This window comes from Marivita sp., from assembly GCF_048006345.1.
In the GTDB taxonomy this organism is placed as follows: domain Bacteria; phylum Pseudomonadota; class Alphaproteobacteria; order Rhodobacterales; family Rhodobacteraceae; genus Marivita.
This window is the reverse complement of record NZ_CP180351.1, coordinates 1,747,217-1,803,545: the sequence shown is the minus strand read 5'-3', so window position 1 is coordinate 1,803,545 and position 56,329 is coordinate 1,747,217. Positions and strand designations below refer to the sequence as shown.

Annotated in this window: 57 protein-coding genes (2 of these 57 cut by a window edge); 36 read left to right on the top strand and 21 right to left on the bottom strand. The window is 60.1% G+C overall.

Annotated features, from left to right (window positions below; genetic code table 11):
- From ACMVPR_RS08990 to ACMVPR_RS08945, 10 genes are all read left to right on the top strand, one after another.
- Nucleotides 1-675, top strand: the 3' portion of a protein-coding gene (locus ACMVPR_RS08990) for an alpha/beta fold hydrolase (protein ID WP_416882575.1). 150 nt of this gene lie to the left of the window's left edge; only the last 675 of its 825 coding nucleotides appear in the window; its start codon lies off the left edge, out of view; the stop codon is at nt 673-675.
- The gene (locus tag ACMVPR_RS08985) at nt 672-824 is read left to right on the top strand and encodes a hypothetical protein (protein WP_416882574.1); all 153 of its coding nucleotides are present in this window, start codon (nt 672-674) and stop codon (nt 822-824) included. The genes ACMVPR_RS08990 and ACMVPR_RS08985 overlap by 4 nt, the downstream gene beginning before the upstream one ends.
- Nucleotides 821-1,258, top strand: a complete 438-nt coding sequence (locus ACMVPR_RS08980; RefSeq protein WP_416882573.1) for a DUF309 domain-containing protein — start codon at nt 821-823, stop codon at nt 1,256-1,258. Before ACMVPR_RS08985 ends, ACMVPR_RS08980 begins: the two co-directional genes overlap by 4 nt.
- Nucleotides 1,259-1,411: 153 nt before the next feature.
- On the top strand, nt 1,412-3,073 hold the full coding sequence (gene boxC, locus ACMVPR_RS08975; protein ID WP_416882572.1) for a 2,3-epoxybenzoyl-CoA dihydrolase: 1,662 nt from the start codon (nt 1,412-1,414) through the stop codon (nt 3,071-3,073).
- A gap of 77 nt (nt 3,074-3,150) precedes the next feature.
- Nucleotides 3,151-4,602, top strand: a complete 1,452-nt coding sequence (gene boxB, locus ACMVPR_RS08970) for a benzoyl-CoA 2,3-epoxidase subunit BoxB (RefSeq protein WP_416882571.1) — start codon at nt 3,151-3,153, stop codon at nt 4,600-4,602.
- A 68-nt stretch (nt 4,603-4,670) separates the two neighbouring features.
- Nucleotides 4,671-4,844: a hypothetical protein gene (locus ACMVPR_RS08965; protein WP_416882570.1), complete on the top strand. Its 174-nt coding sequence runs from the start codon at nt 4,671-4,673 to the stop codon at nt 4,842-4,844.
- Nucleotides 4,841-6,022: a benzoyl-CoA 2,3-epoxidase subunit BoxA gene (gene boxA / locus ACMVPR_RS08960; protein WP_416882569.1), complete on the top strand. Its 1,182-nt coding sequence runs from the start codon at nt 4,841-4,843 to the stop codon at nt 6,020-6,022. The genes ACMVPR_RS08965 and boxA overlap by 4 nt, the downstream gene beginning before the upstream one ends.
- A gap of 1 nt (nt 6,023) precedes the next feature.
- Nucleotides 6,024-6,455: an acyl-CoA thioesterase gene (locus ACMVPR_RS08955; protein WP_300584861.1), complete on the top strand. Its 432-nt coding sequence runs from the start codon at nt 6,024-6,026 to the stop codon at nt 6,453-6,455.
- 68 nt (nt 6,456-6,523) lie between these two features.
- Nucleotides 6,524-7,444, top strand: a complete 921-nt coding sequence (locus tag ACMVPR_RS08950) for a helix-turn-helix transcriptional regulator (RefSeq protein ID WP_416882568.1) — start codon at nt 6,524-6,526, stop codon at nt 7,442-7,444.
- Between the two features lie 207 nt (nt 7,445-7,651).
- Nucleotides 7,652-9,718, top strand: coding sequence for a 3-hydroxyacyl-CoA dehydrogenase NAD-binding domain-containing protein (locus ACMVPR_RS08945; RefSeq protein WP_416882567.1), 2,067 nt, complete (start codon nt 7,652-7,654; stop codon nt 9,716-9,718).
- A 60-nt stretch (nt 9,719-9,778) separates the two neighbouring features.
- Here the strand turns inward: ACMVPR_RS08945 and ACMVPR_RS08940 are convergent, their stop codons facing one another.
- A complete protein-coding gene (locus ACMVPR_RS08940; protein WP_416882566.1) occupies nt 9,779-10,663 on the bottom strand; it encodes an isocitrate lyase/PEP mutase family protein in 885 nt (294 codons plus the stop codon).
- Nucleotides 10,653-11,138, bottom strand: coding sequence for a MarR family winged helix-turn-helix transcriptional regulator (locus ACMVPR_RS08935; protein ID WP_416882565.1), 486 nt, complete (start codon nt 11,136-11,138; stop codon nt 10,653-10,655). Before ACMVPR_RS08935 ends, ACMVPR_RS08940 begins: the two co-directional genes overlap by 11 nt.
- A gap of 126 nt (nt 11,139-11,264) precedes the next feature.
- Between ACMVPR_RS08935 and ACMVPR_RS08930 the strand changes: the two genes are divergently transcribed.
- From ACMVPR_RS08930 to ACMVPR_RS08915, 4 genes are read left to right on the top strand one after another with little or no spacing between them, the layout of a single operon-like run.
- Nucleotides 11,265-11,810, top strand: coding sequence for a TRAP transporter small permease subunit (locus ACMVPR_RS08930; protein WP_416882564.1), 546 nt, complete (start codon nt 11,265-11,267; stop codon nt 11,808-11,810).
- Nucleotides 11,807-13,126, top strand: a complete 1,320-nt coding sequence (locus tag ACMVPR_RS08925) for a TRAP transporter large permease (protein WP_416882563.1) — start codon at nt 11,807-11,809, stop codon at nt 13,124-13,126. Before ACMVPR_RS08930 ends, ACMVPR_RS08925 begins: the two co-directional genes overlap by 4 nt.
- A gap of 26 nt (nt 13,127-13,152) precedes the next feature.
- Complete coding sequence (locus ACMVPR_RS08920; protein WP_416882562.1) at nt 13,153-14,175, top strand: TRAP transporter substrate-binding protein; 1,023 nt, start codon at nt 13,153-13,155, stop codon at nt 14,173-14,175.
- A 46-nt stretch (nt 14,176-14,221) separates the two neighbouring features.
- Nucleotides 14,222-15,130 carry a hypothetical protein gene (locus tag ACMVPR_RS08915; protein WP_416882561.1) on the top strand — a complete coding sequence of 303 codons (909 nt, stop codon included), beginning with the start codon at nt 14,222-14,224 and terminating at the stop codon, nt 15,128-15,130.
- A gap of 163 nt (nt 15,131-15,293) precedes the next feature.
- Here the strand turns inward: ACMVPR_RS08915 and ACMVPR_RS08910 are convergent, their stop codons facing one another.
- Nucleotides 15,294-16,556, bottom strand: a complete 1,263-nt coding sequence (locus ACMVPR_RS08910; protein WP_416882560.1) for a flavin-containing monooxygenase — start codon at nt 16,554-16,556, stop codon at nt 15,294-15,296.
- Between the two features lie 194 nt (nt 16,557-16,750).
- Here ACMVPR_RS08910 and ACMVPR_RS08905 point away from each other — a divergent pair, with 194 nt between their 5' ends.
- The 11 genes from ACMVPR_RS08905 (at nt 16,751) to ACMVPR_RS08855 (ending at nt 28,192) form a co-directional block, all read left to right on the top strand.
- Nucleotides 16,751-17,179: a RidA family protein gene (locus tag ACMVPR_RS08905; RefSeq protein WP_416882559.1), complete on the top strand. Its 429-nt coding sequence runs from the start codon at nt 16,751-16,753 to the stop codon at nt 17,177-17,179.
- A complete protein-coding gene (locus tag ACMVPR_RS08900; protein WP_416882558.1) occupies nt 17,176-17,850 on the top strand; it encodes a DUF1028 domain-containing protein in 675 nt (224 codons plus the stop codon). Before ACMVPR_RS08905 ends, ACMVPR_RS08900 begins: the two co-directional genes overlap by 4 nt.
- An 81-nt stretch (nt 17,851-17,931) precedes the next feature.
- Nucleotides 17,932-18,867, top strand: coding sequence for a LysR family transcriptional regulator (locus tag ACMVPR_RS08895; protein WP_416882557.1), 936 nt, complete (start codon nt 17,932-17,934; stop codon nt 18,865-18,867).
- 86 nt (nt 18,868-18,953) lie between these two features.
- A complete protein-coding gene (locus tag ACMVPR_RS08890) occupies nt 18,954-21,032 on the top strand; it encodes an FAD-dependent oxidoreductase (RefSeq protein ID WP_416882556.1) in 2,079 nt (692 codons plus the stop codon).
- 183 nt (nt 21,033-21,215) lie between these two features.
- Complete coding sequence (gene aguB / locus ACMVPR_RS08885; protein ID WP_416882555.1) at nt 21,216-22,091, top strand: N-carbamoylputrescine amidase; 876 nt, start codon at nt 21,216-21,218, stop codon at nt 22,089-22,091.
- Between the two features lie 151 nt (nt 22,092-22,242).
- A complete protein-coding gene (locus tag ACMVPR_RS08880; protein WP_416882554.1) occupies nt 22,243-23,334 on the top strand; it encodes an ABC transporter ATP-binding protein in 1,092 nt (363 codons plus the stop codon).
- Complete coding sequence (locus tag ACMVPR_RS08875) at nt 23,334-24,254, top strand: ABC transporter permease (protein WP_416882553.1); 921 nt, start codon at nt 23,334-23,336, stop codon at nt 24,252-24,254. Before ACMVPR_RS08880 ends, ACMVPR_RS08875 begins: the two co-directional genes overlap by 1 nt.
- Nucleotides 24,254-25,066, top strand: coding sequence for an ABC transporter permease (locus ACMVPR_RS08870; RefSeq protein ID WP_416882552.1), 813 nt, complete (start codon nt 24,254-24,256; stop codon nt 25,064-25,066). The genes ACMVPR_RS08875 and ACMVPR_RS08870 overlap by 1 nt, the downstream gene beginning before the upstream one ends.
- Nucleotides 25,066-26,094 (top strand): histone deacetylase family protein, encoded by a 1,029-nt coding sequence (locus tag ACMVPR_RS08865; RefSeq protein ID WP_416882551.1) that lies wholly within the window; start codon nt 25,066-25,068, stop codon nt 26,092-26,094. The genes ACMVPR_RS08870 and ACMVPR_RS08865 overlap by 1 nt, the downstream gene beginning before the upstream one ends.
- A gap of 53 nt (nt 26,095-26,147) precedes the next feature.
- Nucleotides 26,148-27,185: an extracellular solute-binding protein gene (locus ACMVPR_RS08860; protein WP_300585102.1), complete on the top strand. Its 1,038-nt coding sequence runs from the start codon at nt 26,148-26,150 to the stop codon at nt 27,183-27,185.
- Nucleotides 27,186-27,400: 215 nt separating this feature from the next.
- Complete coding sequence (locus tag ACMVPR_RS08855) at nt 27,401-28,192, top strand: inositol monophosphatase family protein (RefSeq protein ID WP_416882550.1); 792 nt, start codon at nt 27,401-27,403, stop codon at nt 28,190-28,192.
- A gap of 9 nt (nt 28,193-28,201) precedes the next feature.
- Here ACMVPR_RS08855 and ACMVPR_RS08850 read toward each other — a convergent pair whose 3' ends face one another.
- The 6 genes from ACMVPR_RS08850 to ACMVPR_RS08825 form a co-directional block, all read right to left on the bottom strand.
- Nucleotides 28,202-28,768, bottom strand: a complete 567-nt coding sequence (locus tag ACMVPR_RS08850) for a histidine phosphatase family protein (protein ID WP_416882549.1) — start codon at nt 28,766-28,768, stop codon at nt 28,202-28,204.
- A complete protein-coding gene (locus ACMVPR_RS08845; protein WP_416882548.1) occupies nt 28,769-29,830 on the bottom strand; it encodes an ABC transporter ATP-binding protein in 1,062 nt (353 codons plus the stop codon).
- A gap of 11 nt (nt 29,831-29,841) precedes the next feature.
- Nucleotides 29,842-31,965: an ABC transporter permease gene (locus ACMVPR_RS08840; RefSeq protein WP_416882547.1), complete on the bottom strand. Its 2,124-nt coding sequence runs from the start codon at nt 31,963-31,965 to the stop codon at nt 29,842-29,844.
- Nucleotides 31,966-32,058: 93 nt separating this feature from the next.
- The gene (locus ACMVPR_RS08835) at nt 32,059-33,084 is read right to left on the bottom strand and encodes an ABC transporter substrate-binding protein (protein WP_416882546.1); all 1,026 of its coding nucleotides are present in this window, start codon (nt 33,082-33,084) and stop codon (nt 32,059-32,061) included.
- Nucleotides 33,085-33,142: 58 nt separating this feature from the next.
- Complete coding sequence (locus ACMVPR_RS08830) at nt 33,143-33,616, bottom strand: NUDIX hydrolase (protein WP_416882545.1); 474 nt, start codon at nt 33,614-33,616, stop codon at nt 33,143-33,145.
- Nucleotides 33,613-35,274, bottom strand: coding sequence for a Na/Pi cotransporter family protein (locus tag ACMVPR_RS08825; RefSeq protein ID WP_416882544.1), 1,662 nt, complete (start codon nt 35,272-35,274; stop codon nt 33,613-33,615). The genes ACMVPR_RS08830 and ACMVPR_RS08825 overlap by 4 nt, the downstream gene beginning before the upstream one ends.
- Nucleotides 35,275-35,441: 167 nt before the next feature.
- On the opposite strand from ACMVPR_RS08825, the gene ACMVPR_RS08820 reads away from it, so the two are divergent.
- The 10 genes from ACMVPR_RS08820 (at nt 35,442) to ugpC (ending at nt 44,886) form a co-directional block, all read left to right on the top strand.
- Nucleotides 35,442-36,257, top strand: coding sequence for a DeoR/GlpR family DNA-binding transcription regulator (locus tag ACMVPR_RS08820; protein WP_416882543.1), 816 nt, complete (start codon nt 35,442-35,444; stop codon nt 36,255-36,257).
- Nucleotides 36,258-36,311: 54 nt separating this feature from the next.
- Nucleotides 36,312-37,286, top strand: a complete 975-nt coding sequence (gene phnD, locus ACMVPR_RS08815) for a phosphate/phosphite/phosphonate ABC transporter substrate-binding protein (protein WP_300585111.1) — start codon at nt 36,312-36,314, stop codon at nt 37,284-37,286.
- Nucleotides 37,287-37,352: 66 nt separating this feature from the next.
- Nucleotides 37,353-38,147 carry a phosphonate ABC transporter ATP-binding protein gene (gene phnC, locus ACMVPR_RS08810; protein WP_292264909.1) on the top strand — a complete coding sequence of 265 codons (795 nt, stop codon included), beginning with the start codon at nt 37,353-37,355 and terminating at the stop codon, nt 38,145-38,147.
- Nucleotides 38,144-38,959, top strand: coding sequence for a phosphonate ABC transporter, permease protein PhnE (gene phnE, locus ACMVPR_RS08805; RefSeq protein WP_416882542.1), 816 nt, complete (start codon nt 38,144-38,146; stop codon nt 38,957-38,959). Before phnC ends, phnE (ACMVPR_RS08805) begins: the two co-directional genes overlap by 4 nt.
- The gene (gene phnE, locus ACMVPR_RS08800) at nt 38,959-39,774 is read left to right on the top strand and encodes a phosphonate ABC transporter, permease protein PhnE (protein WP_292264905.1); all 816 of its coding nucleotides are present in this window, start codon (nt 38,959-38,961) and stop codon (nt 39,772-39,774) included. Before phnE (ACMVPR_RS08805) ends, phnE (ACMVPR_RS08800) begins: the two co-directional genes overlap by 1 nt.
- 5 nt (nt 39,775-39,779) lie before the next feature.
- Nucleotides 39,780-40,676: a TIGR01459 family HAD-type hydrolase gene (locus tag ACMVPR_RS08795; RefSeq protein WP_416884641.1), complete on the top strand. Its 897-nt coding sequence runs from the start codon at nt 39,780-39,782 to the stop codon at nt 40,674-40,676.
- A 100-nt stretch (nt 40,677-40,776) separates the two neighbouring features.
- Entirely contained in the window at nt 40,777-42,078 is a 1,302-nt protein-coding gene (gene ugpB / locus ACMVPR_RS08790; protein WP_416882541.1) for a sn-glycerol-3-phosphate ABC transporter substrate-binding protein UgpB, read from the top strand.
- 54 nt (nt 42,079-42,132) lie between these two features.
- The gene (ugpA, locus tag ACMVPR_RS08785; protein ID WP_300585115.1) at nt 42,133-43,014 is read left to right on the top strand and encodes a sn-glycerol-3-phosphate ABC transporter permease UgpA; all 882 of its coding nucleotides are present in this window, start codon (nt 42,133-42,135) and stop codon (nt 43,012-43,014) included.
- A gap of 17 nt (nt 43,015-43,031) precedes the next feature.
- Nucleotides 43,032-43,868 (top strand): sn-glycerol-3-phosphate ABC transporter permease UgpE, encoded by an 837-nt coding sequence (gene ugpE / locus ACMVPR_RS08780; RefSeq protein WP_300585145.1) that lies wholly within the window; start codon nt 43,032-43,034, stop codon nt 43,866-43,868.
- 4 nt (nt 43,869-43,872) lie between these two features.
- Nucleotides 43,873-44,886 (top strand): sn-glycerol-3-phosphate ABC transporter ATP-binding protein UgpC, encoded by a 1,014-nt coding sequence (ugpC, locus tag ACMVPR_RS08775; RefSeq protein ID WP_416882540.1) that lies wholly within the window; start codon nt 43,873-43,875, stop codon nt 44,884-44,886.
- Between the two features lie 159 nt (nt 44,887-45,045).
- Here ugpC and ACMVPR_RS08770 read toward each other — a convergent pair whose 3' ends face one another.
- From ACMVPR_RS08770 to ACMVPR_RS08735, 8 genes are all read right to left on the bottom strand, one after another.
- Nucleotides 45,046-45,813: a hydroxypyruvate isomerase family protein gene (locus ACMVPR_RS08770; protein WP_416882539.1), complete on the bottom strand. Its 768-nt coding sequence runs from the start codon at nt 45,811-45,813 to the stop codon at nt 45,046-45,048.
- Nucleotides 45,810-46,460 carry an aldolase gene (locus ACMVPR_RS08765; protein WP_416882538.1) on the bottom strand — a complete coding sequence of 217 codons (651 nt, stop codon included), beginning with the start codon at nt 46,458-46,460 and terminating at the stop codon, nt 45,810-45,812. The genes ACMVPR_RS08770 and ACMVPR_RS08765 overlap by 4 nt, the downstream gene beginning before the upstream one ends.
- Entirely contained in the window at nt 46,457-47,728 is a 1,272-nt protein-coding gene (gene otnK / locus ACMVPR_RS08760; RefSeq protein ID WP_416882537.1) for a 3-oxo-tetronate kinase, read from the bottom strand. Before otnK ends, ACMVPR_RS08765 begins: the two co-directional genes overlap by 4 nt.
- Nucleotides 47,725-48,639, bottom strand: a complete 915-nt coding sequence (ltnD, locus tag ACMVPR_RS08755; RefSeq protein ID WP_416882536.1) for an L-threonate dehydrogenase — start codon at nt 48,637-48,639, stop codon at nt 47,725-47,727. Before ltnD ends, otnK begins: the two co-directional genes overlap by 4 nt.
- A complete protein-coding gene (locus ACMVPR_RS08750; RefSeq protein ID WP_416882535.1) occupies nt 48,636-49,442 on the bottom strand; it encodes an alpha/beta fold hydrolase in 807 nt (268 codons plus the stop codon). Before ACMVPR_RS08750 ends, ltnD begins: the two co-directional genes overlap by 4 nt.
- Before the next feature lie 265 nt (nt 49,443-49,707).
- A complete protein-coding gene (locus tag ACMVPR_RS08745; protein WP_292270468.1) occupies nt 49,708-51,192 on the bottom strand; it encodes a tripartite tricarboxylate transporter permease in 1,485 nt (494 codons plus the stop codon).
- Nucleotide 51,193: 1 nt separating this feature from the next.
- On the bottom strand, nt 51,194-51,652 hold the full coding sequence (locus ACMVPR_RS08740) for a tripartite tricarboxylate transporter TctB family protein (RefSeq protein WP_416882534.1): 459 nt from the start codon (nt 51,650-51,652) through the stop codon (nt 51,194-51,196).
- A gap of 63 nt (nt 51,653-51,715) precedes the next feature.
- Nucleotides 51,716-52,675: a Bug family tripartite tricarboxylate transporter substrate binding protein gene (locus ACMVPR_RS08735; protein ID WP_416882533.1), complete on the bottom strand. Its 960-nt coding sequence runs from the start codon at nt 52,673-52,675 to the stop codon at nt 51,716-51,718.
- Between the two features lie 117 nt (nt 52,676-52,792).
- Here ACMVPR_RS08735 and ACMVPR_RS08730 point away from each other — a divergent pair, with 117 nt between their 5' ends.
- Nucleotides 52,793-53,806, top strand: coding sequence for a LacI family DNA-binding transcriptional regulator (locus tag ACMVPR_RS08730; protein ID WP_416882532.1), 1,014 nt, complete (start codon nt 52,793-52,795; stop codon nt 53,804-53,806).
- Nucleotides 53,807-53,996: 190 nt separating this feature from the next.
- Here the strand turns inward: ACMVPR_RS08730 and ACMVPR_RS08725 are convergent, their stop codons facing one another.
- The 4 genes in view from ACMVPR_RS08725 to ACMVPR_RS08710 are tightly spaced (each overlapping or abutting the next) and all read right to left on the bottom strand, a layout consistent with a single transcriptional unit that may run on beyond the window.
- Nucleotides 53,997-54,221 (bottom strand): hypothetical protein, encoded by a 225-nt coding sequence (locus tag ACMVPR_RS08725; protein WP_416882531.1) that lies wholly within the window; start codon nt 54,219-54,221, stop codon nt 53,997-53,999.
- Nucleotides 54,218-54,787, bottom strand: coding sequence for a histidine phosphatase family protein (locus tag ACMVPR_RS08720; protein ID WP_416882530.1), 570 nt, complete (start codon nt 54,785-54,787; stop codon nt 54,218-54,220). The genes ACMVPR_RS08725 and ACMVPR_RS08720 overlap by 4 nt, the downstream gene beginning before the upstream one ends.
- A complete protein-coding gene (locus tag ACMVPR_RS08715) occupies nt 54,784-55,881 on the bottom strand; it encodes a glycosyltransferase family 4 protein (RefSeq protein ID WP_416882529.1) in 1,098 nt (365 codons plus the stop codon). Before ACMVPR_RS08715 ends, ACMVPR_RS08720 begins: the two co-directional genes overlap by 4 nt.
- Nucleotides 55,881-56,329, bottom strand: the final stretch of a protein-coding gene (locus ACMVPR_RS08710) for a phosphotransferase (RefSeq protein ID WP_416882528.1). The gene runs 706 nt beyond the window's last position; only the last 449 of its 1,155 coding nucleotides appear in the window; the start codon falls outside the window, past its right edge — the gene reads right to left on this strand; its stop codon occupies nt 55,881-55,883. Before ACMVPR_RS08710 ends, ACMVPR_RS08715 begins: the two co-directional genes overlap by 1 nt.

Below are 56,329 nucleotides of genomic sequence, written 5' to 3'. Positions count from 1 at the left end.
TTTCCCGAGCGGCTGGCCGCAGCCACCGGGATGGGGGTGTTTGCATGGTCGCGCGCGGGTTATGGCGCATCGGACCCGTGCGATCTGCCCCGTCCGTTGGACTACATGACGCAAGAGGCCGTTAAGGTGTTGCCGCAGGTGCTTGATGCGATGGGGTTTGAACGCGGTGTCCTGATGGGCCATTCCGACGGCGCGACCATCGCCGCGATCCATGCGGGTTCTGTTGTGGATCACCGGGTGCGCGGCCTTGTTTTGATGGCGCCGCATTTCTTTACCGAGGAGATGGGCCTCGCCGCGATTGCAGCCGCCCGCGAGGCCTATGAAACAAGCGATCTGCGCGACCGTCTTGCGCGTCATCACAGCAATGTGGACGTGGCATTCCGAGGTTGGAACGACGCGTGGCTTCACCCGGATTTCCGGACTTGGCATGTCGGCGAGGTGATCGACTATCTGCGCATCCCGGTTCTGGCGATCCAGGGGCGGCAGGATCAATACGGCACTCTGGCCCAAATTTCCGAGATCGAGGACCGCATCTATTCGCCGGTCGAGACCCTGATCCTTGAAGAGTGTCGGCACGCCCCGCATCAAGACCAGCCCGAGGCGGTGCTGGCCGAGGTTGCAGACTTCTGTGCGCGGCTTGATAGGATCGAACGCGCAGAGGTTCAGGTCGCGTGAGGTTGCAAAGCCATGTCTGCAGCTACCGGGGTGCAGGGACCGACGCCGGAACGCCTTTGTTCAATCTGGACACGCGCGAGGTTGAAGTGGTGGATCCGGTCGCCACGATCCTGGCTTTTGCCGCCTGGGACGCGCCTGTGCCCGTATGACTCAGCCGGTGGTCTGGCGCCCGCCACATCCCTATGTGCCGGGACAGACGGCGCGTCATCCCGAAGACTTGTTCGACCGCTTCAAGGATGTCCGGGTGAACGATCCGTTGCCCAGCCTCGCTGCTTCGATGGCGTGGGCCGCAGGTCAAGCTTTTCTGCGGGATGGGTATTTCTGGGAAGCCCATGAAGTGCTGGAGGCGCTTTGGCTGGCCTGCCCACCGAATGGGGCCGAACGGGTGTCGGTTCAGGCTGCGATCCAGCTCGCAAATGCAGGGTTGAAGGCGCGGATGGGTCGGTCGGGTGCAGCTCTCAGGCTTCTTGAGATTGCGCGTGCCCTGTCCGTGCAGGCGCGCGCGCGCGGTGGCGATCCTGTTCTGGTCCTCGCACCTGCGGATTGGGAACGCATCGAGCGCAACGTAAGGCTTGCGGAATAATGCAATATAATGCATAAATGGAAATTGATCGTTTATTATTGATCTAAATATCTAAAATATAATGATAAAAATATCCAAGAAAAGTTCTGATAAAGACTTTACCCAATGAGACATAGCATTATAATGCACCAACATGATCGAAAGGAACGCGCCATGACCAAGGCCATCGATTTCCAGACCGACCCTTCGCAGTACCGCCACTGGCGGGTGGAGTATGACGGACCCGTCGCCAATCTCTATATGGATGTGGATGAAAACGCGGGCCTGTTCGAGGGGTATCAACTCAAGCTTAACTCCTATGATCTGGGGGTAGATATCGAGCTTTCCGATGTCATCCAGCGCATGCGTTTCGAGCATCCAGAGGTGAAGGTCGTGGTTATGCGCTCTGGCAAGGATAAGGTCTTCTGTGCGGGCGCAAATATCCGGATGCTGGGCGGTGCCGCGCATAGCCACAAAGTCAACTTTTGTAAATTCACCAACGAGACCCGCAACACCTATGAAGCCGCCGAAGAAGACAGCGGCCAAAAATACATCTGCGCGGTCAAGGGCGCCTGCGCGGGTGGCGGCTATGAGCTGGCGCTGGCGTGCAATTACATCATGTTGACCGATGACGGCGCGTCTGCCGTGTCGCTGCCCGAAGTCCCGTTGCTCGCGGTTCTGCCGGGCACAGGCGGACTGACTCGCGTGACCGACAAGCGCAAGGTGCGCCGTGACCGCGCCGATGTCTTCTGCTCGGTTGAGGAGGGGGTCAAGGGGCGGCGCGCCAAGGACTGGGATCTTGTAGATGAGGTCGTGCCAAATGCACGGTTCGACGAGATTGTCGCCGAACGCGCCCGCGAATTCGCTGCTGCGTCGTCCAAGCCGGATGTCGATCGGGGCATCGCCCTGACGCCTTTGCAGCGCACCATCGGCGAAGATGGTTCCGTCACCTACTCTTCGGTGGAAGTCACCCTGGACCGTGCAGGGCGCACGGCGTCCATCACGATCCACGGCCCCGATGGCGACGCTCCTGCCGACATGGCGGCGTTCACCGAGCAGGGGGCGCAGTCCTGGATGCTGCGCGTGGCACGAGAACTGGACGATGCGATCCTGCACTTGCGCCTTAACGAGATGGAGGTTGGCCTTCTGGTCTTCCGGACCGTTGGCGATCCCGAGCAGGTGACCGCACACGAGGCGCTCCTTCTGGACAATGCCGATCACTGGCTGGCGAATGAGGTGCTCAAATACTGGAAACGTGTTCTCAAGCGCATTGATGTCACGTCGCGCTCAATGGTGGCTTTGGTCGAGCATGGATCGTGCTTTGCAGGTGTTCTGGCCGAGATCCTTTTTTCCGTCGACCGCAGCTACATGATGGAAGGCGAGTTCGAGGGCGACAATCGTCCGCTGGCGACAGTCACGCTGAACGCAAGCAATTTTGGCCCGATGCCTATGGGCAATGACCTGACCCGTCTGCAGACTCGCTTTCTTGGCGACCCGTCACATGTGGACAAGCTGCAATCGTCGCTTGGTGCCGCTCTTGAGGCCGAAGAGGCGGATGAGTTGGGTTTGGTGACCATGATCCTTGACGATATTGACTGGGAAGATGAGGTGCGTGTTTTCCTTGAGGAACGCGCCAGCTTCTCGCCCGATGCGATGACGGGGATGGAAGCCAACCTGCGCTTCGCGGGACCCGAGACAATGGAGACCCGGATCTTCGGTCGCCTGACCGCTTGGCAAAACTGGATCTTCAATCGCCCCAATGCGGTCGGGGCGGATGGCGCCCTGCAGCGCTATGGCACCGGAATTCGCGGAAATTTCGACATGAACCGTGTGTAACTCAAAGATTTTTCGAAGGAAAATCGCGAACGCCAGAGTTTTCGCCGAAAGCTCCATCATCCCTAGGGAGGAAAGACATGCTAGATCTGATCAATGTCAGCTATGATACCCAGATCCCGAACAACGTCGGCCTGAGTGGCGACAAGAAGGTGCTCAAGGCGCTGGAACGGTGGCATCCGGGCTACATCAACTGGTGGAATGACCTGATCCCGCAGAATTTCCAGAATTCCATGGTCTATCTGCGCACCGCCGTCTCCGTGGACCCGAAGGGTTGGGCCAAGTTCGACTATGTCCGCATGCCGGAATACCGCTGGGGTGTGCTCCTCGCGCCAGAGGTCGAGGAGCGCAAGATCCCCTGCGGTGAGCACGCAGGCGAAAACGTATGGCACGATGTGCCGGGCGAGTACCGCAACATGCTCAAGCGCCTGATCGTGATTCAGGGCGATACCGAGCCGGGGTCGGTAGAACAGCAGCGCTTCCTTGGTCTAACCGCGCCGTCGCTTTACGACATGCGCAACCTCTTTCAGGTCAATGTCGAGGAAGGCCGCCACCTCTGGGCGATGGTTTATTTGCTGTTCAAGTATTTCGGCAAAGATGGTCGTGAAGAGGCAGATGACCTGCTGCGCCGGTCGTCGGGTTCGGACGAGGCGCCACGGATGCTGGGTGCCTTCAACGAAGAGACGCCTGATTGGCTGTCTTTCTTCATGTTTACCTATTTCACTGACCGCGATGGCAAGATGCAGCTGGAAAGCCTCGCGCAGTCGGGCTTTGACCCGCTGTCGCGCACCTGCCGGTTCATGTTGACCGAAGAGGCGCATCACATGTTCGTCGGTGAAACCGGCGTGGGCCGCACGATCGAGGCCACCGTGACTGCGATGAAAAACGCCGGGATCTCCGACCCCTACGACATCAACAAGATCCGTGATCTTGGGGTGATCGATCTGCCCACGATTCAGAAAAAGCTGAACCTGCATTATTCGCTTTCGCTCGACCTGTTCGGGCAAGAAGTTTCGACCAATGCGGCCAATGCCTTCAATGCCGGCATCAAGGGACGCTATATGGAAAGCCGTCTGACCGATGACCATCGGCTGACGTCGGACAGTTATGTGGTGCGTACCGTCAAGGACGGTCAGATCGTGGCCGAAGAAGTGCCAGCGCTGACCGCCATCAATATGCGCTTGCGTGACGATTACATCCGTGACGCCTCGGGCGGGGTCGGCCGCTGGAACAAGATCATCGAGAAGGCCGGGATCGAGTTCGAGCTGAAGTTGCCCGACGAAGCGTTCCACCGCCAGATCGGCATCTTCTCTGCGATCAAGGCCGATCCTGCAGGCAACCTGATCTCCGAGGAAGCATGGGAAAAGGGCGTAACGGACTGGCTGCCGTCCAAGGCGGATGGCGATTTCGTCCAGTCCCTCATGAAGCCGTGCTACGAGCCCGGCAAATACGCCAGCTGGATCGCGCCACCCAAGGTGGGCATCGACAACAAGCCGGGTGATTTCGAATACGTCAAACTGCACATGGCCTGACGGGGCGAGGGCCGGAACGACACCGGGTCGGGGCCTTGCGCCCCGGCACCCCAGCAAGAGGACATGCCATGAACATCGACCAGGCTGTGGGCCGCGCCCCACGCACATCAGACATCACGCACGAGATCGGAACGTTGCACAGGCGCTGTATGGGCTGCAGGGACTGTGCCGGCCCCTGTCGCGCGCTGATCGAAATGATGACCCTTCCCGACGCCATCCTGTGCCGGGAGGTCGCCCGATGAGCGCCCCGATCAAGCAGCACTTGATCGACCCCGAGATTTGCATCCGGTGCTACACGTGCGAAAACACCTGTCCGATCGGTGCGATCGAGCATGACGACATGAACGTCGTGGTGAATGCGGATGTCTGCAATTTCTGCATGGATTGCATTCCCGTCTGCCCCACCGGTTCCATCGACGAATGGCGTGTCGTGACCACGCCCTATACCCTTGAGGAGCAGTATTCCTGGACCGAGATGCCGCCACAGGAAGACATCGGTGGCAGCGAGGCGGAAACCGGGCTTGAAGCCCTGGACGATGCGATGGTGGCCCTTTTGGCAGAGGCGCACAAGGGCGCGGGTGGCAAGGCGCGTGCGCCTGCAACAGCAGCCAAGCCAACTGTGAACCTGCATACGCTTGGCCGACCCGTCACCGCAAAAGTGACCGGCAATTTCCGTCTGACGGACGATCCCGAACATGACGTGCGCCATATCATTCTCGATTTCGGTGCCCAGTCGATGCCCGTGCTTGAAGGGCAATCCATTGGGATCATCGCGCCGGGCCTCGACGACAAGGGTCATCCGCATTTGCCACGGCTGTATTCCGTCTCCAGCCCGCGCGACGGGGAGCGGCCGAATTTCAACAACCTTTCGCTGACGGTTAAGCGTGATCCCGCGGGGGTCTGCTCGTCATACCTGTGCGATCTGGAGCCGGGGGCTGAGGTCAAGGTCACCGGACCTTTCGGAGCGACGTTCCTGATGCCGGGTGATGCGTCCGCGCATTTGCTGATGATCTGCACAGGTACCGGGTCCGCGCCCATGCGTGCGTTTACCATGCGCCGTCAGCGCACGGGAAGGGCAGGGGGAATGACCATGTTCTTTGGTGCGCGCACTCCCGAAAGCCTGCCCTATTTCGGTCCGCTCAAGAAAGTGCCTGCCGATCTGCTGGATCAGCACCTGGTCTATAGCCGCAGTCCGGCAACGCAGAAAGAATACGTGCAGGACCGGATTCTGGCCGAACGTGAAAAGGTTCGGGCCCTGTTGGACGATCCGGATACCTATATCTACATCTGCGGGTTGCGCGGAATGGAAGCGGGGGTGGATGCCGCCTTCGCCCAGATCGCGGGCGACATGGGTCAATCCTGGCCCGATCTGCGCGACGCACTGCGCGAAGAAGGCCGATATCACGTTGAAACCTACTGATATGCTCGCCCGCCCCGTGGGCGTGTTCCAACATGAGATCCGCGTGACATGGGGCGATTGCGACCCGGCGCGTATCGCTTACACAGCACGCATCCCATGGTTCGCGCTTGATGCGATCAATGCCTGGTGGGAGGAACATTTCGAAGGGAAAGGCTGGTTCCAGATGGAAGTGGACCAGGGCTATGGCACGCCGTTCGTGCACATGTCGCTCGATTTTCGCGCGCCTGTTACCCCGCGACACCGGTTGATCTGCCATGTCTGGCCCTCGCGGCTCGGCGAAACATCGGTCGAATTCCGGGTCGATGGCGAACAGGATGGTGTCTTGTGCTGGTCGGGCCGCTTTGTCTGCGTCTTCATCGTCGCGGGTGAGTTCACCAAACGCACGCCACCGGAACAGGTCCGTCGTGTGATCGAGGACGCACTGCGCGCGTGAATTGACGCATTGATAAGGCCGCACTACGTGACGTAGAGTATGCAATATATTTCACCTGCGGAGCTTTCATGACGGAAATCACCACCTTCGGCGGTCGCACCACGCAGGTCGACGGCACGGCGCTGGCCGAGGAAGAGGTGGTGCGCCTGTTGCGGCAGGTCGGCGAGCGGGTGCGTCACGTGCGCGAACGCAAGGGGATTCCGCGCCGGGTTCTGTCGGAATTGTCGGGTGTATCGCCACGGTATCTCGCGCAGCTTGAAAGCGGCGAGGGCAACATCTCCATCAGTTTGCTTAAGCGCGTGGCGCTGGCGCTGAACCACCGGATCGAATGGTTCGTTGGCGAGGACGATCCATGGAACTCTGACGTGCTGCGCGTGGCCGAAGCCTTCCGCTCTGCCGACCGGGCCACAAGGGAAGCGGTGCTCCGAAGTTTAACCCGTGAGGATGATGCCGGTCAACGCGACCAGAGGCTCTGTCTGGTAGGCCTGCGTGGGGCTGGAAAATCGACCCTCGGTCGGATGCTGGGTGCAGAGCTCGATCTGCCCTTCGTTGAATTGAACCGCGAGATTGAAGAGACCGGAGGAATGCCCGTACCCGAGATCATGGCGCTTTACGGTCAGGAAGGCTATCGCAAGCTCGAAAGCGATGCGCTTGATAGGGTCATCGCAACGCATGATCGCGTCATCCTGGCCGTGGCCGGCGGCATCGTGGCCGAGCCTTCGACCTATGCCCGGTTGCTCGCGCGGTTCCATACGATCTGGGTCAAGGCCTCTCCGCAGGAACATATGGACCGGGTCCGCGCGCAGGGCGATGAACGGCCGATGCAGGGCAATCCCGAGGCGATGGCCCAACTCAAGGGGCTGCTGACCAGCCGAGAGGCGCTTTATGAACGCGCCGAGGCGACGCTCGACACGTCTGGCAAACCCGTAGCCCAGTCCTTGCGCGAATTGGCTGATCTGGTTGCGGCACACAATTTCCTGACCGACTGAGCCTTGGGGCTGTGTGACAACTCCGCCAGATTAACCCGGAGTTCCAGTAAAAGTGGTTCGTTGAGCGCATCAAGCCGCTCGGACTGGTTCAGCGTAACTCAGGCGACCGCTTGGATATGCGTCACAGTCACAAAACTCTCTGACATCTCTTTTACTGACATGCATTATATAGCATTATGTGCATGATAAAGCATAATTGAGGCTGCGATGACGGTAAAGACAGAGCATCTGGGGACGGCCCTTCTGGTCACAATGGCGGCGCCTCCGGTCAATGCGATCGGGCATGCGACGCGCGAGGGGCTGTCGCAGGCTCTGGCGCAAGCGGCGGCGACGCCCGGGCTGACGCGGGTCATCCTGACGGGTGCAGGCCGGACCTTTGCTGCCGGTGCCGATGCGCGCGAATTCGATGCTGCCCCGGTTGCTCCACACTTGAACGAGATCTGTGCAGGAATTGCCACGAGCCCCGTGCCGTGGATTGCTGCGATCAATGGCGTGGCACTTGGCGGAGGGTGCGAATTGGCGCTGGCCTGTCGCTACCGGATCGCTGTGCCCGCCGCGCGGATCGGTCTGCCCGAAGTCAAGCTGGGCGTTGTGCCGGGTGCGGGAGGGACGCAACGTTTGCCGCGCCTGATCGGGTTGGCCCCCGCGCTCGATCTGATCTCCACCGGCAAGCCCGTGACTGCCGCCCGCGCCGAGGCGCTTGGCCTGATCGATGGGCAGGCGGACGATCCTCTTGCGGTGGCACTTGCGCTCGATATCGGCACGCTCAGCCTTGCGACACAGACCGATGATCTGCCTAGTCCTGCGGCTGATCCTGCAGCGGTGGAGGCTGCCCGCCAGACCGCCCTGCGCAAGATGCCCGGGCAGATTGCCCCTTTGCGCGCCATTGCACTCGTGGCGGCCATCGCTGACACTCCGCTTGCCGAAGCGATTGCCGCAGAGCGTTCGGCCTTCCTCGAATTGCGGGCAGGCGATCAGGCGCGGGCCCTGCGCCATGTCTTCTTTGCTGAACGCGCCGCGAAGGCCCCGTCGAGCCTGACTGCAGCACCTGCGCCGCTTGATCGGATCGCTGTGGTGGGCGGTGGCACGATGGGCGCGGGCATCGCTTGGGCGGCGCTGGATGCCGGGCTTTCAGTCTGCCTGCTTGAAACCGATGCCGAAGGAGTGGCACGCGCCCGCGCCAATATCGACAAGCTGGCTGCTGCTGCTCAAGGGCGCGGTCTGACTGATGCCAGCGGCATTGCCGCGCGTCTGGGTCGTCTGGTGGTGGATCGTGACCCCGCTGCTGCAGCGGACGCGACACTTGCCATCGAGGCCGCCTTTGAAAGCCTTGAGGTCAAGCGTCAGGTCTTTGCCATGCTGGAAAGCCACCTCCAGCCCGAAGCCGTCCTCGCCACCAACACCTCTTATCTCGACATCGACGAGATCGCGCGCGCTCTGGCAGACCCCTCCCGCCTTTTGGGCCTGCATTTCTTTGCGCCCGCCCATATCATGAAACTGCTCGAGATCGTGCGCGCCGGCGCGACATCGGACCGTGCGCTGGCCACGGGCTATTCACTGGCGGCCCAACTGAACAAAGTGCCGGTGGTGGCGGGTGTCTGCGATGGATTCATCGGCAACCGCATTCTTGCGCGTTACCGCGAGGCCGCCGACACGCTGATGATGGACGGCTCCAACCCGTGGGAGATCGACGAGGCCATGGTTGGTTTTGGCATGGCCATGGGTCCTTACGAGGCACAGGATCTATCGGGGCTGGACATCGCATTTGCCAATCGCCGCAGGCAAGATGCCACCCGCGACCCCGCGCGGCGCTACATCCCCATTTCTGACCGGATGGTCAACGAAGGGCGGCTTGGGCGCAAGGTCGGTGTGGGCTGGTATCGCTACCCGGGCGGCGGCGGCAAGGTGATCGATCCGTTGGTCGAAGACCTCGCGCGTGAGGAGGCCTGGTTCGCTGGCGTCACGCGGCGCAGGATCGACGAGGCCGAGATCGTCGAGCGGCTCGTATTGGCCATGGTGAACGAAGCTGCTGCGATCCTGTCAGAGGGGATTGCGGCACGGGCGTCCGATATCGATCTGGTCACGGTTTTGGGCTACGGCTTTCCGCGTTGGCGGGGCGGGCTGATGCATCACGCCGACAGCTTGGGGGCAAAGGCAATCGTCGCGCGGCTGTCCGAATGGGCGCAGGAAGACCCGCTGGCCTGGACGCCTGCTCCCGCACTGTTGGACGCGGCTGAGTGCTCTTCTCGCCACGTGGATTCGCCGGTTTCATGAACACCCACTCTTGGGGTCCACGAAACCGGCAGCAGGACAAACTTAGGTCTGGCGAAATGTTCAGTCCCGCCGGGAGTAGCGCGCCTCTGTCTGGTAATATGCGTTGAAGCCGATCCGGTCGCGCAATTCGGCAAAGGGCATCAGGCCACCGGTATGATCTTTCCCTGCCTTGAGTGCCGCAAGCGTGCCGACCATTGCCTGCATGGCCGCCGACAGCGCGGCAAGCGGATAGGCCGCCACCTTGAACCCAAGCTCTTCAAGCTGCGCCGGCGGCAGGATCGGAGTTTGCCCACCCTCCAGCATATTGGCCACCATCGCGCCGGGCACCTCCTTGCAGATCGTACGCATCTCGTCGATGTCCAGCGGCTCTTCGATGAACACCATCTCGGCGCCCAATTCGGTAAAGGTCTGCGCACGTTCGATGGCCTCGGCCAGCCCATGGGTACGGCGCGCATCCGTGCGTGCTTTGAGGACGATATCCGCGCGTCCCCGTGCCTCGACGGCGGCGCGGATCCGGTCAAACGCCTCTTCGCGGTCGACGACAGCCTTGCCCTGCGTATGACCGCAGCGCTTGGGCGCCACCTGATCCTCGATCATCACGCCAGCGCAGCCCGCACGAGCGAAACCCTCGACGGTGCGCAGCACGTTCATCGGATTTCCGTAGCCGGTGTCGCCGTCCACCATCATCGGGATATTGATGGCTTCCATCACATTGCGGGCCTGATCGCGGACTTCGCCAAAGCTCATCAGACCCAGATCAGGCGCGCCAATCCGGCTGGCCGACGCGGCAAAACCCGACAGAAAGGTCAATTCGAACCCTGCTTGCTCGATCAAACGGGCCGAGAGCGCGTCAAAGCAACAGGGCATCATCACAAGGCCCGGTCGTGCGAGAAGGCGGCGCAGCGACGCGGCGGCGGGGTTGGGGTAGGGCGCATTAATCATCATTGGCCTCTGTATAGGGCGGCATGGTTCTCCAGCGCGGCACATCGCGCGCCAACTTGTCGAGCAGACCTATCAGCGTGGCGCGTTCAGCGTCGCTCAGGCAGGCGGTCATGTGCGTTTCGGCCTGCACGAACAGATCCATGGCGGCGCTGTAGACCGCACGTCCGGCGGGTGTGATGTCGAGCATATTGCGCCGCGCGTCCTCGGGGTCGGGGCGGCGGGCAACAAAGCCCTTGTTCAGCAACGAAGCGACACCTCGGCTGATGGAATTCGAAGGCTGTTCCGTGATCTCGCAGATATCCCGGGCGTTCAGACCGTCCTGATAGGCCAGACAAACCAGCACGGTCCATTCTGGCCGCACCAGCCCATGCTCGCGCTCGATACGGCGCAGCAGCGGTTCTCTGAAGAACACCGTGAGAAAGGCCATCCGGTAACCCACGGGCAGCGGCGTGCCGCCCAAAATGTCGATAAGCTTCAACGGCCGCCCTCCTTTTCAGGCAAGACTTCTGACAAGATATCCGGCAATAATATAGTTCCATATGGAGCGAGTTATTGCTAGGCTGATTTTACCAAAGCGTTCAAGATCGTGATTGGGGAGGAAAGGATGGCCGACAAGGGCCAGACGTGGATTGTCCGCGCAGAGCGTGCCCTGCTGAACAGCTTTGCGGTTCTGGTGATCGCGCTGATGCTGTGCATCGCATTGCAGGTGTTTGCCAATTTCCTTGATATTAATCCTTTGCTGAGCTTTGCGAACCGCGTTTTCTGGTTCGGCGCTGCCGTATCGCTGAATTCGTTGCTGGATCTGCAATGGCACATTCTGGCGGTGATTGCCCTGCTGCCCGCCGGTCTGGTCTTGTTACGCGACCGCCACGTACGGGTCGATTTTCTGTATGATCGGTACCCGCTGCGTGGGCGGTCAGCTCTGGATTTGGCGGGCAACCTGATCTTTGCGGCGCCGTTTCTTGTCATGGCCATCCCCGGTTCTGTGCGATTTTGGGAGCGCGCCTGGCGGTCCGATGAGGGCTCGGCGAGTGGCGGGCTCAACGATCTGTGGCTGATCAAGCTGGTGTTGCCTCTTGGTCTGTCGCTTCTGGCCGTCGCAGTGCTATGGGAAAGTGTGCGCCTGATCCGGGGTTTCCTGCGAAGATGAGCGATCTTGTCCTTCCCCTGGCCATGGCCGCCCTGACCCTTGCGGGTATTCTGGCAGGCTACCGGGTTGCCTTTGTCCTCGCTGGATCTTCGGCCATTTTCATCCTGCTCTCTGACCTTCCGATCGCGTTCTTCAACCTCATCGTCAGCCGTATCTATGCCAATGTGCTGACAAACTGGCTGCTTGTGGCCATCCCGATGTTCATCTTCATGGGCCTGATCCTTGAAAAATCCGGCGTGGCGGAGAACGCGTTGAAAGGCGCGCAGCGCGCCTTGGGTGGCACGGCGGCTGGCATGGGCATCGCGGTTCTGGTGATTGGTGTGCTGTTGGCGGCCAGTTCGGGCGTGGTAGGTGCCTCGGTTGTCTTGCTGGCGTTGCTGGCGCTGCCGCGCATGGTCGAGGTCGGCTATGACAAGGCAACGTCCTCAGGGCTGATCGCGGCCAGTGGCACGCTGGCGATCCTGATCCCGCCTTCGGTGATGCTGATTATCCTTGGCGATCAGTTGCAAACCCCGGTGCCGGATATGTTCGCCGGGGCCATCGGGCCGGGCCTGTTGCTCGTGCTGCTCTATGGGATCTACATCATCTGGCGCGCGCGAGGTCTGCCGCGTGCCGAAAAAGCTGCGCCGATAGGCCTGCTCAGAGGGGTGCTGCGCACCTTGATTGATGTTGCCCCGCTGCTGATCCTTGTGCTGTCGGTTCTCGGCTCGATCATCACGGGGCTTGCGACGCCCACAGAGGCCAGTGGCCTTGGCGCACTTGGGGCGATCCTGGTGACCGCGCTGTACCGCAAGTTCGATGTCGGAGTGATCATGGACGCCGCGCGGGATACCGTTCTGGCCACCTCGATTGTGATGATGGTCATTGTCGGGGCAACCTGCTTTTCCGCCGTCTTCAAGGGCATTGGCGGTGATGCGATGATCCGCGACGCTCTGGGGGCTTTTGGCACCGCGCCTTGGGTGGTGCTGATGGTGGTCATGGCGGCCATCTTCGTGCTTGGGTTTGTGCTCGATTGGCTGGAGATCACGCTTATCCTGATCCCGATATTCGCACCGGTGATTGCGGGGCTCGATTTCGGCAACGGGCTGGAGGGGCAGGCGCTGATGATCTGGTTTGGCATTCTTGTGGCCGTGAACCTTCAAACCAGTTTTCTGACACCGCCCTTCGGCTTTGCGTTGTTCTACCTGCGCGGGGCGGCGGGCGATCAGGTGCAAACCACCGAAATCTACCGCGGAGTGATGCCCTTCATCACGCTGCAGCTTTTTGCTTTGGGGCTTATGATGGTATTCCCTTGGCTGATAACCGGCCTGCTGTGACAGGCGCTTTTCTGGGAGGAAAGACAATGAAGAAACTGCTTATCGGGGCCGCTCTGGCGGTCATGACGGCCGCAGGCGCACAGGCTGAAGATTACAACCTGCAATCGGCCTTCGCCAAGCAACTGCCCGTGCTTGGCCCGGGCATCGACCGCTTTGCCGCCACAGTGTCCACGTTGACCAACGGTGAAGTCAATTTCATCCACCTTGGTGACGGTGAGTTGTCGCCCGCCTTCGAGATCTTCGACAATGTCGGCGCTGGAGCGATACCCGCAGGCATGAGCTTTGCGGCCTACGCGGCAGGCAAGGCGCCTGCAGCGGCGCTCTTTGGTTCTATGCCATTTGGTCCGGACGCGATCAAATATGTCTCTTGGGTCCATCACGGTGGTGGGCTGGAACTTTGGCGAGAGATTTATGAGCCATTCAACGTGGTGCCGATGCCCTGTGGCGTCATCATTTCCGAAGCGGGCGGCTGGTACACCAAGGAAATCAACTCGGTAGAGGATCTGCAGGGCCTCAACATTCGCATCGGCGGCCTTGGAGGCGCGATCCTTGCCAAGCTGGGTGCCAATGCCATGAGCCTTCCGGCGGGTGAGATTTCGACCGCGCTGGAAACCGGGCGTCTGGACGCGACCGAACTCAGCTTTCCCATGGTCGACCGGCTTCTCGGTTTCGACAAGGTGGCCAAAAACTACTACTTTCCCGGCTGGCACCAGCCGTCGGGCTTTATCGAGTTCTACATGAACAAGGACATGTGGGACGGGCTAACGGAACAGCACCGCACGGCGATCGAAACGGCCTGCATGGACCTGAACCTTTGGACCATCGGCACCGCCGTGGTCGGCCAGCAGCAATATCTGGACGCCTTCCGCGCCAATGGCGTCGAGGTCCGCCGCTTTCCGGATGAAGTGATCGAGGCGCTGCGCACCGCCTCGGACGCCGTTTACGCGGAGCAATCGGCAGCCGACCCGATGTTCGCTCGCGTCGTTGAAAGCTATCAAGCCTTCTCGAAGGCGTATGACGAGTATGAAGCACTGAACAGCCTCGAATGATCAGGACAGGCCTCGGCGTGTCACAGCGCCGGGGCCTGTTGGCCGCATGACCTACACGCTTCGCGATTTTGGCAGCTACACCGTGGGCGGGCATCTGCACTACGTTGCCGAGGGTGAGATCCGCGAGATCCAGGTGACCCGCGATACCGCGATCCCCTATGATCCGCGCGGCCATTTCGCCGTCGCCCAGACCTATGTGCAGTATTTCATCCCCGCCACCCGCCGCGACGCGCCCCCGGTGGTGCTGGTGCATGGCGGAGGGATGAGTGGCTCGACCTGGGAAACCACTCCGGATGGCCGCCCGGGCTGGCTTCACCGTTTGCTTGACCTCGGACACGAGGTGCATGTGGTCGATATGGTCGAACGTGGGCGGGCAGGCTTTGCGCCGCAGGTGATGGGGCCGGACCCGATCCTGCGCTCGCTGGAGGAAGCCTGGGACCTGTTTCGCTTCGGACCTGCCGCCGGGTTTGCGGACCGTAAGCCTTTTGTCGAGCAGCAATTCCCGGTCCAAGCTCTTGCAGCTCTGGCCGAGCGGTTCGCCCCACGCTGGATCGGAACTTCGCAGCTCCAGACAAATGGGCTGCTGGCCGTACTTGCGCACACCGGTCCTGCGCTTGTGATCTGTCACTCTCAAGGCGCAGAGATGACCTTTGACGCATATGCCGCCCGCCCTGACTTATTTTCGGGGATCGTCGCGATTGAACCTTCTGCGCTGCCCGCAGGTCAGACCGCGTTTGCACAATGTCCCCTGACGCTGGTACAGGGCGATTACCTCGACGTCGCCCCGCATTGGAGCGCGCGGCGTGACGCGTGGGCCGCTTCGTTCACGCAGGTGTCAAAGTCCGGAGCGCCCGTGCGTCTTATTGATACCGTCACAGAGGTTGCCCCTGGCGGATCGCATATGCTGATGATGGATCGCCACTCGGACGCTGTGCTGGAAGCCGCCCTTGGATGACGAGTAGATGCCCGAACTGAGCACCAAAAACCGGCTTCATTGCTGGATGGTGGTGATCTTTTTGTCAGAGCAGATCCCTTAACTGTGACGGATTTTCTGCTGCTCCGTCTGCCGAACGAGTAAAGCTTCTTGTTGGGACAAACACGCGTTTTGGGTGCGCCTTTCAAGCTTCTTCAGGTACGCGAATGGCGGCAGTTCCGGTGTACGACATATAACCCCGCTGTATGGCGATCTGATCCGCAATGAATTTTGCGTCATGCCAAACCCCCCAGATGAACGAGGATCCGCGCCGGGTTTGCCAAGGCAAACCGAGGAAATAAAGGCCCGGTTCACGGCTCACTCCGCGCTGATGGAGCGGACGGCCCAACGCGTCGAAGGTGTCGCACTTGATCCAGCTGAAATCGAACTTGTAGCCGGTGGCCCACAAAATCGTGCTGATGCCGGCTTCCCTCAGATCAAGTTCAGTGATGGGATTGCGGACGCATTCAGGATCGTCCGGAATGATCCGCGCCTCGGGCTCTTCTGGGAGGTCAAGCCCGTGTCGCGCGATATAGGCATCCGCTTCGTCCAGTACAGAAAGATAGTTTGCGTCTCCGGCTGCAAGATTTGTGGGCAGGTCGTCGGCAAAGGTGACAACGCCGCCTTTGTAACCGGCAGTCATCCCAAGAAGCGTCATGCCCTGATGCGCGAGTCTCCGGAAATCGATTGTTTTGCCGCCCTCAGCGCCGCTGACGGCGATGGTCACATGTTCGGTTCCGGGGCCGGGGCTGTCGGCGTTCCATTTGCCCAGCACGCCCAGCCACCAGACGTTGTCGCGCTCGCGATACCGGCGGGGAGGGCGATCATGGGGTCCAATCGACAGATAGACCTTACGCCCGGCCTTCATCAGTTCGTCGGCGATCTGGACCCCGGACGACCCTCCACCGACAACCAGAACGGCACCATCCGGCAGTTGGCCCGGGTTGCGATAGGCATTCGAGTGCATCTGCAAGGGACCGGCATCGACAGGGATGACTGGAGGAATTGCAGGCTTCTGAAATGGTCCGGTGGCAGCGACAACATGACGGGCGTTGATGACGCCTTCAGAGGTTTCGACCACAAAACGGCCCCTATGCGGCGTGACGGCGGTCACTTCGACGCCGGTTCGGATCGGTGCATTGAACCTCTTTGCATAGGCTTCGAAATAGGCGGCAACGCGTTCCTTGTGTGGAAAAGCATCGTCATCACAATCGAATTTCATGTTTGGAAAGCGATCATGCCAGGCCGGTCCATTCGCGACAAGGGAATCCCAGCGTTCGCTGCGCCAACGTTCCGCGACCCGATCGCGTTCAAGAACAACGTGATCGATCCCCAGGTTGGTCAGATGCTCGCTCATCGCCACACCGGCCTGACCGGCGCCGACGACCACGGTGTCGAATTCTTCCATCTCTTGCCTCCATGACGCTTGCGGCAAGACTAGGCGGCCTCAGCCACCGCAGCACACAATGAATTCCGGAAGCCTTGCTTGGGCTGTCTCTAACCAATCTTAGGCTTGGACTAAGCGCAGGTGAGGGAATGTGTCTTTCGACATTTCATGGCCCGCGGGATAGACCTTTGACGAACCTCAAGAGGACATGATCGATGGCCCATACGCGCATCCGCACATTCAACACCGCAGACACCTACCCCGAGCAGCGGCTCGACAATGATCTGTGCCAGGCCGTAGTGACGACGGGAGGCAAGATCGTCTGGCTGCGAGGGCAATGTCCGCAGAACCTTGATGATGCAAAGAATATCGACAGCCATGATCCGGCCGAACAGACCCATAAAGTCATGCAGAACATCAAGCAATTGATCGAGGAAGCCGGCGGAGAGATGGCCCATCTGGTCAAGGTGGTCGTCTATATCACCGACGTCCGCCACCGTGAGGCGGTTTACCGGACCATGGGTGAATACATAAAAGGCGTGTACCCCGTGTCGACCGGGCTTGTGGTGCAGGCGCTTGCCCGACCAGAATGGCTGGTCGAGATCGACGGCACTGCCGTGATCCCGGACGGGTATCAGCGATGACGTTTTCACTGGTCGCGCGCTGTGCCGAAACAGGGATGTTCGGAGTTGCGATTTCTTCGTCTTCGCCTGCAGTTGCAGCGCGCTGTTCCTATGCGCGGGCCGGTGTCGGTGCGGTGGCCAGCCAGAACGTGACCGACCCATCGCTCGGGCCTTTTGCGCTGGACATGATGCAGGGTGGCATGTCGGCGGCAGAGGCTATTGCGGGCGTTCGCGATCAGGGGCGGCACATTGCCTATCGTCAGGTTTTGGCGATTGATCGGCAGGGCCGCACAGCGATCCACTCCGGGTCGAAATCGCTGGGGGTCTGGACGCAGGCGCAGGGCAGGGATGTAGCCTCGGGCGGCAATCTGCTGGCCAATGACACTGTGCCAGCGGCCATCGTTGCGGGTTTTGAGGCGGCAAGGGGCCATCTTGGCGACCGTCTGATCGCGGCCTTGCGCGCAGGGCTTGCCGCAGGGGGCGAAGCTGGGCCGGTGCATTCAGCGGGAATGATGCTTGTCGACAAAGTCAGCTGGCCCGTGGCAGATCTGCGCTGCGACTGGACCGAAGACTGCCCAATCGAAGCGGTTGCCAGAGCGTGGGAGGTCTACAAACCACAACTCGACGCCTATGTGCAACGAGCGCTCGATCCAACGCAGGCACCGTCTTATGGCGTCCCGGGCGATCAATAACGAAGACTGGTGCGACGCTGCCTTGAAGACATCTGCGAACCCGTCCAGAGTTTGAAGTGAGCCATCGAACAGGGGAAGCAGATGCTGCGTTATACGCTGCGGCAATTGGAATATTTCGTCGCTGTCGGCGAAACCGGCAGCATTGCGCGCGCGTCGGAGCGGATCAACGTGTCATCGCCATCGATTTCTTCGGCAATTTCGCAGCTTGAGGCAGAGTTTGGCCTTCCCTTATTCGTCCGCCAGCACGCGCAAGGATTGTCCCTGACCCAGGCCGGGCGTGAAATGCTGGTTCAGGCGCAACTGGTCCTTCGCGAAGCCGGGGCGATGATGGATATCGCAGGTGACATCGCAGGGACAGTGCGTGGACCGCTCAGCGTCGGCTGCCTTCTGACCTTTGCACAACTGGTATTGCCGACGTTGCGAAAAGGGTTCGAGGCGGATTTTCCGGATGTGCGCATGCGACAGCATGAAATGAATCAGGTTGAATTGTTTAGCGCGCTGCGGCGTTCTGAAATCGACGTTGCATTGACCTATGATCTTGAATTGCCGGCCGATCTTCAATTCACTGCGCTCGTGCTTCTGCCTCCTATCGCGCTGCTGAGCGCGGATCATCCCTTGGCACAGCAGACATCTGTCACGATGGACGATCTGAGCAAACATCCCATGGTGCTTTTGGACCTGCCGCTCAGCGCGGATTATTTCCTGTCTCTTTTCGATGTGATCGGTGAAAAGCCAGTGATCGCCGAACGTACGCGCGACATGGCGGTGATGCGGTCTATGGTGGGCAACGATTTCGGCTATTCCATCGCGAATGTCCGTCCGCTCAGCGATACCTCGCCCGATGGCAATCCGGTCAGGGTTCTGCCCATTGCGGGGGATGTCCGCGCGTTGCGGATGGGCCTGCTGACGGCCCAGGACGCGGCACGATCCAACGCGGTGCGGGCCTTCATCGACTACGCATCAAACCTTGTGGCCACCGGGCAACTGGACCGGATCGGGGGACAGCCGTTGGCTTAGCGCGGGCCTAATCAACGCTTCCAGAAGCTGGGCTTTTGCGCTGCAGCATTTCCGGCGAAGCTGGTCAAAATCGACAGGAGAGACGAATGCTCGACGGACGCGATCCCCGGTATGACGTGCTATTCGACCCGCTGACCATCGGTCCGGTCACCGCCAAGAACCGGTTTTACCAGGTCCCGCATTGCAATGGTGGCGGCTATCGTGACCCCTCGGCGGCCGCTGCTATGCGCGGGATCAAGTCCGAAGGTGGTTGGGGTGTGATCTTTACCGAGCAATGCGAGATGCACCACACATCGGAGATCACCCCTTTCATCGAACTCCGCCTGTGGGAGGACAAGGACATCCCTATGCTCGCCAAGATGGCGGGCAAGATGAAAGAGCATGGCGCGCTGGCGGGCATTCAACTTGCCTATTCCGGCATCAACGGGCCGAACATGTACACCAAGGAAGTGCCGCTTGCGGTCTCTGCCGGGCCGATCCGCACCTTCACCAATGACCCCGTTCAGGCACGCGCCTTGTCGAAGGGCGAGATCAAGGATTTGCGCCGCTGGTTCGTGAACGCAGCCAAGCGCGCCAAGATCGCGGGTTTTGACCTTATTTGCCTTTACGGTGCGCATGGGTTCGGCATTTTCCAGCACTTTCTCAGCCGCGCCACCAATATGCGTGACGACGAGTACGGCGGTAGTCTGGAAAACCGGTCCCGGTTTGCGCGCGAGGTGATTGCCGAAATGCGCGACGCGGTGGGGGACAGTATGGGTCTCACTCTGCGGGTCTCGCTGGACGAGAGCATCGGCGATCTGGGCTTCTCGAACGCCGAGGTGCGTGAGTTCATCGACATGAACAAGGACCTGCCTGACCTGTGGGACCTTGCGCATGGCACGTGGGAAGATTGCTCTGGCCCGTCACGCTTTAAAGAGGAAGGCGCGCAAGAGGCGTTGGTGCGGGGCATCCGAGAGCTGTCGTCGAAACCGGTGGTGGGGGTCGGGCGTTTCACTTCGCCCGATGTAATGGCCAAGATGGTACGCAGCGGGGTGCTCGATGCCATAGGTTGTGCACGACCGTCGATTGCGGATCCGTTCCTGCCCAAGAAGATCGAGGAAGGCCGGATCGAGGACATCCGAGAATGCATTGGCTGCAACATCTGCATCACCGGCGACATGACCATGTCGATCAGCCGTTGTACGCAGAACCCCACCTTCATGGAGGAATGGCGCAAGGGCTGGCATCCCGAACGCATGAACCCCAAGGGTCGCAGCGAAAACGTATTGGTCGTGGGCGCAGGCCCGGCCGGGTTGGAAGCGACCCGCGCCTTGGCCGAACGGGGCTATGACGTGGCACTGGCCGAGGCCGGACGTGTGCTGGGTGGACGCGTGGCGCGGGAAAGGCTGTTGCCGGGCCTGTCGGCCTGGGGGAGAGTTGCGGATTACCGGACCTATCAGATCAGTCAGAAACCAAACGTCGAGACCTATTTCGACAGCGCGCTGGATGCGGACGCGATCCTCGAATTCGGCTTCCAGAACGTCTGTATCGCGACCGGGGCCAAATGGCGCAGGGACGGCGTCAGCCGCCAGCACGTCGTGTCGTTTCCGATGGATGCGGCGATGCCGGTGTTCACGCCCGATGACATCATGGACGGTCAGCGCCCCTCGGGCCACGTGGTGATCTATGACGACGATCACTACTACATGGGCGGCGTTCTGGCGGAACTGCTCCGCAACGAGGGCTGCGCGGTGACGATTGTCACGCCATCGGCGTATCTGTCGGATTGGACGGTAAACACGCTGGAACAGCACACGATCCACCGCCGACTGGCCGAGATGGGCGTCGAGATTGTTCTCAATCGCGGTGTGACCGAGATCGCGGCGGGCCATGTGGTGTCGAACTGCACCTACACCGACCAGACCCGCCAGATTGATTGCGACGCGGTGGTCGTCGTGGCATCGAAGCTGGAGAACAACCGACTTTACCACGACCTGAAAGCACGCGAGGCGGATTGGGCGGATGCCGGGATCGCCTCCGTGCGGCTCATCGGGGATGCCGAAGCGCCGGGACCGATTGCCTGGGCGACCTATGCAGGCCATCGCTATGCGCGTGAACTGGATGGTGAGGATATTGGCGATGCGCTGCCATTCCGTCGCGAAATCACGGAGCTTGCAGTCGATTGACGAGCACCAAAAAGTCGCCTCTGGCACCGCGGCGGGGTGGCCATCCCGACGGAGTTCTGTGGTGCCGTTTCGATGCGCGGGCAGGAGTACAAGTCGGATGAACACCTGTTGCAGTCGGAGAGGCAGGTCTGCAATGCCATGCTCGACGGGCTGCGGCACCAATGACGAACTGAGGGGCGAAATATGAGACAGGTCACCGTTGCCGCGACACAGATGGCCTGTGGGGCAGATGAGGCAGAGAATATCGAGCGGGCGGAAGCCTTGGTCCGGCAGGCCGCCGGTCACGGCGCGCAGATCATCCTGCTGCAGGAATTGTTCGAGAGCCGCTATTTCTGCCAAGACGAAGACCCCGAAGATCTGTTCCGCGCACGGCCTGCCGCCAACCATTCCACGCTAGAGCGGTTTGCCAAGCTGGCCTCGGACCTGAAAGTCGTGCTGCCGGTGTCATTTTACGAACTCGCCGGTCAGGCGCGGTTCAATACGGTTGCCGTGATCGACGCGAACGGCGCCCAATTGGGTCTCTATCGAAAGACCCATATTCCGCATGGTGCGGGCTATCAGGAGAAGTACCATTTCTCGCCGGGCGACACCGGGTTCCGGGTGTGGGAGACCGCCTATGGCCGGATCGGTGTCGGCATCTGCTGGGACCAATGGTTCCCCGAAACCGCACGGGCAATGGCGTTGCAGGGCGCAGAGCTGTTGTTCTACCCCACCGCCATCGGCTCCGAGATCGGGGCCGAGGAGTGGGACAGCGCCCCCCATTGGCAGCGTGTCCAGCAAGGCCATGCAGGGGCGAACCTCGTGCCGCTGATCGCCTCGAACCGCATCGGCACGGAACCGGGTCGGCACGGCACCGAAATGACCTTTTACGGATCGTCCTTCATTGCCGACGAATTCGGCGCCAAGGTGGCCAAAGCGGATCGGACCACCGAGACCGTGCTGGTTCATACGTTCGATCTGGACGAGACGGCCCGCAACCGAACCTATTGGGGCGTCTTCCGCGACCGTCGGCCCGAGCATTACGGCCTTCTGGGCACGCTTGATGGGGTGTCTGGATAGGAAGAACCTAACACGCAATGCCCAAAAAACGGGCGATCTGCGAAGAGAAATTAGGCAAAGGCTAACAAGCGCTGAGGGACACAAGTCTTCTGCAAGGGCGACTTCGTTTCTACGCTCGGTTCAAGGAATTTCACCGGTTGGGGACACCGATTTGCCGCAAGACAGGGACATCGCCATCGACGTGCAGGGCGCGGTCAAGCGGTATGGCACCTTCACGGCGTTGAAGACGATTTCCCTGTCGATCCGGGACAACGAGTTTTTTACGCTTCTGGGCCCCTCGGGCTGTGGCAAGACCACGCTTTTGCGGATGATCGCCGGGTTCGAGGATGTGACCGAAGGCGCGATCTACCTGTATGGCGACGAGATCGACACCCTGCCACCGCACAAGCGCCCGGTGAACACGGTGTTCCAGAACTATGCGCTTTTCCCGCATATGACCGTTCTCGACAATGTGGGGTTCGGCCTTGAAATGCTGGGCAAATCCAAGGCAGAGGCCCGTGCGCGTGCGGGCGAAGTGCTTGAGATGGTGCAATTGTCGCAATTCGCGGCACGCAAACCATCGCAACTGTCCGGTGGCCAACAGCAACGCGTCGCCTTGGCCCGAGCCCTTGCGCCACGCCCAAAGGTGCTGCTGCTCGATGAACCGCTGTCGGCGCTTGATCTCAAGCTGCGCAAGGCGATGCAGGTGGAACTCAAGCACCTGCAGCGCGAAACGGGCATCACCTTCATCTTCGTCACCCATGATCAGGAAGAGGCGCTGACCATGTCCGACCGCATCGCGGTCATGTCTTCCGGCGAATTGCAGCAACTGGGTGAAGCGCGTGAGATCTACGAACGTCCACGCAACGTCTTTGTCGCCGACTTCATTGGCGATACGAACCTGATGGAAGTCACTGTAGATGCGGTCGCGAATGGGCGCGCGCAGTGCAATTTGGGTGGCGGACATAGGTTGACCTGCGATGCGGTGGATGGGATCGGGCCGGGCGCCAAGGTGCATATGTCGCTGCGACCGGAACGTTTGTTCCTGTCGGCAGACCCCGTGGCGGATGAAAGCCTCAAGGGCCAGGTGTGCGAGATGATCTATATCGGCACGGATATTGCCACGATTGTCGATCTGGACGGTGGGCCGCAATTCACCGTGCGATCGTCCAATTCCTCGCGTGGCAACGCGCGAGTGTTTGAACCGGGCACCGAGGTTGCAGTCAACATGGAGCAGGGGGCCGCACGGCTCCTGATCGACTGATGGCGGGCGGTGGCGCGACAGGTGGTGCGGTCCAGAGCGAAACCTATCGCGAGGCGCGTACATTGTTGCTGCTGCCAGCTTGGGTGACACTGGGTCTGCTCACGCTCGCACCGCTGATGATCATGCTGGTCTATTCTTTCCTGACCAAGGAATTCCGTGGCGGCGTGATCTGGGAATTCAGCCTTGAGGCTTATGACCAGTTCTTCTTTGACCGGGGCCTTTTCGGTGACGAACCACCGAAGATCGAATGGACCTATATCGGGATTTTCTGGCGGTCGATCTGGCAGGCGGGCGCGGCCACGATCCTTAGCCTGCTGATCGGTTTTCCGACCGCCTATTTCATCGCCACGCGTCCGGAAGGGCAACGCGCGCTTTGGGTGTTTCTGGTGACGATCCCCTATTGGGTGAATCTGCTCATTCGCACCGTGTCGATGAAGTTCCTGCTCCGCGGCGAAGGGCCATTGAATGACGGGCTGATCGGTTTGGGGATCATTTCCGAGCCATTGGGCATCGTGAACACCAACCTCGCCGTGCAGTTGGGGCTGTTCTACTCCTACCTGCCGTTCATGGTGCTGCCGATCTATGCGGCCGTTGAACGCTACAACTTCGCCCTCTCCGAGGCGGCCTCCGACCTCTACGCCCCGCGCTGGGCGGTGATGCGCAGGATCGTGATCCCGTCAGTCAAGCCGGGCATCATCGCGGGGTGCATCCTTGTCTTCGTGCCCTCGCTCGGATCCTTCCTCGCGCCTGATCTGCTGGGTGGTGCCAAGACCTTCATGATCGGGTCGTTGATCGAGGAACAATTCAAGGGCAACGCAGGCAATTGGCCCTTCGGGGCTGCGGCGTCGATGATCCTGCTGACGATGGTACTTATCCTGCTGATGATCTTTGCCCGCCAAAGCCGGAAGGAGGCGGCGTGATGGCCAAACCCTATGACCTGCGCCGCTATCCGGGCTTTTTCGCCATAACGCTGCTGTGCCTGGTGATCCTCTATGCGCCGCTGGTGGTGGTGGCGATCTACAGCTTCAACGACTCGCCTTCGATCACGATCTGGGAAGGGTTCTCGCTGCGTTGGTATGTGGACGTGTTCACTGGCCCTGAAAGCGGCAAGTTCAAAGAGGCGGCTTGGAACAGCTTTATCATAGCGATCACCGCTGCCACCACGGCCACCATCATCGCCACACTTGCCGCCACCGCTGTCCTGCGTGCTGGCACGTTCCGGCTGCGCACGGTCTCCATCGGCCTGATCTCCCTGCCGCTCATGGTGCCCGAGATCGTCACTGCCGTTGCTACTCTGATCTTCTTCAACGCCATCGCGATCGAACGCGGGTTGATGACCATCCTGCTCGCCCATATCGCGTTCTGCATTCCCTTCGCCTACATGCCGATTTCTGCGCGGATGCAGGGGATCGAAGCCACGTACGAACAGGCCGCGATGGACCTTTACGCCACCAAGCGGCAGGCGTTTACACGAATTCTTCTGCCGCTGATGATGCCGGGGATCGTGTCGGGGTTCATCCTTGCCTTCATCATCTCGCTTGATGACTTCATTATCACCAATTTCGTCAAGGGCGCGGGGGTCGAGACCCTTCCCACCGCGATCTTTGGCGCGGTAAAACAGGGCATCAAGCCCAACATCATGGCCATTTCAACGCTTCTGCTGGCGGTGTCCATCGTCATGGTCGCGTTGTCCTGGCTGATCGGTCGCCGGGATCCGGAAGAGGGACGCTGATGGAAACGATCTATTCCGAAAACCACAAACTGCGCGATGCCCAGACCGAGCTCTATGGCGGGCAACTGGTCTACCCGTTCGAACGCCCGTCGCGGCTCGACTATATCCATGCGCGGCTGACCGAGGTGGGTCTGGGGTCGATCACGGCGCCCGACAGCTTCGGTATGGAGCCGATCCTCGCAGTACATGACGCGGCCTATGTGGACTTCCTGCACTCCGCGTGGGACCGTTGGCAAGCCGCCGGGTTCCAAGGCGAAGCAATCGCCAGCACATGGCCCGCGCGCCGTATGGTGCAGGCGCGTCCTTCGGGCATCGACGGACAGTTGGGCTATTACGCGCTCGCCGCCGAAACCAGCATCACGCAGGGCACATGGCAGGCAGCGTTGTCGAGTGCCCATGTCGCCCTGACCGGGGCCGAACGTCTGCGCAACGGCGCGCTTGGCTGTTTCGCACTCTGCCGCCCGCCGGGGCACCACGCGGCCAAGGACCTTTATGGTGGCTATTGCTTTTTCAACAACGCCGCCATCGCGGCTCAACATCTGCGCGACACAGGGATGGCGCGGGTTGCCATCCTCGACGTCGACTTCCACCACGGCAACGGGACGCAGGACATCTTTTACGACCGCGCCGATGTTCTGTTCATCTCTCTGCACGGCACACCAGAAGAGGCGTTTCCCTACTTCCTGGGCTATGCCAACGAAACCGGCTCTGGCGCAGGCGAAGGCTTTACACTCAATGTGCCGATGCCGCGCGGTACGGGTTTTGATGTCTGGCGCACTGCACTGGCCACAGCCTTGGCGCGGATCGCGGACTATGCACCCGAGGCCCTGATTGTGTCGCTTGGGGTCGATACGTTCGAGACCGATCCGATCAGCTTTTTCAAACTCAAATCACCTGACTTCATCACAATGGGCGCAGACATCGCCGAAGCCGGCCTGCCGACGCTCTTTGTCATGGAGGGCGGCTACGACATCGCGGAAATCGGGATCAACACCGTAAACGTGCTGGAAGGATTCCAAGGCCACTGAACGTGGCAAACCAACTCCGCCCGCAAGGGCATCAACCAACAAGGGGACTGACCATGAAGACATTTCTCAAGACCACTGTCGCAGCAAGCGCGCTGGCGCTGACAGCCGGGGCGGCCATGGCCGAGGGCAAACTGGTGATCTACCACTGGTTCGAATACATCCCGCAGGAATTGCTGGACAAATTCAGCGAGGAATACGGCGTCGAGGTGGTCATGGATACCTACGACAGCAACGAGGCGCTTCTGGCCTCGCTCAAGGCCGGTGCCATCGGCACCTACGACGTGGCTGTGCCGGGCGACTACATGGTGCAGATCATGGCGGGCGAAGGTCTGCTCGATACGATTGCTGACGGTGAATTGTCCAACAAAGGCAACATTGCCCCGGAATGGGCCGATCCGTCCTTCGATCCGGGGCGCGCACACTCGATCCCCTATCAGTGGGGATCGACATCGTTCGCGGTGAACCGAGACGTCTTTACAGGCGACATCGGCACCACGGACATCCTGTTCAATCCCCCGGCCGAGCTGTCGGGCAAGATCAACATGCTCGACAGTCAGGGCGAAGTGCTCGCCATGGCGGCGCTGCACATGGGCATCCCGCAATGCTCGTCCGATCGCGATCAGCTCAAGGCGCTGAACGACATGTTGCAATCGGCCAAGACCCATTGGGCGTCCTTCAACTCGGACACCGCAAAAGAAGTGCTGGTTTCTGGGGATGCGGCTGTTGGCCAGATCTACGATGGCTTCGCTGCCAAGGGCCGCGAAGAGGGGGCCAATATCGAATACGCCTTCCCGACGCAGGGCTATATCGTCTGGATGGACAACGTCGTCTTGCTCAAGGACGCACCGAACCGCGACAACGCGATCAAGTTCATGGACTTCCTGCTGGAGCCCGAGAACATCGCCGCTGTCACCAACTACGCGCGTTACAATGCCGGGCTGACGGGTGTCGGAGAGTTTCTCGACCCGACGCTGGCGACCCAACCCGAAAGCAACCCGCCGGCAAGCGCCGGGGCCGGTGTGTTTATCGAAGTCTGCGATCAGGCCACGCAAGAGGTCTACGACCAAATCTGGACCAATCTGAAGAAGTGATCAGGCGCTTTCCGCCGCTCTGCCTTAAGGAGCGGCGGAAAGCCTAACAAGAATGCGATTGCATTGTGTTGGCGTCAGGACCTGTACAAAGCCAAACCGTTGGTACGGCCCCGTAGAGGAGCAGATCGGCAAAGCCTTGGACCGGTTTGCCGATTGTGAAGCGCCCAGCCGGGCGATAGCATCATCCCGATCAGGCGAGCAGGAACAGAACCCCAATGGATCCTTTACGAGACAGGCAGCAATTTGCGATCTCTCTGTGCAGGTCGGCCGGGGTTGAAGCCTTGGGGTATTTCCGGAACAGAGGCAGTCTCGCGGTCGATCAAAAGGGCGCTCAGGATTGGGTCAGCGAAGCGGATCGCAACGTTGAGCTGCTGATCCGGCGGCGGTTGGCTGAGGCGTGGCCCGATGACGGCGTCTATGGCGAAGAACACGATCCCAAGCCGGGAACCAGCGGGTTCGACTGGGTAATCGACCCCATCGACGGGACCACGAATTTCGTGAATGGCATCCCCTCCTGGACAATCGTCCTCGCAGGCGTGGCCGAAGGGCGAACCGAGGTGGGAGTGATCCATGATCCTAATGTCGGTGAAACCTATGCCGCGTTGCGGGGGGCCGGGGCGTATTTGAACGACGCGAAGATGCAGGTTGCTTCTGGTAAATCCCTGTCCAACGGCACTGTTGCGGTGGGCTATTCGAACCGCGTGGAGGCTACGAATGTGATCCCGGTGATTGCCAACCTCATCGACCAAGGGGCCATGTATCATCGCAATGCGAGCGGTGCCTTATCCATCGCGTATGTCGCGGCGGGTCGGCTGCTGGGATACATGGAAGAGCATATGAACGCGTGGGATTGTCTTGCGGGTCAGCTTTTGGTCGAAGAAGCAGGTGGCCGGGTCGAGGTACAGGACGCCACTGCCATGATCCGGGATGGCGGGCGTGTCGTGGTTGGAACGCCAGACGTGTTTGACACGCTTGTCGACATCGCGGATCGGGCCTGGAACGCCTGACGCAACGGGTCAGGCTATTGGCCTCCACCCGTGATCTGGACGCAGGGACGCCAGATCTGCGGTCCAATAGTGACCCTGTCCCGGCTGATCATGGGCGCGGTCGATCTCCAGGCCGCACAGGTGGCAGTAGAGCAGGGTGCCCACGGCGCCATGTGTGACAATGGCCAGATCGCCATCTTTATGCTGCGCCGTGATGTCGAGCACCGCCCGCACAATCCGCGCTTGGGCAGCGCGTGCGGTTTCCCAGCCTTTGAAGCTTGTCTCAGGGTTGGCAAAGAACGCATCGGCGGCGGCTTCGAAAAGTGGAGGCGGCAGAAAACCTGTTGCGCTTCGGTCGTTTTCGCCAAGCCGCGCGTCGAAGGCTATGGGCAGATCGCGAGGTCGGGCAATAATACTGGCCGTTTCGCGCGCCTTTGTTTCGGCACTCGACCAGATATGCGTGACTGACGCCATCTGATCTGACCCCGCAAACAGCGCGGCCCGGTGCCGACCGGTTTCGTTCAAGCCCCAATCACACACAGGGATATGAGGATCAACGACGACCTCTGGATGGGTGATAATCAGAAGATGCTGCATCTACTCGGGCAAAAGCACCGGGCCTTTGGCCGCAAACCCCATCCGCACTTCGGCTCCGGGTTCAAGCGGAGTGTCGACATCGTCATGGACCGCGAAGACTTGACCGAATTTTCCGGTAAGCGTGTATTCCATCCGCACGCCCACATAGGTCGCCTTGGCAACAGTGGCGGGAACACCCTGTTCCGTGTCGATCACCAGCCGCGACGGGCGCACGGCGATGGTTGCCGCGCCGGGCGACAGGCCTCGCGAGGGCAGGGTGTGGCGATAGCCTTCGATCTCGATGGTGGCCATATCGCCATCGACCGAGACGATTTCGCAGGGCAGCAGGTTTGCCTCACCGATGAAGTCGGCGACGAACCGGTCATTTGGGGCATCGTAGAGCTGACGTGGTGTGCCCATCTGGGCGATAGCCGCGTTGCGCATCACGACGATCTCATCCGACACGGCCAGCGCCTCTTCCTGATCATGGGTCACATAAACCACCGTCAGACCAAGGTCTTTCTGGATCGCGCGGATGTCTTCGCGCACCTGACGGCGCAGCTTTGCGTCGAGGTTGGACAGAGGTTCGTCGAACAGCAGAACCTGCGGTTCCAGAACCAGCGCGCGCGCAACGGCCACGCGCTGCTGCTGGCCGCCGGACAGTTCGGACGGTAGGCGGCTGTCAAAACCTTTGAGGCCTACAAGGTCCAAACCCGCAAGTGCGCGACTGCGGGCTTCCGGCTTGGCGAAGCCCGAGAAGGTCAGGCCATACATGACGTTCTCCAATACCGTCATATGCGGAAAGAGCGCGTAGGATTGAAACACCATCGACACATCGCGGTCGGTCGCCGGTAGCTTGGTCACATCGCGGTCGCCGATCAGGATCTTGCCGGATGTCGCCATCTCAAGCCCTGCAATCATCCGCAGTGTTGTGGTCTTGCCGCAGCCAGACGGACCCAGAAGGGTCACCAGTTTGCCAGCATCGACATGCAGGTCGATATTGTCGACTGCCCGGACGTCTTTGCCGAAAACCTTGGAGACTCCGTCAAAGCGGACCGGCGCGGCTTTGGATTGTATCGTCATCTCAGGATCTCCTAGACATTGGTCCGAGACTGGCTCATCCGCCGCCCGATCTGGGTGCGTCCGACAATCAGCTGCATTGCGCCAACGACCGCCAGCATTACGAAAATCAGCGTGGTGGAATAGGCGATGGCGAGGCCGTAATCGTTATTCTCGACCCGACCGATGATATAACTGGTCGCCATGTCGTACTCGGCCGAGACAAGAAAGATCACCGCCGAAATCGCCGTCATCGCCCGGACAAAGCTGTAGACCAGCGCGGCAAGGATCGCGGGCCGCAGCAGCGGTAGGATGACCCGGCGGAAGGTTTGCCAAGAATTTGCGCCAAGCGTGAGCGAGGACTCGTCAAGGCTCCGGTCGAGTTGTGACATGGACGCGATGCCAGCCCTCACACCCACCGGCATGTTGCGGAAGATGAAGCTGATCACGAGGATCACGCCGGTTCCCGTGATCTCAATCGGCGGCACGTTGAAGGCAAGGATGTAGCTGACACCGATCACGGTGCCGGGAATGGCAAAGGACAGCATCGTCCCGAACTCGAACGCGTTTTTCCCGGCAAAGCTTTGGCGGGTCAGCAGATAGGCGGTCACCAGACCCACCGCCGCTGTGAGCGGGGCGGCAATCGCGGCGATGGTGATGGTGGTCCAGAAGCTGTCCCACGCGGCTCCAGTCCAGCGGATGCCTTCCTCTTCGAACCGTACCGAGAACGCGGTCACGTAGTGCTTGAAGGTGAGCGAGTTGTTGACCCCCCAAAGTTCGACCACGCTGCCATAGATGATCATGGCATAGACTGCTGCGGTGAAGAGTGCCCATCCAAGGGCGACGACCATGACCGGGATCGCCAGCCCTTTCGGCATCAGCGGATGAACCCCGGAATCCCCTTTGCCCGTGACAGTGGTGTAACTTTTCTTTCCGAGCCACATGCGCTGTGCGTAAAAGGCCGACAGGGTGAAAAACAGGAGCACAATCGCCAGCACAGCAGCGCGTCCCTGATCGTATTGCGCGCCCACAATCGCAAAGAAAATCTCGGTCGAGAGAACGTCGAAATTCCCACCAAGCACCAGAGGATTCCCGAAATCGGCCATGCTTTCGATAAAGCCCAGCAGGAAGGCATTGGCGAGACCGGGCCGCATCAACGGTAATGAGACCGTCTTGAATGTCTGCCAGCGGTTTGCCCGCAAGGTTTGTGCGGCTTCTTCCATGGAAGGAGACACACCTTCGACAACGCCGATCAAGACCAGAAAGGCGATGGGGGTAAAGGCAAGGGTTTGTGCGATCAGAACACCCGGCATCCCGTAGAGCCATCGTGTAGGTGTCAGGTCAAAGAGCTCTGCGACGAACTGAGTGACTGTGCCGGACAGGCCAAAGAGCAGGATCAGCGCAAGGCCGATCACGAAAGGTGGGGTGATGATCGGGAGAACTGTCAGGGCGCGCAACGCACGCTTGTAGCGAAAGCCGGAGCGGGTGACGACAAGTGCGAAGGCAAGACCGAGCGCCGTTGTGATGAATCCGACCATGATGGCGAGGAAGAGCGAATTCCATGCGGCTCCGCATCGCGCACCCCACAAACACCCCAGCCCCCAAAGTCGGTCGTCAAAGAATTTGGCAAAAAAGACCGAAATGGAATACGCGCCATCCTCTGTCACGAACGCTGCGAACAGCATCTTTGCGATGGGAAAGAACACGAAGGCGGTCACGATTGTAATCACGCCGCCAATGGCGCTGACCACGAACACGTCGCCGTTGATCGCCCCGCGGGCGGCGATGCCTTGGGTCAACAGAAATAGAAAAGCGGTGGCGCAGATCATCGCACCGTAGCCCATGCCGAACTGGCGCAGGCGGATGTCGCCGAAAAGCGAGCCCAGCCAATCGTAGTTGAAGCCGCGAATGCCGATTGAGAAGCCCTGTGCAATCAACCAGCCAAAGCCCAAGGTACCAGAAAGGATCAGGATTTTGGAATAGACCGGGTCAGATTTGACGCGGCCCAAAACCAGAAGGGGCAATGCGAGCGGGATGAGAAGAGGGGACAGCCAAATCTTTTCGCCCTGTCCAATCAAGAAGGCGGCAGGTGCATAATCTTCGTCGAATGGATAGCCATCGAAGAGCCACTCGAACGACCAGAGACCGTCCTCCACCATGTACCATGGCAGAAGGCAGTACCCGACCCACCCGGCAAGGATCCAGAAGATCAGTACCGGGTGGGAGCTCTTATCAGTCGTCGAAGCGCGCACTTACTGCGGCAAGGTCGAGACGTCTTCGTCCCACTTCTGCAGCAGCCGCTTGCGTTCGTCGGACGAGCCATACTTCTTGAAGTCGTAGTTGATCAGCTTGATCGTCGACATGTCCGGCGCGCTTTCCGAAGTCTGTGCGCCCTTGTTGGATGGAACCTGGAACGCGTTGACCTGAAGCGCGAGGTTCTGTGCCTCGGCGCTCAGCGCCCAGTCATAGAACTTCTTGGCTTCTTCCTCGTTGCGGGCACCGTCGATGATCGACATGGAGCCAATCTCGTAGCCGGTGCCTTCGCAGGGGGCGACGACCTTGATCGGGAAACCTGCGACGGCCTGTGCCACGGCGTCATGCATAAAGACGATACCGATGGTGCTTTCGCCGCGACCGGCCGCCTTGATCGGCGCAGACCCCGACTTGGTGTACTGGTTGATGTTGGCGTGCAGGCCCTTCATGTACTCGAAGCCTTCGTCCTCGCCGAAAATTTGCACCATGGATGCAAGCGTGGTGTACGCAGTGCCCGATGAATTGGGGTTCGCCATCTGGACATGGCCTTTGTACTCGGGCTTCAGAAGGTCCTTCCAGCACGCCGGTTCAGGCAGGTTGTTGGCTGCCAAAAGATCGGTGTTGTAGCCGTATCCAAGCGCTCCGGAATAAATGCCGATGGTCCGGTTTCCTGCGCTTTCGGCCTGCGAAATGGCCCAGTCATGCAACTGATCGCGCATCGGCGAGACATATTCCATTGTCAGGCCTTCTTCAGCCGCCTGCAGGTGCGGGTCACCCGTGCCACCCCACCAGACATCGCCTTTGGGGTTGGACGCTTCGGCGCGGATTTGCGCAAAGGTTTCTCCCGAGGATTTGCGTGTCATGTCCACGTCGATCCCGGTTGCATCTTCAAAGCCGCGTGCCATCAGCTGGCACCACTCTTCCTGCGCGGAGCAATAGAGCGTGAGTTTATCAGCTTGCGCGGCCGACACTGACGCAGCCAGCGCTATCGCGGTCCCCAAAGCTGTTGTGGTAAATTTCTTCATGGTTCTCCTCCCTTGGATTTCAGTTTGTCCGGGTTTCCCGGTTATTTCGTGCTCGTGATTACGCGGACCTCCGCATGTCTTCGATCATGGCGACCATCTTCTTTTTCTCTGCAACTTCCCGCAGAAGGGTCGACAGCTCTTTTTCTTCGACCAGCTTCGACGCCTTTCGTGCTGAAAACCAATGGCGCTTTCTTTGTTTGCGTTCTTTCCAGCGTCGTTTGAGTTTCTCGACAACCATTGGATAAAGAATGACGCGGCACCGCGTTTTCGTGCCGTCGTCCATCCGCTTGTCATAGTGGTAGTGACCAATCGGTGTGTTCGAGATAAACCCAACGGCTCCGGCTTCTTCCAAAGCTTCAATTTCGGCAGCCTGCCAGGGCTTGGCTCCGTCCATTTGCCAGCCTTTCGGCATGACCCAGCGCCCGCGATCCCGCGATGTCACCATGAGAACACGCAGTTTTCCGTTCTTGTCCCAATGCACCGGCAGGGCGGCAATCTGATCAATCACGGGCTTTTCTTTGACCTTGCTCATGCTGTTCCTCCAACGGTTCGAGGACGGGCAAGACGGCTTTCCAGCAAGTCGCCGGTTTCCTCGGAGATGGGGTAGGCGACATAGGTCAGTGCGGCGTTGATCTGCTTGAGAACGCGCAGGGTTTCCTGATGGATGTTGGTGGTTTCGATGCTTGCCATACCCCCACGTTGCAACCGTTTGAGATGGCGTTCCTGCAGTTTTTGCTCTTCGATGCGGATGCGGTCTTTCTCGGCCACAAGCTGACGCGCCGCTTCTGCATCTCCGGTGGTCAATACGCTGAGCGCAAGCTGGCCGTTGGTGACGATCTGGTCGTGAAAATGAGCAATGTCTTCAAGGCCCTCATCAGAGAAGGTGATGGCTTCGTCCGACATCTTTTTTGCCAACCCGACAAGGCTGGTTGCAATGCGATCCGCAGCTTCTTCAAGGCTGTTTGCCATTGCCACGATCTCGAGCGTTTTCTTGTCCTGATCGGGCTCAATGTTGTTCTCGCGCAGTCGTGACACGTAAATCTTGGTCTCGAAATGCATCCGGTCGATTTCGTCCTCACGACGCTCGATCATGCGTGCCTGTTCGGCATCCCAGTTGCGGAAGAGATGCATCACCGAGATGAGAATGGACTGCACTGTCTCCGACATTCGCAAGAGCTCTCGTTGGGCACAGGCCAGGGCGAGCGGCGGATGATCGAGGGCATTGACGTCCAGTGCGCTGAGTGAGGGCGTCTCCTTCGTGATGTGACGGGGCAGCGTCGCATTGGCGATGCGGATGATGATGCCGGTCAATGGCAGCGCAACAAGGAGAAGTGTTCCGTTCAACAGAATATGCAGCGCAACAACCTGATTGGCCACGTTTCCGCCGAGCAGGCTAAGATCCACGGTGCCGCTGATCAGGATGATCAGGAAAACGACCGTCATGCAGCCGCGGGCCACGAGGTTTCCAAGGACGACAAGGCGGGCAGGGCGCTCGGCATTCCACAAGAGCGCAAATGGAATTGCGGCTCCGCCTAGGTTGGCACCAATCACCAAAGCGGCAGCGACAGGTGCTGCAATCAGGCCTGTTGCTGCGAAGGTCGCAAAGGTCAGCACCGCTGCGAGGCTTGAATGCATGGCCCATGTCAGAGCCGCCCCAAGTACATAGGCGCTGACAAGGTCGTCCCTGAAGTAGGCGGCTATGCTTTGGATAATCGCGTTATCGCCAATTGGGGCGGTCGCTTCGCGGATCATGCCCAGCGAAATGAAAACAAGTGCCAAGCCGATGATGATACGCCCGACCTGTTTGGTCTTTCGGGTGTTGGCTTTGAAGAACGCGGTAACCCCGATCAGAAGAACGAACGGAAGAATGCTGTCGACGGGCAAGATCAGAACACGCGTCATCAGGGCTGACCCCAATTCGGCACCAAGGACCAAGGCAAGCGCCGTTTGCGCAGCCAGCATGCCTGATATGGCGAAGCCCGCGCTTATCAGGGCCACGGCGGTTGCGCTTTGCATGACCATTGCCGCAAAACTGCCCCCGGCGGCTGCGGAAATCGCGTTTCCGGAGAGGCGTTTCAGTCCGGATTTCAGCTCGGGCATGAAAGCGCGTTCAACACCTGTCCGGATCAGCCGCGTCGACCAAAGAAGCAGCGCCACTGCCGCTGCAAGTTGTGCGGCAAGCACAATCATGTCGCGTTGTCCGAACCAGCATGACGCCGAGGCATGTTGAACAGTACACCTTCTTTTCTTGGTCTATCTAAAAATCTGACCACTCTGTTGAGGCTTATGCAACAAAAATATTTGCAAAATGCAGGAAAGACCACAAAACTGGTGAGGTATTCGAGTTGGGACGACCAATGTCAAACACGGAAACTCAGGACTTCAATGCAGAGACCGGACCTGTCCGGCTCAAGAAATCCGACCGGCGTCGTCAAATCCTACTTGAGTTAAAGTTGCGCCCACATGTGCGCATCAGCGAGCTGGCCCGACGTTTCAATGTCTCGACCGAGACAGTGCGGCGGGATGTGGATGCCCTGTCAGACGACGGCCTCATCTCACGTGCGCATGGAGGAGCGTCTGCACCAGCGCAGGGGCATTATCCGGGCCTTGATGAACGTACGAACACCCATGTCGAAGAGCGCGAGCGGATCGGCCTCAAGGCCGCCGAATTGGTGCAGGACGGCGAGACCGTAATGATCGATTCCGGTTCCACAACCATTCAACTTGCGCGTGCTCTGGCGTTTCTCGGCACGCAATGCACGGTGATCACGAATTCGATCCCAGTCGCCATGACCATCGGCCATGGTGTTCCTGAAGTCCTTTTGTGTCCTGGCGAGTATCTCGCGGCGGAATTGGCCGTGATCGGGACTGAGACCCTTGAATTTCTTGCACGATTCAACGTGGACCGCTGCATGATTGGCGCGTCTGGCTTGTCATCCGAAGGGCCTTCGGAAACGGTCCGTGGCTTTGCGGCGGTCAAGCGGATGATGCTCAGCCGGGCGACCAAACGCCACCTTCTGATCGACTCGCGCAAGTTTGGACGGAAGGGGTTGGCCCATGTGGGAGAGATGGCCGACCTTAATTCCATCGTCGTGGATGCGCGTCCCAAAGGCGATCTTCTGGCGGCGTTGGACGGAGCGGAAGTGGAGGTCATCGTCGCTCAAAAAACTTGATTTGAAGGCAACACAAAGCGGCGAAAAACGCCGTATCAATGGGAGGAAAGACATATGAAATTGGACATCAAACTGTTGTTGGGGGCATCTGCGATTGCGTTGATGTCGTTCGGTACGACTGCGTCTGCACAAGATTGCCCGCGCGGCGATCTCGATGAGCGCTTCTGCGACGTCGACGGCGATATGTTGGCCGATACACCAACCGATCCTGCAGATCTCGTGGACCCGGATACGCTCATTTTTGCGTACACCCCTGTCGAAGATCCGGCGGTTTACAAAGAAGCATGGTCGGATTTCCTGACACATCTGGAAAAAGAAACCGGCAAATCGGTCGTTTTCTTCCCCGTCCAGAATAACGCTGCCCAGATCGAGGCAATGCGCTCTGGTCGACTGCACATCGCTGGTTTCAATACCGGGTCCAACCCGCTTGCGGTGAACTGCGCAGGATTCAACCCGTTCACCATCATGGCGTCTGAAGACGGCAATTTCGGCTATGAGATGGAGATCATCACCTATCCCGGCTCTGGCATCACGTCGCCCGCCGACATCAAGGGCAAGCAGCTTGCGTTCACGTCGCCTACATCCAACTCTGGCTTTAAGGCGCCCTCCGCGATCCTGAAGGCCGAGTTTGGCCTCGAAGCGGAAAAGGATTTCGAACCCGTTTTTTCGGGCAAGCATGACAACTCGATCCTCGGTGTCGCCAACAAGGATTACCCCGCTGCAGCAATCGCCAATTCGGTGATGAGCCGGATGATCGAACGCGACGTGATTTCGCCGGATCAGGTGACCTCGATCTACAAATCCCAGACCTTTCCGACGACCGGTTTCGGTACCGCGCACAACCTGACACCCGAATTGAAAGAGAAGATCAAGAACGCGTTCTTCAATTTCGAATGGGAAGGCACAACGCTCAAGGCCGAGTTCGAGAAGTCGAACGAAGGTCAGTTCCTGCCCATGACCTACAAGGAATTCTGGGACGTGATCCGCAAGATCGACGCGGCCAATGGCGTTTCCTACGCCTGCGAGTAATCCAAATTCTCTACGAAAGGCAGGCCCGTCACGGGCCTGTCACATTGCCGCGTTAGGGGCCTTCTTATGCTGCGTCTTCAAAAACTTACAAAAACATACAAGACCGGTGATCAGGCACTGAAAGCCATTGATCTCGAAGTCCCCAAAGGTCAGGTTCTGGCTCTTATCGGGCCGTCCGGTGCGGGCAAGTCCACAATGATCCGCTGTATCAACAGGTTGGTTGAACCCACCAGCGGGGCTGTGATGCTGGACGACACGGACCTTACCAAACTTGGACCGGGTGCGTTGCGGCGGGCGCGACGCGAAATGGGAATGATTTTTCAGGAATACGCGCTGGTCGAACGCCTGACCGTGATGGAAAACGTGCTGTCCGGGCGTTTGGGCTATGTCGGTTTCTGGCGCAGTTTCCTTCGGCGCTACCCGCAAAGCGATGTCGACGAGGCATTCCGTTTGTTGGACCGGGTCGGTCTTTTGCATATGGCCGACAAACGTGCCGACGAATTGTCTGGGGGGCAGCGTCAGCGTGTCGGGATTTGCAGGGCTCTTATTCAGAACCCGAAGCTTTTGCTGGTCGATGAACCCACGGCATCGCTTGATCCAAAGACCAGCCGTCAGATCATGCGGTTGATCACGGAACTCTGCCGGGAACGCGGACTGGCGGCGATCATCAATATTCACGATGTGGCGCTGGCGCAGATGTTCGTACCGCGCATCGTCGGTCTGCGCTTTGGTGAGATCGTCTTCGATGGCGTGCCTGTGGCTTTGACGCCCGAAAAGCTAACCGAGATTTACGGCGAGGAAGATTGGGAAGCGACCATCGAAGCTGTCGATGACGATGAAGACGTCGAGGCCGCACAATGAGTCACCGTGAACTGGACGACATGCTGGGCAGAAAGTGGCGCAAGCCGCATTTTGTCACAAACCCCGTACTACGGTGGAGCCTGATCTTCGGCTTCATTGCCTATCTGATCGCCGCCTTCATGACGATCGAGGTCGATTGGGGTCGGGTCTATGAAGGCCTGAATCGCGGTTGGCAATTCATTCTCGCGTTCACGCGTCCCGATTTCATCAGCCGGGCCGGGGACATCTGGGGCGGTTTGCTGGAAAGCATCGTGATGACCGTCGCCGCGTCTGTGGTGGGCATCCTTATCTCGATCCCGATCGGGTTGGGTGCTGCGCGCAACATCGCGCCCCTGCCGGTTTACATGATCTGTCGCGGCATCGTGGCTATCAGCCGTGCGCTTCAGGAAATCATTGTCGCAATTCTTCTGGTGGCGATCTTCGGCTTTGGTCCACTGGCCGGGTTCCTGACGCTGTCTTTCGCAACAATCGGCTTCCTTTCCAAGCTCTTGGCTGAGGACATTGAATCCATGGACAAGGTACAGGCCGAGGCCATCCGGGCGTCGGGCGCCAAGTGGATGCAGTGGATCAATTATGGTGTGCAACCACAGGTCATGCCACGACTAATCGGCCTTTCAATCTACCGCGTCGACATCAATTTCCGGGAAAGTGCAATCCTTGGCCTCGTGGGGGCCGGAGGGATCGGCGCGACGTTGAACACTGCTTTTGACCGATACGAGTACGACACCGCCGCCGCAATTCTCATCCTGATCATCGGGATCGTCATGATGCTGGAGTATTTGTCGGGCGTCATCAGGGCGAGGGTGCAGTAATGCCGGTGCTTGAAAAAGACGGTGCTCAGATCTGGCGTCGGCACACGCTGCGCGAAAAGTTGGTGCGTTGGTTTGGCTGGCTCCTCGGCCTACTCGTGTTTGCCATTTGTTGGCAGATCATCTCGGAATCGACCACTTGGTTCTTCGTCTGGGACGCTCCACGCATCGCTAATGACATCTGGACCCGTGCCACGCCACCACGCTGGGAATACATCACCCAACTGGGTCGCCCGATCTGGGACACGTTGAACATTGCGACATTGGGAACGATCATCGCTTTGTTCCTTGCCGTTCCGGTTGCATTCCTGGCCGCGCGCAACACAACACCTTCGGCTCTGTTCATCCGCCCCGTTGCGCTGCTGATCATCGTGTCCACCCGGTCGATCAATTCCCTGATCTGGGCTTTGCTGTTGATTGCAATCATCGGACCCGGCGTCTTTGCGGGTGTGATCGCCATTGCGATCCGATCCATCGGATTCTGCGCAAAACTGCTGTACGAAGCCATCGAAGAGATCGACCACACACAGGTCGAAGCCATAACTGCAACAGGCGCGTCGCGTTGGCAGGTAATGGCTTATGGTATCGTTCCACAGATCCTTCCCGCATTTGCTGGGATCGCGGTGTTCCGCTGGGACATCAATATCCGGGAATCCACGGTGTTGGGCCTTGTTGGTGCGGGCGGTATCGGATTGCAGCTTTCGTCCTCGCTGAACGTCCTCGCTTGGCCTCAAGTAAGTCTCATTCTCCTTGTAATCCTTGCCGCAGTTGTCATCAGCGAATGGGTGTCGGCGAAAGTCCGGGGGGCCATCATTTGACGGTGATGTCGACCGAAACCGCCTTCGAGGCTTACGAATCCGTGCGGGATCGGCTGCCGGTGGTTCGGCCATCGGCAGCAGGCTTCCAACGTGTGGCAACGCTTGCCGATATCGCTGATGTCTTTGATGTGTTCCTACTGGACGCCTTTGGAGTTCTTAACATCGGAGAGGCGGCAATCCCTGGAACGCCCGAGCGGATCGCAAACCTCAAGGCGGCGGGCAAACGCGTTTTGGTCGTCTCCAATGCAGCCGGATTTCCACACGCGGCGCTGATGGAGAAATACAGTCGACTTGGCTACGACTTTGCGCCTGAGGACGTGATCACCAGCCGCGTCACACTGCTTGCGGGCCTCAATGGCCGAAAGAACCTTCATTGGGGACTGATGGCCACTCGGAGCACAGGCTTGCGTGACCTCGAAGATTTGACCCTGACCTATCTTGAAGAAGACCCGGCGGCCTATGACGCGGTTGAGGGCTTCCTGCTTGTTGGAAGCGCCGCATGGACGGAAGAGCGGCAGGCGCTTTTGGAAAACGCACTCAGAAAGCACCCACGTCCAGTTCTTGTCGGAAATCCGGATATTGTCGCACCGCGCGAAACGGGATTTTCTGTCGAGCCGGGACATTTCGCCCACAGGCTTGCTGACCGGACCGGGATCAGTCCGGAATTCTATGGCAAACCCTTTCCTGACATTTTCGATCTCGCCTTCAAACGATTGGGAAATGTAGATCGGTCTCGTGTTCTGATGGTTGGTGACAGTCTGCACACCGACATCCTTGGAGCGCGCACTGTCGGGATCGCCTCCGCGCTGGTTGCGGATTACGGATTTTTTGCGGGGCAGGATGCCGAAAAGGCCGTTTTGGCCAGCGGTATCGTCCCCGATTTCATAGTGGAGCGACCATGACAGAAACCTTTGTCATGATCGCTCCACCAAACGCGATGTCAAATCGCGAAACCGGGGTGGGTTGTCTGCCTCGGTCGTTCAGTCTCAGAGGGAGAACCAAATGAAACATACGATCAGCATTCTGGCAGTCTCGGCCGTCCTCGGATCGACCCAGGCTGCGATGGCGCAGACCGAAGTCGAATTCTGGCATGCTTTCACCGGTCGCCTTGGCGAACTGGTGGCCGAGCAGGTCGAAGGCTTCAACAGCTCGCAGTCCGATTACACTGTCGTCGCAACACACAAGGGTAACTATTCCGAGACGCTCAATGCCGGGATCGCGGCGTTCCGCGCGGGCGAACAGCCTGACATCCTGATGGTTTTCGAAGTGGGCACCGCCACGATGATGGGGGCCAAGGGCGCCATTAAACCGGTCTACGAAGTGATGGGTGACGGGTTCGACCAGTCGAAATACATCGGTTCGGTCAAGGGCTACTATACTTCGCCCGAGGGTGACATGCTGTCGTTGCCCTACAATTCGTCCACGCCTGTGCTTTGGGTGAACCGCAACAAGCTGCAGGAAGCGGGCATCGACCCCGACACCGATCTCTCGACTTGGGAACAGGTCGGCACCGTTTTGGACCAGTTGAAAGAGGCGGGCGTGAGCTGCCCGATGACGACCGCGTGGCAGAGCTGGATTCACCTCGAGAATTTCTCGGCCTATCACGATGTGCCGTTTGCAACCAAATCCAACGGCTTTGACGGCACCGATACCGAGCTCGCGTTCAACAGCGCGGCGCAGGTGGCGCATATCGGCGCGATGGGCGAATGGGCCAAAGACGGCAAGTTCATTTATGCCGGTCGTCGCAACGAAGGCGGTGCGAATTTCCGCGCGGGCGAATGTGCGCTGTTCACCGAGTCTTCGGCGGGCTATGCCGGGATCAAGGCAGAGGCCCAGTTCGATTTCGAAGTGCGTCCTTTGCCCTATTGGACTGCTGTCGCCAGTGAACCGCAGAACACCATTATCGGTGGAGCGTCGCTGTGGGTGATGGAAGGACAGACGGACGAGGAATATGCGGGCGTTGCTGCGTTCCTCGACTTCCTTTCCAGCCCCGAAATCCAGGCGAAATGGCACCAGGACACCGGCTACCTGCCAATCACGTCCGAAGCAGGCGATCTGACCCGCAGCCAAGGCTTCTATGAGGCCAATCCGGGCACCGATATCGCAGTGATCCAGATGACTGCCAAGGAACCGACGGCCAACTCCAAGGGTCTGCGCCTTGGATCCTTTGACCAGATCCGTACCATCATCGACGAAGAACTCGAAGCGGTGTGGGCCGGTGACAAGGACGCGCAAGCGGCGCTCGACAGCGCTGTTGAGCGGGGCAATGCGCTGCTGCGTCGCTTCGAGCAGGCATCCCGGTAACTTGCATTAAAGGAGCGGCTGCCTCCGACTTGGCGGGCAGCCGTTTTGGGCCACATGGAAAAGCGCGTTACGTTCAAAGGCATCTGGTTGCCGCTACTGCTGGTGCTGCCGCAGATTCTGATCACCGCCATTTTCTTTTTCTACCCGGCGGGGCAGGCGATCTGGCAATCGCTCTTCATCCCTGATCCGTTCGGTCTGTCCATGCAGTGGGTGGGCTTGGGCAATTTCGAATACTTGCTGTCCGACCGGTTCTACCGAGCGTCTTTCATCACGACAGCGGTGTTCTCAATCCTGGTCACGGTCGTGTCGATGGGGGTCGCGCTCTACCTCGCCATTCTGGCGGATCGGTTGATCAAGGGATCGGGCACGTATCGCACGCTTCTCATCTGGCCCTATGCTGTCGCTCCCGCCGTCGCTGGCGTGCTCTGGCTCTTTATGTTCAACACCCGCGTCGGCGTAGTGACGTGGTATATCGGCCTTTTGGGCTATGACTGGAACCACGTTTTGAACGAAGGCGAGGCGATGGGCCTCGTCGTCGTGGCCAGCGCATGGGGTCGCATCAGCTACAACTTCCTGTTCTTCCTCGCGGGCTTGCAGGCGATCCCGCGCTCGGTGATCGAAGCCGCCGCAATCGACGGCGCGCATTTCTGGACGCGCTTCCGCACCATCGTCTGGCCGCTCTTGTCACCCACCACGTTCTTCCTGCTGGTCGTGAACATCATCTACGCCTTCTTCGAAACCTTTGGCGTGATCCACACGATCACAAGCGGTGGCCCGCAGCAGGCGACGACAATCCTTGTCTACAAGGTCTATTCCGACGGCTTCGTGGGACAGGACCTTGGGTCCTCGGCGGCGCAATCCGTGATCCTTCTGGTGATCGTGTCACTGCTGACCGTGATCCAATTCAAATACATCGAACGCAAGGTGCACTACTGATGGCAGAGCAAACTGGTATGGTCGAAAAGCGCGGTGCCGGGCTGTGGCTGACCCATCTGGGTCTGATCATTGGCGTTGCCTTCATCTTCTTCCCGATCTGGCTGGCCTTTGTCGCCTCGACAGTGAGCCAGCCCGAAATCGTCCGTCCCCCGATGCCGCTTTGGCCGGGTGATCAGTTCTTCGAAAACTATTCCAAAGCTTTGACCGCTGGCGTCAATGCCCCGGTGGCCTTGATGCTGGGCAACTCGCTCTTCATGGCGTTGGGCATTGCCATCGGCAAGATCGCGATCTCGCTGCTGTCGGCCTTCGCTATTGTCTACTTCAAGTTTCCCGGCAAAAAGCTGTTCTTCTGGCTGATCTTCCTTACCCTGATGTTGCCCGTCGAAGTGCGCATCGTGCCGACCTACGAGGTGATCGCGAATTTCGGGATGCTGAACAGCTATCAGGGCCTGATCCTGCCGCTCATCGCATCGGCAACAGCAACGTTCCTGTTCCGTCAGTTCTTCATGACCGTGCCGGATGAGCTGGCCGAGGCCGCGCGGGTCGACGGGGCAGGGCCGATGCGCTTCTTCTTCGACATCCTGCTGCCGATGAGCCGAACAAATATCGCCGCACTCTTCGTCATCCTGTTCATCTACGGCTGGAACCAGTACCTCTGGCCGCTTCTGATCACAACCGATCCGTCGATGAATACCATCGTCATGGGGATCAAGCAGATGTTCCCATCGGGGGACGACATTGCCGACTGGCCAGTGATCATGGCGACGTCAATCCTTGCGATGGTGCCGCCAGTGATCGTGGTCGTGGGCATGCAAAAACTGTTTATCCGTGGGCTTGTGGAAAGCGAGAAATAAGAAAATGGCAACGCTGACCCTCAACAACGTCAAGAAATCCTTTGGCAAGACCGACGTCATTCATGGTGTGTCCATCGACGTGGAAGATGGCGAATTCATTGTGATCGTCGGGCCGTCCGGCTGTGGCAAATCCACGTTGCTGCGCATGGTGGCGGGGCTTGAGACCATCACCGATGGCGAGGTCCAGATCGGCGGGCGGCGCGTCAACGAAGAAGAACCGATGGCCCGCGACATCGCCATGGTGTTTCAGAACTACGCGCTTTACCCGCATATGTCGGTCTTCGACAACATGGCTTACGGGCTCAAGATTGCGAAGGTTGATAAGTTTGAAATCGCCGATCGGGTCGCGCAGGCCGCCAAGTTGCTGCAGCTGGAGCCCTATCTGAACCGCAAGCCGCGCGAACTGTCCGGCGGACAGCGTCAACGTGTGGCCATGGGGCGCGCCATCGTCCGCAAGCCGGCGGTTTTCCTGTTCGATGAACCGCTCTCCAACCTCGACGCCAAGCTGCGCGTGCAGATGCGGCTCGAGATCCGGGCGCTTCAACGCGAACTTGGCGTGACGGCACTCTACGTGACCCATGATCAGGTCGAGGCGATGACCATGGCCGACCGTATGATCGTGATGAACGGCGGCGTGGCGGATCAGATCGGCAAACCGCTCGAGGTCTATGCCAACCCGGCGACCGAATTTGTCGCGGGTTTCATCGGATCGCCGCCCACGAATTTCATTCCGGGAACTTTGCTGGGTCGATCTGAGGGCAACAAGATTGGCATCCGCCCGGAACACATCACGATCTCGGGCACCGGAACGTTGAAGGCTCGGGTCACCTATTGCGAGGCCCTCGGCGCAGAAACGCTTGTGCACGTAAAAAGCGCGGACGGTTCGAAGATTACCGTTCGCCAGGATGCCAGCTTGCCTTTGCCCCAGGAAGGAACCGAGGTGGGGTTGGAATGGGCGCAATCAAACGAGATGAACTTCGACAAAGACGGCAAGCGTCTGGGTGTTGATCGTCACTGACAACGGACCCGATACGTCGTCCTGTCTTTGCTCAAAGGGGGGCAACCGATGCCGTATGCATGTGTTGCGCACTGAGTTTGCGTACCGCACGCTGACAGAAACCGGAAGATCGCTGAATATCCGTGAACGCTGCTGCTGGGGTCCGGCACCATGGAGCGTTCATAGCTCGCGCAGGCTGGTAACCCATCCCAAGGTGGCTTCGGTCGGCCCCAAAGGTTTGTACTCCGCACCGATTGGGGCGGCATATCCCATTCCTGAAAGTTCGGAGCAGATGGCGAGGTAGTTCAATTCGCCATGATCCGGGGCGCCGCGGTCGGGAACCGAAGCGATCTGCACATGACCAATCCTTGGCAGGAGGGTCCGCAGCCGGTGGATCACGTCACCCTCGGTTCGGCCCACATGGTAGCAGTCGAACATGAGCCGCAGGGCTGGGGACCCGACAGCGTCCATGATTGCAACCGCTTGATCGGTCGTGCGCAGAAAGTAACCGGGTGCATCGTGACGGTTGAGCGGTTCGATCAGGATCACCATGCCAAGCCCGGCAGCTTGTTCTGCGGCATAACGCAATGTGTCGATGTACGCCTCTTCGGCGGCTGACCCTGATGCGCGACCCGCCATGACGTGCACGGCCCGCGCCCCGATTGCCACGCCATAGGCGAGCGCCTCATCCACTGCGGTACGGGCGTCTGCGGATCGACCGGGCAATGCGGAAAGTCCATTTTCCCCCGCAGCGACATCGCCGCGCCGGGTATTTAGGCCAAGCATTTTCAGGCCGGTATCGGCCAAAGCCTGGGCGACCGTCTCGGCGGGGGTATCATACGGCCAGTGGCATTCCACCGCGTCGAACCCTGCCGTCTTGGCTGCGTGGATCGCCTGAGGCAGCGATAACTCTGACCAGAGAAACCCAAGATTGGCAGAAAGCTTCATCCGTCCCACTCTACGTTGAATTTGGTGACGACGCGCTGCACATCTTCTGACGACAGCATCCGGGGCGACAGGCCACGCGTCAACATCGCGAGGCGGGCGGTGTCCTCCAACTCTTCGATGGCATTACAAGCCGCCTCGACATCCGCACCCGCAACAACAGGTCCATGGTTGGCCAGCATCACCGCTGTCCGTTTGCCCGCAAGGCCCCGCACCGCGTCGCCCATGGCCGGATCGCCGGGCAGGAAGAACGGCAGAAGCTTGACCTTGCCGAGCTTCATGATCGCATACGGTGTCAAGGGTGGCAGAAAATTGTCGGGATTTGCATCGGGCATCATCGACAAGGCGACAGAATGGCAGGAATGCAGGTGCACCACTGCGCCCGCTGTCGAGCGCGTCTCGTAAAACGCGGTGTGCAGCGGCATTTCCTTGGTCGGCGGGTCCCCGTCGATCAACTGCCCTCGCGCGTCGAAGCGAGACAAGCGACCCGGGTCCAGCCGACCAAAACTGGTGCCGGTCGGGCTTACCAAGAGGCCGCCGTCTGGCGTTCGCGCCGAGATATTCCCGGTGCTGCCTCCTGTGAGCCCACGGTCAAACAACGATTTTGCAAGAAGGCAGATCTGCTCGCGCAGCGCGGATTCGGGTGTCATGGGTTCTCGAGGCTCTGCCGGGCTTGGCTGAAGAAATCCGGCTGCCCGAAATTGCCGGATTTCAGCGTTAGGGCGATATGGCGACCTTGGGAACGGCAGAAGGTCCAAGGGACGCCGGGCGCGATCTCTGGGCCAATATCAAGGCGATCGACGCCCAGAGCCTGTGTCACAGCGCCCGAGGTTTCACCGCCGGCGACGATGAACCGTCCCACGCCCGCATCGCGCGCGGCGCGGGCGCAGGCGGCAAGCGTGGTTTCGACGATCTCTCCCGCAGCGGCCACCCCCAAACGGGCCTGTGCGGTCTTCACGCTTGCGGGTTCAGCGGTGGCGTAGATCAGCGGCGCCCGCGCCATGTCTTGCGTGGCAAGCCAGTCGAGGGCGGGCGCGGTGCCTCCTTCAGCCAATCTCAACGGGTCAAGACGCAAGGCGGGCGCGCCGGTTGCAAGATAGGACGCCACTTGGCGGTTCGTCATTGCAGAGCAACTGCCCGACAAGATGATCGTTTCCGCCGCGACGTCCGGCCGCGTCGCGTTCGTGGCATCGGCGGCGATCCAACCGTCGGCCTGATAGAGCGCGGGCAGGGGCATGGCCAGCGCGGACCCACCGGTCAGCAGAGGCATGTCACGGCAAGCCGCCGCGATGGCCTCAATGTCTTCGGCTGCGACCGCGTCCACAACGATATGGGCGTGACCCTTCGAATGGTGGTCTGCCAATGCCGCTCGGATGGCGACTGGGCCTCTTGCCACACAAAGACGATCGATCAGACCGACGGGTCGCTGAACCTGAGGGGACAGCAAACGCATCAAATTGCTGTCGCGCATCGGCGTCAGCGGATGGTCCTTCATCGGGCTCTCATGAAGCGGTTCCTGGCCCACGAACAGCGTGCCCATGAAGATGGTGCGGCCGTTTTCCGGAAATGCAGGGCAATAGACCGTCTGATCGGTGCCAAGTTCAGCCATCAAGGCCTCGGCAACCGGGCCGATGTTCCCATCAGGCGTGCTGTCGAAGGTCGAGCAGTATTTCCAGAAGAAACGCGTGGCACCTGCCGCTTTGAGCCAGGCCAGCGCCGCGCGTGTTTCAGTGACGGCCTGTGCGACAGGGGCGGTGCGGGATTTGAGTGCGATCACCTCGAAAGGGCTTGTGGCCGACGGGACTGCGTCAGGTACGCCAATCCGCAACGACACGGGAAAACCGCTGCGGGCCAGAAGCCCCGCGAGATCGGTTGCCCCGGTGAAGTCGTCAGCGATGCAGCCAAGTAGGGTCGTCATTCGGTGCCTCCACCCGTGTGTCCGGGCAATTTCAGGTTGGCGTTGCGGGCGTAGACCTTGGCAACCGCCGCATCATCCTCTTGGCCAAGGCCCGAGCCAGCGGCAGCAAGAAATTGTTGCATTGCCGCCGCCGCCAAGGGGGCACCGAAACCGGCGCTGCGGGCGATATCCAGAACGATCCCAAGATCCTTGGGCCAGATGTTCACACTGGAACGGGGCGTGTAGTCGCCCTCGACGATGTGCGGCCCTCGGTTTTCAAGCATCCACGACGTCCCCGCGCATTGCGGGATCACCTCCATGAACGCCTCGGGCGACACGCCTTGCGTCATGCCAAAGGTCATCGCCTCGGCCATGGTTGCGATATGTACGCCAGCCAGCAACTGGTTGACGGCCTTCATGGCCGATCCGGGACCGGCGTGATCGCCGAGGCGATAGAGCTTTTCCGCCGTGACCGCCAAAATCGGCTCCGCCGCATCAAACGCGGCGGGAGTGCCCGAAGCGAGGACGGTCAGCGACCCCGACGCAGCCTTGAGAGCGCCGCCAGAGATCGGTGCATCGAGGTAGTGGACCCCAAACTCCGCGCAGCGTTCCTCCATCTGGCGCGCGAAAGCGGGCGAGACGGTGGCGCAGGCGATTGCCACGCTGCCGGGGCGCATCTGGGGGACGATGCCTTTGGCCCCGAACAGAACGTCCTCGGTCTGCGCGGCGTTGAGCACGACAACCATGACGGCGGCAAGGTCGCCGGCGATCGTGTCCAGCGTCCCCGCTGCGCCTCCTTGGGCGCGAAACCGGTCCATCGCGTCCTTGGCCACGTCAAAGCCATGCACCACCAGTCCGCCTTTCAGAGCCGAAGCGGCTATGCCGTAGCCCATGGAACCAAGGCCGATCACGGCGATCTTTGCAGTGGTCATGTCAGGATCTCCTCGAAATGGGACAGAACCGCGTCAATGGCGGCGTTTTCGTTGAACAATAGACCATGGCCGCCGTCGATGACCTCCAGTCGCGCGTTGGGCAACTGTCGCACAAGCGTTTCGGACAGGTCCAGCGGGCTTTGATCGTCAAACCGTCCACTCAGGACAAGGCTGGGCACGGCGATGTGCGGCAGGTGCTTGACCGCATCGTGCCGCGCCCTTGCTTCGAGCAGTCTGACGTGGCCGTTGGCATTGTTGGCATGGGCAAGAAAAGCTGCCTCGGCACGCATGCGATCCTCGATCAGAGTTGCCCTCTGGACTTCGGGCCGGGCGGCAAAACGCCGATCCTGCAGCATGAGAACCTGTGCCGCCCGTTCACGCGGGTCGTCGATGCCGCGGAACTCGTGGATCGGGAAAGATCGCCCAGTAGGCCCGCCCGGCGCGGCGACGGCCAAGGCCAAACGCGTAACGCGACCGGGTGCCAGCGCAGTCAGGTGCAGCGCGACCATGCCGCCGAAGCTTTCACCGAGAACCATCGCCTCAGGCCAATCGAGCGCATCGAGCAGTGCCAGCGCGTCGCGGGCATAGTCCTCCATCGACCAAGGGCCGTAGGGTTGATCGGTCCTGCCAAGCCCGCGCGGATCGGCGGCGGCGATGGTAAAGCGCGCTGCAAGCGCCGAGGTAAAAACCGGCGCCTTGAGGCCAAGGTCAAAGCTCGATCCACCCAGAAACAAAAGGTGCGGACCTTCGCCCTCGACCCGGACGTTCACTGTCAGCCGTGCTGTCCTGATCCGCCGGATCATGCGAAGGCTCTCCTCGGCGTCCGCAATTCGGGAACCGACAAGCCCGACCAGACAAAGCTTGCCACGGCTGGAACTGTGATCCAGATGCCAAGCACTGAAGCGGTTGCCACCCCTCGATGCATTGGGATCGAGAGCCCTTTCAGAAACGGTACGGGAAACGTCCTGCCGCCGGTCCCCAAGCGCCTGACAATGACTCCCGCCACTGCACCGGTTGCCCGAAGACCGGCGCCGAAAGTCATCAGGTCTATCGCGCCGATATCCGCGCTCATCCCTGGCGGGCCCGGATGGCTCGAACCAGCGGCAAAAGCAGCATTGCCGCCGCAGCGAGGATCAGTGCGACCGCGATAGGGTGGTGGGTGAAGAACTGAACGAAGCTGCCGTTCGTGATGATGAGTCCCTGGCGCAGGCTTATCTCAAGGGTCGGCCCAAGAACCATGCCAATCACCAGTGGCGCCATCGGGTAACCCTGACGCCGCAGCACGAACCCAATGACGCCTGCCGCCGCCATGACCAGCAGATCGAACGGGTTGCCCCGAACGAAAAACACCCCAAGCGTGCACAGCAGTGTTATGACGACCAGCATGTAAGCCTCGCGCAGTCGCAATAACGGGGCCGCGACGCGGCTGACCAGCATTCCCAGCGGCAACAGCATCAGGTTGACCACAAAAAAGCCGGTGAAGATCGCCGCGATCAGAATGGGATTGTCCTGCATCAGGCGGATGCCCGGCGTGACGCCGTGTAGGGTCAGCGTAGCCAGCATTACCGCAGTGATGGCGTCGCCAGGAATCCCCAACGCCAATGTCGGCACCAGCGCGCCACCAGTGACGGCATTGTTGGCCGATTCAGATGCGATCAGCCCATCGGGTTCGCCCTTGCCGAAATTCGCACGCGTGGGTGCAGAGCGGCGCGCCTCGGCATAGCTAATGAAGGCTGCCGTGGCGGCGCCCGTTCCCGGCATGATCCCTATGACATTGCCGATGGCCACCGATTTCAGCAGGCCACCGATCCTGCCACGCCATTCCCCAAGTTTCGGCAGCACGATGCCGCGGAAATCGATCAAGGCGACGTTTGCTTCGTCGCGCTGCGATGCCCGGAGCAGAACCTCGGACAGGGCGAAGACACCGATGACAACGGCCAGCAGGTCGAACCCGGCGATCAGCTGGAAACTGCCGAATGTGAAGCGCGGTTCGCCGGTCAGCGGATCGCCCCCGACGACCGACAGGAACAGGCCCAGAACCCCCGCGATCAACCCCTTGATCAACGAACCCTCCGATACCGAAACAATGCAGGTCAGGCCAAGCACGATCAGCGCGAAGGTTTCGATCGGCCCGAAATTCAATGCAAATGCCGCCAGTTGCGGTGCCGCGAGGATCAGAACCACGGATGACGCAAGTCCGCCGACAACCGAGGCCATCGTCGCCCATCCAAGCGCCTTTCCCGCCTCGCCCCGCAGTGCCATGGGGTAACCGTCAAAGCAGGTTGCAGCCGACTGGGGTGTGCCCGGAGTGTTGATCAGGATCGCGGAAATCGAACCGCCATAGACCGACCCGGCATAGATCGCCAGCAAGAGCAGGATGGCGGGCGCCTGGCTCATGGTCAGCGTGAACGGCAGGATCATGGCGACGGCGACCGTCGATCCGATGCCGGGTAACGCCCCGAGAACGATGCCAAGCATCGTGCCAAAGGTCAGGACGAGCAAGCCTTCGACGGTGAAAATCAGGGAAAGGGCCTGCGGTAGAAGGTCAAGCATCTCAGATCCACCAGAACAACGGCGAAGTGGGCAGCGGCATCGTCAGAATGTGGTTGAACAGCGCGACCAGCGCGCCAGGCACACCAAGCGCGACAACCGCAATCCCAACGGTGGACCGGACGCCTAGAAGCAGAAGAAAGGCCACCGACAGCACAACCGAGGCGGCAAAAAAACCGAGATCGGGCATCACCTTCACGTAGACCACAAGGAGTGCCATCATGAGGAGGACGGAGCGCAAGCCATCGAGCGCCCATCCTGTCCCGGACCTGAGGTCTGTAAACAGGTTCAGCGCGGCAAGGGCGATCAAGGCCCCCAGAACGATGCGCGGGAAAAAGCCAGGGTCAAAGGCCGATCCCATGTCAGACGCCGGGAAACGGCTGGCGGTGACAAACAGCGCGATGGACAACAATAAAAGGATCAGCGCGACAACAGCGCGTTCGGAATTCAAGCTCAGCGTCATGAGATGGGCCTCTGAATGATGTGACCTGCACCCGGCGATGATGCCAGGTGCAGGCAGAGAGAGTCAGAGCCCGGCTGCTTCGATGATGGCACCGTTCGCCTCGTACTGCGCGCGGTAGAATGCATCGAAATCCGCGGCATTGCGGTAGTTGAGCACGGTGTTGGTCTTCTCGGCGAAAGCTTGGAAGCCGTCTGAGGCAATTGCCTCGCCGCACGCATTCGACAGCGTCTCGACAACCTCGGGCGGCGTACCCGCCGGCGCAAAGAACCCGCCCCAGAGATACAGTTCGTTGAGGGGTGGCTCGATGCCAATTTCGGTTGCCGTCGGCACGTCCGGCATCGAAGCGAGACGTTCAGAGTTGAACACGACGAGTGGGCGCAAACCGCCGCCCTGCATCAGAATCTCGGTATCTCCAAAGAACTGGATTGTGCCAGCCGCGATGCCCTGAAGCGCAGGCCCCGAACCCTGGAAGGGAAGGTGGCGAACATCGTCGATCACGCCTAGGCCCTTGAACGCGGCGACGGCGGTCAGGTGTGTGATGGCACCGGGTCCTGACGATCCGTATAGCAGCGTACCCGGCGCTGCGCGGATTGCTTCAACGGCCTCTTCGATGCTCGTGTAGGGGCTGCTTTCGGACGTGAAAAGAACTGTCGGCGATGCAGCGACAGAACAGATCGGAGACCAGCTGTCGAGGCCGTAGGGCACGTCGTTTATCTGTGGCTGGATCGTGGATACCGTGATCGAGAAATAACCCAGCTGGTACCCGTCGGGCCGCTGACCGGCCAAGGCACCCGCCGCAATCGTGCCGCCACCGCCTGCGGTGTTGGAAACGAATACGTCGCCATCCAGAGCTTCGGCGAAGTGAGGCGCAAAGCCCCGGATCAACAGGTCGGTTCCCCCGCCCGCGTTAAACGGCACGATCAGGTTGATCGGGCGTTCCGGAAAATCCTGCGCCTGGGCGGCTCCCCCGATGGCCAGCGCAAGCCCGGCAGCCACGATGGCGGACGTTTTCAGTTTTTTCATGATATCCTCCCTAAAATGAAACTTCCCTTATTGGTAACGTTGTCATAAAATTGGTAACGTTGTCAAACTCTCAAAAATCTCCTAGATTAATGCTGCAAGGCCACTTGGGAGGAACCCATGGCAAAGACGGCGCCACGTCCGACGCTCCGCGATGTTGCGGACCATGCCGGGGTCAGCGTGATCTCCGCGTCGCGCGTAATGCGTGAGGCTCCGAACGTTTCTGAATCGCTTCGCGTCCGCGTGAAGGTTGCAGCGACCGCGCTGGGGTATACCCCAAATCGCATTGCGGGATCTTTACGCGGCCAATCCTCGGATCTCATCGCCGTCATCGTGCCGTCGATGTCGAACAACGTTTTCCCTGATATTCTCGATGGCATTGACGCCGCCTTCCAGGGCTCGTCGCTGCGCACGGTGCTGGGCATGTCGCGCTACGACATGGCGGAAGAAGAAGCGATTCTGCGCGATCTCTTGTCCTGGAACCCCTCCGGGGTCATCATCAGTGGGCTTGAACACAGCGCGGGGGCCTCCGAGATCCTGTCCGGCCTGCAGTGCCCGGTGATTGAGGTCATGGACAGTGACGGGGACCCCATCGACACGAGCGTCGGGTTCTCCATGTCGAGCGCCGGGCACATCATGGCCGATCATTTCGTCGAACGCGGCTATCGCCGGATTGGATATGTCGGAGCCTGGGGAGAGCGTCCGGCCCGATCACGCAAGCGCCGCCTCGCGTTCGAAGCCCGTCTTGCCGAACACGGGCTGTCCTTGGTTGATTATCAGATCGAGGACGCGCAATCGTCCTTTGCAACCGGTGCCGCGGGGCTGGCGACGCTGATGTCGCGCAGTCCCAATATTGATGCTGTGTTCTTTGCCAACGACGACCTGGCGCTTGGGGCAATGATGCATGGCCACGCTCACGGAATCCTCGTGCCGAATGACCTTGCCCTGGCGGGGTTCAACGGCCTTGACATCCGGGACGGGATAACGCCGCGCCTGACAACGATCCGCTCGCCGCGGGCGGAAATCGGTGCGCGAGCGGGACAGATCATGCTCGACCGTATCGGGGGACGGTCAGATGCGGAACGTGGTCGGATCGACATGCCCCTGAGCTTTCTGCCGGGAGAGACGACCTGACGTCCTGACCAATTGGGGCAACGATGTCTTGCAGATGTCGAGCGCCGCGAGGCCTCGCGGGCCTCGTTGACCTGTCTTTCCACAGGCTGCTGGCGCCCCCCGACGGCATATACAGCGCCGCAGCGCCCGGTACCGATGCAGGCATGTAAGCGCGTTCGAGATTCCAAACGAATGGAAACTCTCGAGCCCGTCACTGTGTCGTCCGTTGCTGCTTGAGCGCGGTGACTATTTGCAAAACAATGCGCTTTCGAGTGCGCCGGGTGTCATGCTTGAGGAAGACACATTTTTTGCAGCCAATAGTTTGCCGGTGCTGGTTTCGATGGTTCCGTGCTTGCAGGGTGGCATTGGCCAGCCCGACAAAGCGCACAGCTGCAAACGTGATACTCATCGCTCCGATCATCTGATCGTCGATCAAGTCTCCTTGGGTTCGCGCTGGCTAGCCGTGGGCGGCAGTTCGAGTGCAATATAGGACCCCGTACGAGGCCGGTAGATGCGGTTTCGGCATGCTGCATCGAAGGACATGCCACCAAGTCGTCCCCAGAGCAGGCGGTTGATCCAGAAATGGCCGACCACCACGCCGACTGGCTCGTTTCGGCCCGTCACAAGCCGCTCAACCTCTCCAGCCCGATCCCAGACATCGCGCAGGCACTCGCCGCCCGGAATGGGGGTTTCGGCATGGCACTTGCGCAGGCTCAGCCCGAGATCGGACTTGTCGCGCCCTTCGTAGTCACCGAAGTCGATCTCCATCAGTGCTGCCGTTTCGACCGGGGTCATGGAAAGTTGGCGCGCCAGTGGCTGCGCAGTTTCGATTGCGCGCGAAAGCGGGCTGGTAAGGATGAAGGAGATCGGTTCCGACGCCAATTGGTCCGCGATGTCCTGAGCTTGCCGGTGTCCATGGGCCGTAAGAGGAACGTTGCTGCGGCCCGCATAGGTCTGGCCGCTGGTGATGGTTTCGCCATGCCGGATCAGGAAAATTTTCATCCCCGTTTCGCGACCCGATCGTAGATGGCGCAAACGCGGCTGGCTGTTCGGGACCAGTCGAACCGGCTTGCCTGGGTACGGCCCCTCCGGGCCATGTCTATTCTGCGCTGCGAGTCGCCGAGCAAGGATGTCATGACCCGGGCAAGGGCATCCGGATCGTCGTGCGGAACCAGCAGGCCCGCACCGCCAAGAACGTCGGGTATGCCGCCGACCTCGCTTGCAACGATTGGCACTCCTGCAGCCATGGCCTCGGCCAGCATCAGCCCGAAACCTTCCCACCGGGACGGAGCGGCAAGAATGTCAAGCGCGGCCAGAATGTTGTCCATGTCCTCGCGATGGCCGAGGAACCGGATGCGCTCGCCAAGATCCGCATCAGCGATGCGGGTGGTCATGCGTGCCAGCAGCGCCTTGTCCTCGGTGTCGCCGATCACCACGAAATGTGCAGACGGCAATTCCTTCGCGATGTCCAAGGCAGCTTTGACAAAGGTGTCTATCCCTTTCTGATGGCAGACACGCCCGACCAGTCCGACAAGCGGCGCAGCGGTGGGTACGGCCAAAGCGCTCCGGCCCATGGCACGGTTTCCGCCGGTTACGCGTTCTCGGTCGATGCCATTTTCCGCAAGGTCGCAGACCAGGCCAACGCGCTCCGCCACATGGCCCGCGACAGCGGTGGATACCGCGATCCCTGCGTCGGTCATTGCAGCAAGCCTGCGTTCGAGGCAGAGCGTTTCGGTGTCCCATTTGTCGCTGTAATCGTTGTGGTAATGCGCGATGATGCGTAGCCCGGAAGGCCGCAGAACAGCGCCCGCCATGCGGCCATAAAGGTTGGGACGCAACGAATGGGTGTGCAGAAGGTCGATCTGGTGACGATCGAGGAACGCGACCAACTCCGTCATCGCCGTTGCCTTGCTGGTGCTGGCGGCGGCGCGGCGCGGTATGTCGAGGTCACACATCAGGTCGGGACCGTCCCCGGCCTTGAGATAGAACACATGCGGTGCGACGCGAACGTGATCCGTGTGGCGCACCAGCGCATCGACCACGCGCGGCACGCCACCCCGACCTGGGGAGTTCAGGACATGGGCGACACGGAGCATCAGCGCAATCGCTCCAGAATGGCCATGATCGAGCGCGCCATGCCCGGTGTCGGGCGCTGTGCATAGTATTTGGCAAGCCGCACCGCGACGACACCGAGGCACCAGTCGAAGTGCGGTCCGGCCGCGGCACGCACCATGGCGCTTCCTTCCCCGGCAACCTGGCGCGACAGGTGGCCTTCAAATTCCGCCTGCCAGAGCCGTCCATAAAGCTGCGCGAGATCATAGTCAGGCAATCCCATCGATACGCTTTCGGTGTCGATCAACGTCACCCGTGGCCCGTCGAGGAACAGATGCTCCAGCTTCATGTCCCCGTGGATGGGACGAAGGGCACAGATTGGCACTCCCTTTTCAAGCTTCGCCACGATATCCGTCGCTGCGCCCGCGCAGGCCGGGGCCGTCGCAGTGATGAACTCCGCGCTTTCTCGCGCGCGCATGAACAACTGATCCG

Coding starts and splice junctions, on each gene's coding strand:
- ACMVPR_RS08870 (WP_416882552.1), top strand. CDS start 24,254: ATGGCCAAACCCTATGACCTGCGCCGCTATCCGGGCTTTTTCGCCATA.
- ACMVPR_RS08910 (WP_416882560.1), bottom strand. CDS start 16,556: ATGGAAGAATTCGACACCGTGGTCGTCGGCGCCGGTCAGGCCGGTGTG.
- boxB (WP_416882571.1), top strand. CDS start 3,151: ATGCTAGATCTGATCAATGTCAGCTATGATACCCAGATCCCGAACAAC.
- ACMVPR_RS08765 (WP_416882538.1), bottom strand. CDS start 46,460: ATGACACCCGAATCCGCGCTGCGCGAGCAGATCTGCCTTCTTGCAAAA.
- ACMVPR_RS08840 (WP_416882547.1), bottom strand. CDS start 31,965: ATGGTGGAGGACGGTCTCTGGTCGTTCGAGTGGCTCTTCGATGGCTAT.
- ltnD (WP_416882536.1), bottom strand. CDS start 48,639: ATGACCACTGCAAAGATCGCCGTGATCGGCCTTGGTTCCATGGGCTAC.
- ACMVPR_RS08750 (WP_416882535.1), bottom strand. CDS start 49,442: ATGATCCGGCGGATCAGGACAGCACGGCTGACAGTGAACGTCCGGGTC.
- ACMVPR_RS08845 (WP_416882548.1), bottom strand. CDS start 29,830: ATGACGATACAATCCAAAGCCGCGCCGGTCCGCTTTGACGGAGTCTCC.
- ACMVPR_RS08925 (WP_416882563.1), top strand. CDS start 11,807: ATGAGCGATCTTGTCCTTCCCCTGGCCATGGCCGCCCTGACCCTTGCG.
- ACMVPR_RS08720 (WP_416882530.1), bottom strand. CDS start 54,787: ATGAAAATTTTCCTGATCCGGCATGGCGAAACCATCACCAGCGGCCAG.
- phnC (WP_292264909.1), top strand. CDS start 37,353: ATGCTGCGTCTTCAAAAACTTACAAAAACATACAAGACCGGTGATCAG.
- ACMVPR_RS08965 (WP_416882570.1), top strand. CDS start 4,671: ATGAACATCGACCAGGCTGTGGGCCGCGCCCCACGCACATCAGACATC.
- ACMVPR_RS08915 (WP_416882561.1), top strand. CDS start 14,222: ATGACCTACACGCTTCGCGATTTTGGCAGCTACACCGTGGGCGGGCAT.
- ACMVPR_RS08900 (WP_416882558.1), top strand. CDS start 17,176: ATGACGTTTTCACTGGTCGCGCGCTGTGCCGAAACAGGGATGTTCGGA.
- ACMVPR_RS08905 (WP_416882559.1), top strand. CDS start 16,751: ATGGCCCATACGCGCATCCGCACATTCAACACCGCAGACACCTACCCC.
- ugpC (WP_416882540.1), top strand. CDS start 43,873: ATGGCAACGCTGACCCTCAACAACGTCAAGAAATCCTTTGGCAAGACC.
- ACMVPR_RS08835 (WP_416882546.1), bottom strand. CDS start 33,084: ATGAAGAAATTTACCACAACAGCTTTGGGGACCGCGATAGCGCTGGCT.
- ACMVPR_RS08945 (WP_416882567.1), top strand. CDS start 7,652: ATGACGGTAAAGACAGAGCATCTGGGGACGGCCCTTCTGGTCACAATG.
- ACMVPR_RS08855 (WP_416882550.1), top strand. CDS start 27,401: ATGGATCCTTTACGAGACAGGCAGCAATTTGCGATCTCTCTGTGCAGG.
- phnE (WP_416882542.1), top strand. CDS start 38,144: ATGAGTCACCGTGAACTGGACGACATGCTGGGCAGAAAGTGGCGCAAG.
- boxA (WP_416882569.1), top strand. CDS start 4,841: ATGAGCGCCCCGATCAAGCAGCACTTGATCGACCCCGAGATTTGCATC.
- ACMVPR_RS08955 (WP_300584861.1), top strand. CDS start 6,024: ATGCTCGCCCGCCCCGTGGGCGTGTTCCAACATGAGATCCGCGTGACA.
- ugpE (WP_300585145.1), top strand. CDS start 43,032: ATGGTCGAAAAGCGCGGTGCCGGGCTGTGGCTGACCCATCTGGGTCTG.
- ACMVPR_RS08860 (WP_300585102.1), top strand. CDS start 26,148: ATGAAGACATTTCTCAAGACCACTGTCGCAGCAAGCGCGCTGGCGCTG.
- ACMVPR_RS08730 (WP_416882532.1), top strand. CDS start 52,793: ATGGCAAAGACGGCGCCACGTCCGACGCTCCGCGATGTTGCGGACCAT.
- ACMVPR_RS08875 (WP_416882553.1), top strand. CDS start 23,334: ATGGCGGGCGGTGGCGCGACAGGTGGTGCGGTCCAGAGCGAAACCTAT.
- ACMVPR_RS08825 (WP_416882544.1), bottom strand. CDS start 35,274: ATGATTGTGCTTGCCGCACAACTTGCAGCGGCAGTGGCGCTGCTTCTT.
- ACMVPR_RS08820 (WP_416882543.1), top strand. CDS start 35,442: ATGTCAAACACGGAAACTCAGGACTTCAATGCAGAGACCGGACCTGTC.
- ACMVPR_RS08740 (WP_416882534.1), bottom strand. CDS start 51,652: ATGACGCTGAGCTTGAATTCCGAACGCGCTGTTGTCGCGCTGATCCTT.
- ACMVPR_RS08770 (WP_416882539.1), bottom strand. CDS start 45,813: ATGAAGCTTTCTGCCAATCTTGGGTTTCTCTGGTCAGAGTTATCGCTG.
- ACMVPR_RS08795 (WP_416884641.1), top strand. CDS start 39,780: ATGTCGACCGAAACCGCCTTCGAGGCTTACGAATCCGTGCGGGATCGG.
- ACMVPR_RS08865 (WP_416882551.1), top strand. CDS start 25,066: ATGGAAACGATCTATTCCGAAAACCACAAACTGCGCGATGCCCAGACC.
- otnK (WP_416882537.1), bottom strand. CDS start 47,728: ATGACGACCCTACTTGGCTGCATCGCTGACGACTTCACCGGGGCAACC.
- ACMVPR_RS08715 (WP_416882529.1), bottom strand. CDS start 55,881: ATGCTCCGTGTCGCCCATGTCCTGAACTCCCCAGGTCGGGGTGGCGTG.
- boxC (WP_416882572.1), top strand. CDS start 1,412: ATGACCAAGGCCATCGATTTCCAGACCGACCCTTCGCAGTACCGCCAC.
- ACMVPR_RS08950 (WP_416882568.1), top strand. CDS start 6,524: ATGACGGAAATCACCACCTTCGGCGGTCGCACCACGCAGGTCGACGGC.
- phnD (WP_300585111.1), top strand. CDS start 36,312: ATGAAATTGGACATCAAACTGTTGTTGGGGGCATCTGCGATTGCGTTG.
- ACMVPR_RS08930 (WP_416882564.1), top strand. CDS start 11,265: ATGGCCGACAAGGGCCAGACGTGGATTGTCCGCGCAGAGCGTGCCCTG.
- ACMVPR_RS08895 (WP_416882557.1), top strand. CDS start 17,932: ATGCTGCGTTATACGCTGCGGCAATTGGAATATTTCGTCGCTGTCGGC.
- ACMVPR_RS08920 (WP_416882562.1), top strand. CDS start 13,153: ATGAAGAAACTGCTTATCGGGGCCGCTCTGGCGGTCATGACGGCCGCA.
- ACMVPR_RS08980 (WP_416882573.1), top strand. CDS start 821: ATGACTCAGCCGGTGGTCTGGCGCCCGCCACATCCCTATGTGCCGGGA.
- ACMVPR_RS08940 (WP_416882566.1), bottom strand. CDS start 10,663: ATGATGATTAATGCGCCCTACCCCAACCCCGCCGCCGCGTCGCTGCGC.
- ACMVPR_RS08735 (WP_416882533.1), bottom strand. CDS start 52,675: ATGAAAAAACTGAAAACGTCCGCCATCGTGGCTGCCGGGCTTGCGCTG.
- aguB (WP_416882555.1), top strand. CDS start 21,216: ATGAGACAGGTCACCGTTGCCGCGACACAGATGGCCTGTGGGGCAGAT.
- ACMVPR_RS08830 (WP_416882545.1), bottom strand. CDS start 33,616: ATGAGCAAGGTCAAAGAAAAGCCCGTGATTGATCAGATTGCCGCCCTG.
- phnE (WP_292264905.1), top strand. CDS start 38,959: ATGCCGGTGCTTGAAAAAGACGGTGCTCAGATCTGGCGTCGGCACACG.
- ACMVPR_RS08745 (WP_292270468.1), bottom strand. CDS start 51,192: ATGCTTGACCTTCTACCGCAGGCCCTTTCCCTGATTTTCACCGTCGAA.
- ACMVPR_RS08890 (WP_416882556.1), top strand. CDS start 18,954: ATGCTCGACGGACGCGATCCCCGGTATGACGTGCTATTCGACCCGCTG.
- ACMVPR_RS08850 (WP_416882549.1), bottom strand. CDS start 28,768: ATGCAGCATCTTCTGATTATCACCCATCCAGAGGTCGTCGTTGATCCT.
- ugpA (WP_300585115.1), top strand. CDS start 42,133: ATGGAAAAGCGCGTTACGTTCAAAGGCATCTGGTTGCCGCTACTGCTG.
- ugpB (WP_416882541.1), top strand. CDS start 40,777: ATGAAACATACGATCAGCATTCTGGCAGTCTCGGCCGTCCTCGGATCG.